Raw genomic sequence first — 57671 nt, 5'->3', positions numbered from 1 at the left:
GCAATTGCGGTTCGCCAGTGGCATGAATAACCACTGTCGCTGACATGTACTTGCCGTTGCGACTGGTTTTCATCTTTGCATGGCCATCGAAGTCCGGTGCGTGTTTTGCCACCACTCTCAGGACAAAATCTTTATAATCGGGAGCGGAGTGCCCTACGATACGAATAGGGTAATCACAGGGGAATTCAATTTTTGGGGCTTGTGGCTCTTGCATAACCATCTACCTACATCATTGTCGGACTGTAAACAGTAAAAAGCGCTGCATCTTTTTGGAAATACAGCACTGTTTATCCTTAATTTTTCTGCCATCCTCGCTAAGGGGGACGCCCAGTCGGGCGCTATTCTCGGTCAGCCTTCCGGGAGCTTGCCAAAGCAGAAAAATTAAGAAAACAATCCGGTAAAGAACAAGATAATACTATCCCAGATACGCTTGAAGAAACCTCCAGGCTCAACAGCCTGCTGGGCGACCAGCGGCACCTCACGAACCAGTTCATCGTCCAGCATAACCTTTACTGAACCAATGGTCTGCCCCTTCTCTACAGGCGCTTCAAGCTTTGGATCGATAGTCAGAGAGGCGGTCAGATTCTTACCCGTACCCCTGGGTACAGTAACAATCAGGTCCTCAGTGATACCGGCGGTAATTTCACTGATATCCCCTTTCCAGACCTTGACCGTTTGTAGCGGCTCGCCGCCCTTTTTCACGTCCACATTTTCAAAAAAACGGAAACCATAGGTTAGCAGTTTCTGGGCATCATCAGCACGCTGTTTCTCACTCCGGGAGCCTAACAGCACCGCAATCAGACGACGATCATCACGCTCAGAGGTGACCGCCAGATGGTAGCCGGTATCTTCAATATGCCCGGTCTTCAGGCCATCCACATAGGGGTTGGTCCAGAGCAGACGATTACGGTTTGCCTGACGGCGCAGGGGTTTACCTGTTTTTTTATCCACGCCGTACTGATAATACTTCTCAGCATACCAGCCGTAGTATTCCGGATAGTCCTGAACGATATGCCTGCCAAGAATGGCCAGGTCACGGGCTGTGGAATAATGGTCATCTGCAGGCCAGCCAGAAGCGTTCTGGAACAGCGTGTTGTTCATACCCAGACGCTGGGCTGTGCTGGTCATCAACTGGGCAAACGCTCCCTCGCTGCCGGCAATGTGTTCAGCAATAGCCACACTGGCATCATTACCGGAAACAATAATGATACCTTTCAGCAGATCTTCGACCGCGACCCGTTCCCCAACTTCAATAAACATCGTGGAACCGCCCAGGCTCCATGCTTTTTCACTGACCAGAACCTTGTCATCACGGTTGATGTTGCCTGCCGCCATTTCCATTTCAGCCAGGTAAGCAGTCATCATCTTGGTCAGGCTGGCTGGATGCATGGGGTCATCGGGATTCTGTGAGGCCAGCACTTCGCCACTGCTGGCGTCCATCAGGATATAACTTTTCAGGGAGACTTCCGGTGGGGAAGGAATCTGTCCAAAAGCACTGGCCTGGCCTGCGAAAACAAGACCTGCCACGGTCAACGCTCCCAGCCAGCGAGGGGCCTCCAGCCAACGAGAGGCCACCAGCTGATGAAGGGAAGATAATATTCTTTTGCTCATGCAGGAAAATGCTCTGGGTATATGGATTTCCATCATTATAATATTCAAGTCTTTTGAGGTTAACTGCGACTTACAACCACTGATAACAATTCATCGTTCAGCACAGCAGATCTTCCATCAAGTCAGAAGCGAACAGGCAAATTGGTATTACTCATGAGGAATATTTTTTTCCCATGATAGCTAACGTCATTAAAAGTGCGCCAACCCAACTTCTCATAAAAACTGACCTGATCTGGAGTATACAGGAATAGCGGCCCCAGGTTCTCCTGCTGTGCATATCCCATTGCCACCTTTACCAGCTGCTGACCATAGCCCTGCCCTCGCCTGGACGGCTCAACATAGACATTGGCCAGCCATGGTGAAAGCTCCGGGTAGTTTGGCAGATCCTCTTTGAGAATACTGACGGATCCCCAAACACGCCCTCCCTCTGAAAGCACCCAGGTTTGAGGGATAACGTCCGCCAGTAAAGAGGCTTCCATATCTGCTCGGAAGTCACTCAAATCGCACCCGGGGTATAAAGCCCCCCACTCAATATAATGCCACTGCGTAAGCGTTTTGATGCATGAGGGCAGATCTTTCAAATTGACAATTTTCATCAGGATTAATAGCAAAGAAATCTATGGCCTCAATTGTACCCCAAAGCACTGAAAAACCTGACCCCTGAGAAAACCGGATAGATAAAAAATCGCTACAACCCTTATGCATAAAGGCCTGAAGGTGACGATGAATTATCTTGGCAAGGTTTCCAAACGCCCTCTATTTTTACCCTATGAATACACGACTATGAGCCAGCAATGCCTTTCAACCGTAACAGTAATAAATAATTCTATGATTCATAAAGCCTGGGAAAGTGGGAGTGACACAATGTTAAATGAAGACTTGTACGAGTGTCTGATTGAGCTCGGCATCAACGAGCCTAAAGCACGGGCAGCGGCGAAGGAGAACGCCAAGCTGACGGAAATGGGCGAAGATATTGTCACTATACGGCAAACGGTCTTCGAACTTACTCGCCAGAGTAGCGGTATGAATGAGCGCCTGATCAATGTTGAAGAGTTAATGAAAGCTCTGATTCAACGTATTAACAGCATGGAACAGTGGCAGGGCCAAACTGATGACCATCTGATTGATTTTGAGGGGCGCCTGACCGGTGTAGAAGGGAAATTGGTCAATGTTTCAGGAAGGTTAACCGGAGTTGAAGACCGTCTGACCCGCGTAGAGGATGAACTTGCCGAAATCAAAGGCATGTTGAAAATACTCGTTGACAGAGAATAGGACAGATTCGATCCACCCTATCCCTCCCCACATCTTTTGTTATGGCGTTCTGACTACCGGCTCAGACTGCTCAGCCTCTACTTCAGTCACCAGATTTTCGGAAGATTCCGCGTCACTGACGGGCTTTTCATAGACAGGCTTTTCATAGATAAGATATGGCGCTGCAAACTCAGCAGAGCTTAACCCCTCCAGCAACTCATCCAGATGCTCAGGGCTTTCTACCGGACCAATCCTCACCCGATAAAGTGGTTCTGGTGCTTCCCCCTTGACAACTTTCGCCTGAACACCGACCCGGGAAAAGAGATCCCGACGTAAAAGCTGTGCATTATGGTAGTTTTTAAAGGCAGCCAGTTGCAGGTAGAGTAAATCACCATCCCGTTGATGGGCGGAAGAACGGGCAAAGGTCTCCGGATCAATACCTTCTATTGCCACATTTGCCAGGCCTGAATCAGCAAATCCCAGTTTTTTTGCGGCAACATAAGAGAGATCGATCAGTCGATCACCATGAAACGGCCCGCGGTCATTTACCCGCACAACCACCGACCGGCCATTCTCAAGATTGGTTACCTTGACATAGGAGGGTAGTGGCAATGTTTTATGGGCTGCCGTCATTTTGAACATATCATAGATTTCACCGTTAGCCGTCTGCTTCCCATGAAACTTGGTGCCATACCATGAGGCCTGGCCATTTTCGGCATAACCATTGGCGGACGCCATCGGCTGATAGTGAATCCCGCCCAGGGTGTACGGTGAATTTTTAACAGGGACCTGTATCGGCGATGGAACAGCGTCAGGAATGGTACTGACATCAATAGTTTTATCAGGCGGGCCATCCTGAACTTGTGTACTACTACAGCCAGCCAGGGCTAATAGTATGACGACAGGAACCAGCCTGAATACCAGGGCGTTAATACTCCTGATTGTACTCATTGATACAAAGCCTGAGGAACAGGCTCCAGATCGTTCCCATTGATCAAACATACTTTTCAACATTAACAACCAATATTCCTGACTGGGGGAGGGCCCGTTATCAATTAATCAAGAGCGCAGTGCTACGCACAAACTCTCAGGCAGTGACCCCTGTGAAAAGGTCACCAAACTAGGAGCCTGTCCGAGAGTGATTGAAAAATCACCCCTGCTGATCTTTTGCCACCTGCTTTTGTAATGCCAGAGACCGGTTATAGCTATCCGTCACTTCTCTGGCCAGCTGATAGACCGCAAGGGCATACATTTGGCTACGATTATAGCGGGTAATGACATAGAAATTATGAAGTCCGACCCAATACTCAGCGCCAGCGCTGCCTTCATGCTTCATCGCCAGAACTTTTGAGGATTTCGGGACCATTTTCGGAACAGCCCACCCGGCCTTTTGCACAAGACTCAGTTTTTTATCCGGCTTTAGCCCTGAAGACACAATCTGCTCGTGCTTAATGCCTGAAACCTTTGCCTGAATTGCCACACCACTGCCGTATTTCCAGCCGTGCTTTTGCAGATAGTTGGCAACACTGGCGATGGCATCTTCATCGCTCAGCCAGATATTGGCCTGCTGATCTCCCGTATAATCCACGGCGTAGGCACGATAGCTGGACGGCATAAACTGTGGAATACCCATGGCGCCGGCATAGGACCCGGTCAGTTCATCAACGTCCAGATTCTGTTCACGGGCCAGTATCAGGAAATTTTTCAGCTCTTTGCGAAAAAACTTACCTCTTCGGGGAAAATCAAACCCCAGAGTAGTCAGCGCATCAAGTACTTTAAAGCCACCTGTCTGACGGCCGTAATAGGTTTCTACACCAATAATCGCCACAATAATATTGGCAGGCACCTCCAGCTCCTGTTCAACACGGGCAAGGGTTTCTGCATTTTCTTCCCAGAAGCTGACCCCTTTCGCTATTCTTTCTGGCGTGATAAATATCTTTCGGTAATCTTTCCACTCCAGAGTACCTTCTGCAGGGCGGCTGATCAGTTCCAGGGCCCGGTCAGAGCGCTCCGCCCCGGCCAGAATATGCTCAAGCTCTGTCCGGGAAAAACTGTGTTCAGCTACCAGCTCATCAATAAAAGCATCAACATCCTGCCTGCCCAGATAGTCACTGTCGTGATTTTCATGGGCTAACGCATTGGAAACAGGCGTAGCGAATACGGCAGCCATCAGCAGGCCACCACGAATCACTCGACGGAATACCCCGGGAAACTTTTTCATGTATCCGTACCTTTTCAAATAGAACAAACTCAGGGTTCTCCCACAGACCAAGACAGCTGCAGCAATACACAACCAACCCTGCCTTTACATTAATCGACTCTACATTAATTGACAGTGGTTTTGAAAGCTATGGCAGAAAGGTAAAACCTATTGGGAGACTCTCAGGAAAGAGCGATGCGTATGTATCGACATCAGGAACCCAAAACCCGCCAACAGCGTCAGCAACGAAGTCCCCCCCCGGCTAACCATGGGTAATGGAACACCCACTACTGGCAGTAGTCCACTAACCATCCCGATATTCACAAAGATATACACGAAGAACGTCAGGGTGATACTGCCCGCCAATAAACGACCAAAAAGCGTCTGGGCATTCAGGGTTATGAATATTCCCCGCGCCAGAATCAAGGCATACAGGACAAAAAGTACCAGACAGCCCATCAGGCCAAACTCTTCGGCAAGAACAGCAATAATAAAATCCGTATGGCTCTCTGGCAGAAAATCAAGATGCGATTGCGTTCCCTGTAACCAACCCTTGCCATAAAGCCCACCCGAACCAATGGCGATGGTGGATTGTATGATATTCCAACCAGCTCCCCATGGGTCACTTTCAGGGTTCAGAAATGTCAGCACCCTCCGCTTCTGATAGTCATACATAAAAAACTGCCAGAGCACATAGATCGCCGGTACAGCAAGGCAGATGGCCGAAAATATAATACGTTTTCGCAAACCGGCCAGGAGCAACACAAATATACCCGAAGCACCAATCAAAATTGACGTACCAAGGTCAGGTTGTCTGGCAATAAGTACCACCGGAACAGCAATAATAACCAGTGAGAAAATGACATCTTTGAAAGAGGGAGGCAGTGGACGTCTGGCCAGAAAAGCCGCCATGGTAATGGGCATAATCAGTTTGATCACTTCCGAAGGCTGAAACCGGAAACCCGGCAGCTGGATCCAGCGCTGTGCACCTTTGGATTGAACGCCCATGAACAGAACGGCCAATAATAACAGCACCCCTCCCACATAAAACCATTTGGCCCACTGCATCAGCACTCTCGGCGGAACCTGGGCCAAAATCAGCATTCCGGCCAGACTGACCCCAAGGTAGGTAGCCTGACGAAGAACAACCGACATATCCCGACCGGTGGCACTGTAAAGAATAAAGAGTCCCGCACCACAGAGTAAAAGCAGAAACCCGAGCAGCACAAAATCAATATGCCAGCGCATGGATAATCCCGGGCTGCGACCAAATCCGTGGAGGTCAATCTGGCGAACAAAATCCTGGTTAGCCATTACTTCTCTCCCTTCATTTGGTGGCTGTTGGCACTTGATTGCTGTTGCCAGTTAATCTGGGCAGCAGGTAATAATCCATGACTTTTCTGGCTACATTTGAGGCGCCATTATTATTCTCCAGGATCACAGCAACGGCAATCCGGGGATCATCTACCGGTGCAAACGCTACAAACAAACTGTGATCCCGCTGGTACTCTTTCAGCTTCTCTGCATCATACTCCTCTCCCTGGGCAATACTGACCACCTGCGCTGTACCTGTTTTACCGGCCATCCGGTATTTTAGTCCCCGGCCAATTCGCCAGTTTGCGGTTCCCCTGGGAGAATGAATTACATCTTCCATGGCCTTGATAATGAGTTCCCAGTTTTTTGCTTCTGCCTCGGGAGTCCGGCCAATTTTGATGTCGTCTCCCCAGAACTTCCCCTGGATTTCAGGAATATCCTCTTTCACCAGACGAGGCTGAACGTACTTACCACGATTGGCAATAAGTGCCGTTGACTCAGCCAGCTGCAGTGGTGTTGCCAGCATATAGCCCTGCCCGATGATCGCAATCACCGTTTCACCCGGATACCAGGGCTGACCGTAGGCTCCCCGTTTCCACTCCCTGGAGGGCAGAAGACCCGGACGCTCCTCCCTTATATCAATGCCGGTTCTGTGGCCAAACCCAAATTGATCAGCAAAATCATGAAGGTTATCAATACCCAGTTTCCCAGCCTGGATGTAGAAGTAGGTATCATTCGACACCGATATCGCCTGGGATAAATCAACCCATCCATGGCCAGAGCGTTTCCAGTTGCGAAAACGGTGATCGCTGCCCGGTAGCTGAAACCAGCCTTTATCAAAAATTTTATCCTCTGGCTTGACAACATCATTGGCCAGCAGCGCAAGCCCCATCACCGGCTTTACCGTGGACGCGGGTGGGTACTCACCTAATGATGCCCGGTTATACAAGGGGCGTTCGATATCCCTGTTGAGTCCATTGTAAGTCTTGCTATCAATACCGGTAACAAAGAGATTCGGATCAAATGATGGATTGCTGGCCATTGCCAGCACTCCGCCGGTCTTTGGATCCATCGCCACCAAGGCCCCTCTGCGGCCGTTGATGGCATCGATCGCCACCTTTTGCAGATCACTGTCCAGGTAAAGGTTAAGATCCTGACCGGCTTGTGGGCTAACTTGTTTCAATACTCGCAATACCCGGCCACGGGCATTGGTCTCCACTTCCTGATGACCGGGTTTACCCAGAAGTACAGACTCATAAGAGCGTTCTATACCAATCTTTCCGGTGGTATGAGTGCCGAAATAAAGGGCTGGGTCCAGACGTTTCAAATCCTGATCATTAATTCGGCCTACATAGCCGACGCTGTGGGCAAAATGCTTTCCTTCGGGGTACTGGCGAATCAGTTCAGCGTTGATATCAACACCCGGCAAACGGAAAAGATTCACCGAAATCCGGGCGATCTCTTCTGAAGTAAGATCAAACTTAAGAGGAACTGCCTCATAAGGCCGGCGTCGCTTGACTCGTTGATGAAAACGCTGCAACTCACCATCGGTCAGGGGCAAAATATTGCCAATATCATCCAGCAAACCATCAAGATCTTTTGTCTGCTCCCGAACAATCGACAGTATATGACTGGGCTTGTTAACCGCCAGAAGCTTACCATTGGTGTCGTAAATCAGGCCACGGGTAGGGGGGATTGGTTGAACCAGTACACGATTCTCATCCGATTGCGTGGATAGCTCATTGTAGCGAACAACCTGAAGATAGAAGAGGCGGGAAATCAGTCCCACACCAAGAAGCGCCATAAAGCCGATGGCAACCCAAATCCGGATATTTACCAGTCTTTTTTCTGCCCCATGGTCCTTTAAGGTATCCTGCGGCATGTTATATCTCAGTCATCAGTCGTATGGTCAAAGGGCAGCTCTCTGTGTAGAAACCAATGCATCAACCTGTTAATACACAAGGATTAAACGTAAAAAATGCAGTGTTCCCGAGCGAAAAAACACTGCATTTCAGATAGAAAATACTCACTTTTACTTGAGTGACCGTACTTCGTCAATCACAGTTACACCAGTTTTACTTGTGGTAAGGATGATTGTGAAGAATGCTCCAGGCCCTGTAGACCTGCTCAGCCACAACCACTCTGACCAGCGGATGAGGAAGTGTTAACGGCGACAATGACCAGCGAAGATCCGCCTTTGCCAGGCATGATGAATGCAAACCTTCCGGTCCACCGACCAGCAAACTGACATTCCGGCCACTGTGCAGCCACGTGCCCATATTGTCTGCCAGTGTCTCTGTGCTCCAGGCCTTGCCCAGAATCTCCATGGTGACAACTAGGTCGCCAGTCCCCACCGCAGCCAGCATCTGGCCAGCCTCTTTCTCCTGAAGGCGATTAATGTCGGAACCTTTACTGCGTTTACCGAGAGGAATCTCAACAAGTTCCAGTTTCACGTCCGCACCCAGCCGACGACTGTATTCTTTGTAGCCCTCTTCAACCCAACCTGGCATTTTTGAGCCAACCGATATCAGCCGAATCCGCATCAGGATGGCTCAGCGGCAACCAGGTCAGCGCTATCCCACAGTCTTTCCAAGTCATAGAACTGACGGGTAGCCGGAAGCATCAGGTGGACAACGACATCCCCAAGATCCACCAGAACCCACTCGGACTTGTCCTGACCTTCAACCCCTAAAGGCCGAACACCATTTTTCTTGCACAGCTCAATCACATTATCCGCCAGTGACTTCACGTGACGGTTGGAGGTACCACAGGCAATCACCATATAATCGGTAACACTGGTTTGACCGGAAACATTCAAACAGGTGATTTCATTACCTTTTACTTCTTCGATAGCTTCTACAACAAGCTGTTTTAACTCATCAGAATGCATAGACTGCAAAATTAACCTCGTATTGACGACCCGGCAGAATGTGGTTTACAGACCACATACCGAATCAGGCCATTTAAACCGGGCAGGCTCTCAGCATTGATCATGGTTGTCAATGCCCGATAAGCGCCGGAGACGGAAATCCACTAGAATAATATCACTGGCGAATATGGCCATCCCCAAGAACCACATATTTTTGCGAAGTCAGTCCTTCAAGGCCAACAGGCCCCCGGGCATGGATCTTGTCGGTGGAGATACCAATTTCAGCCCCCAGTCCATATTCAAACCCGTCCGCAAAGCGGGTTGATGCATTCACCATAACAGAGCTTGAATCCACTTCCCGCATAAAACGGCGGGCACGAGAAAAGTCTTCCGTCACAATGGCATCGGTATGATGAGAACCATAGCGATTGATATGAGCAATCGCTTCATCCATATCCAGAACCACTTTAATGGCCAGAACAGGACCGAGATACTCTTCCGACCAGTCTTCTTCTGTTGCAGGTACCGCGCCGGGCAGAATCTCACAGGTGACAGGACAGCCCCGGAGTTCCACACCTTTTTGGGAGTACAGACCTGAAAGCTCCCGCAGCAAAGGCTGAGCCACATCCTGATGCACCAGCAGCGTTTCCATCGCATTGCACACACCATAACGATGGGTTTTCGCATTCATGGCAATCCGGACGGCCTTGCCATGATCGGCCCGATCATCCAGATAGACATGGCAGACACCGTCCAGGTGTTTAATCACCGGTATCCGGGCTTCAGCACTGATGCGCTCAATCAGTCCCTTGCCACCACGGGGTACGATCACATCGACATACTCAGGCATGGTGATCAACACACCAACAGCGGCACGGTCAATCGTTTCAACCACCTGAACCGCATCTTCAGGCAGCCCAGCCTGGGCCAGTCCCTGCTGAATACACCGGGCAATGGCCTGGTTGGAGTGGATGGATTCACTGCCGCCACGGAGAATGACGGCATTACCGGATTTCAGACAAAGGCTCGCGGCTTCCACGGTGACGTTCGGGCGGGATTCATAGATAATGCCAATAACTCCCAGTGGCACCCGCATTTTGCCCACCTGGATACCGCTGGGTACATACTTCATGTCATCAATGGTGCCGATGGGGTCTGGCAGGGCTGCCACCTGACGGAGACCTTCAATCATGGTATCAATTCGGGCATCGGTAAGCTCAAGGCGATCGAGCATGGCGGCATCAAGTCCACGTTCCCGGCCAGCGTCCAGATCCCGGGTATTGACAAACTTCAGCTGTGCACGGTCCGCTGCAAGTGCGTCTGCTATCGCCAGAAGTGCCCTGTTTTTCACCGCAGTATCAGCAACCGCCATTTCCTTACTGGCGCGGCGGGCTCTCTGGCCCAGTCCATGCATATACTCCGTCATTTGATCAGCCAAAGTCTTTTCTCCCGGCAACTTGCATCACCACTATATTCTCTGCAAACAAAGGAATTGTCCTGAATAACTTCCACATCTCTACCGACGCTTCCCGCTTCCCGCTGCCCGCCTCCCGCTTCCCGAAAAGCTGAAACTGCTTGTGCTTTTGCGGGCAGCGGGAAACGGGAAACGGGAAACGGGCGGCAACATTTTCTTCCCAGACTGAGTTGATGAAGTTGTTCTGGGACAAATCCAAAGGCTATTAAAGAAGCCATAATAATATCAGTCCGCGATCGGCATGGTAAATTCAAATATCGTCCCGCCTTCAGGGTGACGATGGAATGTCAACCGGCCGCCATGGGACTGTATAATGGAGTGACATACCGTCAGCCCAATACCCATACCATCAGCCTTGGTGGTATAAAACGGCGTAAACAGCTTTTCTTCGGCATCATCTGCCAGACCATGGCCACGGTCAATGACTGAGACTTTGACAAAGCTATCATCCAGTTTTTCAGTACGGACATAGACACCGATGCTGCGGGTATCCATGTCCCTCATCGCTTCCATGCCATTGCGAATCAGGTTCAATGCCACCTGCTGGATCTGCACCGGGTCTACCTTCACATCAGGCAGTCCTTCTTCCTGCTCCAGATGAATTTCCATATGGTTGTTACGAGCGTCCACTTCTGCAAGCTTATAGGTGTCCTGGATCAAACGGTTCGGATCGACACTGCCCAGAACATGGTCAGGTTTCTTCACAAAAGAGCGAATGCGGGCAATGATTTCGCCGGCCCGCCTGGCCTGGGTATTGACTTTTTCCATGGCCTCAGAAAGACCAAGATCGTCTTTCAATTCCAACCGGGCCAGCATTCTTCTGGCCACCTGGGCGTAATTGGAAATCGCGGTCAGCGGCTGATTTACCTCGTGGGCAAAGCCGGCAGCCATCTCACCCATGGTGCTCAAGCGGGAAACATGGGTCAGCTGCTCTTTCTGGCTTTCCAATTCATCCAGAGCCTTCTGCAGGGCTTCCTGCTGCCTTTTTTTCTCGGAAATATCTCTGAACACAACCACTGCACCGCTGGGGGCACTGTTTTGCATAATCGGGGTGCAAGAAAAGTCCACCGGAAACGGCGAGCCGTCACTGTGCAGAAAGGTAGCATTTTCAACGGTTTTACTCACGCCCTTGACCAGGGATACCTGAATGGGTGCCATCGGCCCTGATACGCCGGATGAGCCATTTTCATCCCCTTTCATCAACTGAATCAGGTTCTGACCCGTCAGTTGCTCTATAGACCAGCCGGTCATGGCAGATGCCGCTGGATTGGCAAAGGTAATCATTCCCAGTCGGTCAAGCCCGAATATCCCCTCATTCATACTTTCCAGAATGCGGGCCTTGTCAGCCTCCAGTTGTCGATTTCTCGCTGAAAGTGCCTGTTCAAGCTTATGAATTTTCAACTGGGTCTGTACCCGGGCAATGACCTCTTCCGCCTGGAATGGCTTGGAGATAAAATCCACTGCGCCGGTTTCCAGCCCCCTGACCTTGTCTTTGGTATCGTCCAGGGCCGACAGGAAAATCACTGTTATATTGCGGGTTTCCGGGTCTTCCTTTAGCCGGTGACAAACTTCATAGCCATCCATGCCGGGCATCATGATATCCAGCAGCACCAGGGCAGGTTTTGCCTTGACAGCAATCCTGAGAGCACTCTCACCATTCTTGGCAATGAGAAGTTTATAGCCACGGCCACTTAGGGTTTGCAGCAATACCTGCAAATTCGTCGGATTGTCATCCACAAGTAGAATGCGCTCTTCTTCATGCTGCTCTACAGAAGCTTCAGCCAGATACATCGTCAGCAGACCCTGATGTCAGAAAGTTCATCAATGTAAAAATAGACGGAAATAAACGGGTTATTTTACTATAACTTCGGCTTTTATCAGAGGCCTTACTGCTATCTGTCACTCTGGCTAATGTTTTCGACACTGAGATTTTTTTTCCTGGGCCGTCTTATTCATGGTTCAATAGAGCTGTATTCGCGTTGAATTGCCCATGATCATTAACTCATAACGGCCGGGTGCTTATGAACATACTTTTAATCGGTGGTACCGGGCTGATCGGCCAGGAAGTACAACAGTTGTTCCTTGACAGGCAGATCCGGTCTATCGCTCCGGGAAGGGATGAATTAAATCTTGAAAATCCTGAGTCCATTGATTCCTGCCTGAAAAAATACCAGCCAGATATTGTGGTCAACTGTGCAAGTTATAACGATCCGGTCAAGGCCGAAAACGAGCCATCCAAATGCTTCCGGATAAACCGCGATGCCATGGCAACACTGGCGGATTGTTGCAACCGGCAACAGGCAATTCTGGTTTATATTTCAACGTACCGGGTTTTTGATGGCAGCAAAAAGGAAGCTTACACCGAGAGAGATATACCTAACCCTTCCGGTGTCCTGGCAACCAGCCGGTGGCAGGCAGAACAGCAAATCAGTGAGCGCTGCCCAAGGCATATCATTCTTCGCCTGTCCTGGATCATCAGCTATCGACGCACCAACCTTTTGAAGCATCTTCTGGATCAGATCAGCCAGGAGCAGGAGGTTGCCGTGGTATCCGATCAGCAGGGATGCCCAACACCCAGCGAAGATGCGGCAAGGGTTATTGTCGCGATTATCCAGCAGCTGGGGTGTGGGGCTGAACCCTGGGGTACTTATCATTATGCCGGAGCTGAATCCATCTCTGAAAACCGTTTTGCCGAAGCCGTGATTTCTGAGGCATCACAATATCAGGATCTGAAAATTCGCAAGCTGCGAATGGATAAATTGCATGATCGCAATGGTATTCAGGCGCCAGCCAATGCGACCCTCTCCTGCCGGAAAATTTTAAGCACCTTTGGCGTACATAATAAACCCTGGAGAGGAAGCCTTTCGCGGATGATCAGAAGCTATTATGAAGGGAATACAACTGAACTTACGTCATGAGGATTGCCATTAATGCCCGGTTCTTTTTTATCTGCAAAGCTGTATAAGACTGAGCAGCTCAGTGCCAATACACTGCAGCTGAGTTTTGAGTTGGGACAGGACGATAGAACGAGTTTCAATTTTATTGCCGGACAGTTTTTGCAGTTACAGTTTGAGCTTGATGGAGAACTCTATAAACGAAGTTACAGCATTGCCAACACGCCTGACGACTTTAAGGCAACCGGGCAGCTGCAGGTAGCTCTCAGCCTGGTCAGTGGCGGGGTTGCCTCCGGGCTTTTCCACAAAGCCCCTCCCGGAATCGAACTTAATATCGCAGGGCCGTTCGGAGTCCTTACGCTTCCGGAAACCTTTCCCGGACAACTTATTCTGGCAGGAACCGGCACGGGGATTGCCCCCTATCGAAGCATGATTCCGCAATTGAAAACGCTTACTGATAAGGGGACAGCTGTCACTGTTGTCAAGGGTTTCAGATATCGGGAGGAAAGCATTTACTCTGGAGATTTTGCGCAACTGTCGTATATAAAGTACCGCACCTGTCTAAGCCGGGAGTCCAACGTAAACAGCGCTGACCATGAGTATGCTGGCCACGTGCAGGACCAGTTTGACGCCCTTGACCTGAATCCTGAAAAAGATGTGGTTTATCTTTGTGGAAACCCCAATATGATTGATGATTGCGTAGCTTTTCTGAGAGACAGAGGGCTATCACCCCGGCAAATCAAACGGGAAAAATACGTTTACTCCGGGCACTGACGCCGCTTTTCAGGACAGCTTTTTTAAGACAAGAATGACCAGCCACCAGAATAAACCAAGGCACAGTCCCGCCATGACATCGCCAAACCAGTGAACCTGCAAAACCAACTGGGAAAAAGCTTCCATCATCACCAGTCCCAAAGCGACACTGGCCCATAACCACTGGACCTTAAATGGGCGGTTTTCTGCTACAAGCACAGCAAAAGAAAACAGTACATAGGCGGTGGCTGTTGTATGTACAGAGGGATCAAACCCGGCCAGAGGCCCTTCATTATCTGCCAGCCACTGGATAAGCCAGACAGAGCAAACCATTGATAGACCGCCACAGAGCAGATAGAACAGAGTGCCTAGCCGATCAGAACGGTACAGCCAGAATAAGCCGCCAGCGGAAAAAATACTCAAAACAGGAATGCTGCCGATCTGATTCACCCAATACATCACCTTTTGTAACCAGGGTAACTGAACCACTGCCAGCCATTGGTCGACACGTTGATTGATGCTCTCCAGCAAACCACCCCACTCAGAAAAAACAAGTAAGGCAAGCACCACTGATGCAAGCACCAGATACCCGGTAAACCGGGGTTTGAAGTGGCGATGTACACTGATCAGCACTGGCGGGAGCAAGATGGTAATACAGGTGATAGCCAACAGCACAACCAACAATTGATCGGGCACTGTATCATGCCACTGAAGTGCGGCTCCCGTCAGGTAACCCGGCAGCAGGTAAACAGGAGACCAGGCAAGGGCGGAGATAACATTAACAGTAAAAAAGTACCCGGGAACCATACCCATCATACCGGCTACTGCCGGTATGATGGGGCGGACAGGACCAACAAAACGTCCTGTTACAACACTTAAAACGCCATACTTGCTGAAGAAATCCTCACCACGTTCCAGCAACTGGGGATGACGATTAAATGGCCACCAGCATCTGACCCGCTCGTGATAATAATAGCCAAGCAGGTAACTGACCCCATCTCCAACAACAGCGCCCAGGAAAGCCCACAAAAGGATTGGATAAACAGACATGGAAGCCGCCCCGGCAATAGCCGCCAATGCAAACAGCATGGCAACACCCGGCAAAACAATGCCCACTGCAACCAGTGATTCCAGACAGGCAACCATTGCTATGGCAGGACCGATCCAGCCAGTATTCTGCTGTAACCATATATGCATGGCATCAAAATAAGCGTTATCCATGAGTTACCAGAGTCTTGGAAAATACCTTTCGTTAGCAGAGTTAGACTACAGTTTCATTGTAAATAGCGCCAATGTTATTGGGTAAATGCGTGCCTGTTGTTATCCTATTGCAGCAACGCAATCTGCAGCCAACCAATGGTATGCAATCAGGGAGTTAAAGGATGAGTGAAGTACTGGAAGAACTGGTTAATCAACTGAAACTGGAACCTATTGAAGACAATATATTCCGGGGCCAGAGTCAGGACCTTGGCTGGGGGCGGGTATTCGGTGGCCAGGTATTGGGGCAGGCGCTGTCTGCGGCAAGGCAGACGGTCGATCCTGAACGCCATGTTCATTCCTTCCATAGTTATTTTCTTCGCGAGGGCGATAGCAGCAAGCCGATTGTCTACACGGTTGATTGCATTCGTGATGGCAGAAGCTTCAATACCCGCCGGGTAGTAGCCGTTCAAAATGGACGCCCTATTTTCAATATGTCTGCTTCCTTTCAATTAAACGAAAGTGGTTTTGAACATCAGGATCCGATGCCAGGCGTCATACCTCCGGATGAAGCGTTGAGTGAAAAAGTCCTGATTCAAAGGCACAGTGACTTAATTCCCAAACCTCTGCAGAAAGGACTGCTGAGTGATACGCCCATTGAGATTCGCTTTGCCGCCCCCGTTGATCCACTGGCTGAAGAAACCAGGGCTCCAAACCATAAAATATGGATAAGAGCCAACGGAAAATTACCCGACAATCCGGGACTTCATAAATACCTTCTGGCTTACGCCTCAGATTTTCAATTCTTACCCACTTGCCTGTATCCCCATGGGGCTGCTGGATTCCAGAAACCTATTCAAATAGCCAGTCTGGACCATGCCATGTGGTTCCATCGCCCATTCAGGATGGATGAGTGGTTACTGCACTGTGTTGAAAGTACCACTGCCAGCAGTGCCAGGGCGCTGGTAAGAGGCCAGGTATTCAATCAGGCTGGAGTCCTGGTGGCGTCGACGATTCAGGAGGGCCTTGTGAGGCCCATCAAAGCTCAGACCAAGGTCTAAAGGCAAAACAGGCTAACCATTCATAAACTTTTAATTGTTCGCTAATGAAACTTGGACCACCTTTCAGCCCCTGCCCTTGCTGACCGGTGGTTTTTTTTTGCACTGAGGGTTTTCCCAACTGGACATATGACCAGTATCTAAGTACCTGAATGGTTGAGAGTGGTAAATGGTACGATAGAAAATCCCACGTCTTGACGGTTACAATTCCAGAAATTCACCCCCTGATTAATGGTAAAAATCCGGCAGGGGGGACAAAACCATCATAAGGAAATACTGTGAGCTTTTCTTTTCTGCTTAAGCCCGTTGTCAGCAAATTGAGGCAATACATCGTCTGCCTTTTTGCACTGCTTTCTATAGTCCCTGCCGTTAGCCAGGCATCCCGCTCTGCAGTCATACTGCAATATCACCATGTCAGCGATGAAACCCCGGGCATAACCAGCGTCACCCCTGAGACATTCAGGAAACAGATCAACTATCTTGTTGAAAATGAGTTCAATGTGATGCCGCTGGTTGATGTGGTTGAGGCCCTTGGCCATAAAAAGGCGTTACCGGAAAGAACCGTCGCCATCACGTTTGACGATGCCTATCTGAGCATTTACACCAATGCATTTCCAATACTCAGGGAACAGGGTTTGCCATTTACTGTTTTTGTGTCGCCGACACCGGTGGATAAAAACTATCAGAAGTTCCTCAGCTGGGAGCAACTGCTGGAAATGGCTGAAGCTGGCGCCACCCTGGCAAATCACACCATGGAACACGCCCACAGTGTAGAAAGGCTGCCTGGAGAAACCGAAGCTCAGTGGCTTTCCCGGTTCAGCCGGGATCTGGAAATGACAGAGGCCAGAATTCAGGAAAAATCCGGTCAAAGTGTCAAAATGTTTGCCTGGACTTTTGGTGAAACTACCCCGGAACTCAGGGTCAGGCTGAACGAGATGGGATATATCGGCTTTGGCCAGCAGTCAGGAGCCGCTGGTGAATATTCTGACTTCACTCGTCTGCCCCGTTTTCCCATGGCTGGTATTTATGGGGTCAATGACTTTGCCGTTAAGGTCAACAGCAGGGCTCTGCCAGTGACCAGCCAGACCCCCGACTCATCACTGATCACTCAGGATAACCTTAAGCCCGAACTGGAGCTAACCCTGGCCAGTGGGGATTACCAGAAAAAGCAGCTGAAGTGCTATGCCTCCGGCCAGGGTGAGCTGAAGGTAACCTGGCTCAATGAAGAGATGACTCGTTTCAGGACACAAGCCAATAAACCATTGCCAGTGGGCCGAACTCGCTACAACTGTACCGCTCCATCCAACAGTGGCCGACACTACTACTGGTATTCACATGCCTGGCTCCGATTGACCGATGAAGGTAAGGCACTGGATTGAAAAGCACAATGGCGGCCGATAGGCGGGACGTTCAATCTGGCTCAGAAAACTGTCAGACTTGTAAGACGTAAAATAACGACGCCAGAACTCACGTCCCTCTGAGCTTGCCATAAAACATCAACAGGCTCTAACATGGAGTGGCGAACGTAGAGAGGTTCAGGTGTTCAACTATCGATCACATAAACCACTCTACTTTTAGCTGGTTCCCTCAATGCAGTGAAGTTGATGGTCTGATGAAAATAGCTTTCAAAATCAAAAAAATAGTTTTAGCCGCTGTTTTTTTGCTGGCGGGGTGCACTGACCAGCAGCCTGCCACTCAAATTCAGTCGCCACCCAGCCACCTTGAAGCAGCCCAGGCAAAAGCCATGCAACTCTGCTCGGGATGCCATGGCCCCACCGGTATCGGTACAACGCCCTATAACCCTAACCTGGCCTGCCAGAAAAAAGAATATATGGTTAAGCAACTGCAATACTACCGGGATGGCTCAAGGTCCACTCACAAACCTATGAATAATATCGCCAGGCTATTGTCAGAAGAAGAAGTCGAGAGTATCAGCGAGTGGTACTCAATAACCGGATGTTTATAAATCCCCTCCATATTGAGATGTCCCGGAAACAACTTGAGATGTCCCGGAAACAACAAAACTCAGATGACCCTGTCAAGATCTATTAACTTTTCAACTAAAAGTGGGAACCTTAATTGCCTAAGTTGGTCTCAGGTATTAAACCAACATAATATGTGTACTTAAAATGACCATAACAGCTCAGCCTGCAAGCAGTACTTTCTTCGCATCAGCCCCTGATTCCGGGACTGCACATGGACACAGTAAGGAAAGCGTTTACAGCTTTGGCAGAAAAGTCATCAGCTTTTTTACCAGTAGCTTTACCAAAAGCCATATGTCCTCCAGCTCCAGTGAAGAGCGTTCCGCATGGAATAATATCTCAAGTTTTTTCAAAGGCCTTTACAGTCGGGCAGTAAAGATTGTCAATTATGTTTCCAGACACATTGGTGAAATGTTACCGCCCTATTTAACCAAAGCCGGAATTGGCAGTGTGGCAGGGTTTGTTATTGGTGCCTTAACACCGATCGGACCGCTGTGGGGGACTGTTGGCGGGTTGCTGATTGCTACTGGCTGGCAACTTGGCGTTGAATGTAACATCGATCGGGATCATCCGGCGTCAGCACGCCCTTAAATTGTTTCAATCTTGTCAGGGGGATTCTTTTCCCCGGTTTTTATATTATCCAACCTTGAATCCCCTCCCACAGCAACTAGCTTTATATAGGTAAACGTCTATATCTACACCGGCATGGAGCCCCTCATGGAAGAGCAAAACATCAAGAAACTGGCGCTGATTATATCTGCCAACTGTATTCGTCAATCCACCATTGAAGAGTGTCAGAAAAAAGGACAGATAAACGACCAACAACTGAACCAGATCAATAAAGAGATGTCTGATCGAATCTTTACCTTCCTGACCTACCTGCTGCAAAAACCTGCTGATGAATACACTGTGATGATGGAAGCAATGGCAAAACACTACCCGGAGAACTGGGAGCAGCCGGAGCTTAGCCAGCTTATTCTGCAGCAACAGGCCCAGACAGGTACATCTGCGTCAACCCAGCATTAATAACCGGTTATTCAGAGCAGCAACTATGCTTGTCCCTGCCCCCGCAGGGACAAAAATAATGCCCGGCAGGATGAGTCGATTTAATTTCCGATTCAATTACCAGCGGTTTCTGGCAGGGACACTCATGTATCTTTCCATGCTTTCCCAGGCCGATACCATCGATCCTGGTCAACACGATAAAGCGCTCACATTAACGCTGGATGAACTGTTAACGGAGCTGCGCATTTCCCACACCCCTAACCTGGAGTCAATGATCGATACCAGCCAGATCTGGCGCAGAAAACCGGGACAGGAACGGTGGGAATTACCCAGGCTGGATATATCAACAAACAAAAGGTACAGAGTCTTTGATCTGCTCGAAAAGCTTGGACTCATTGCCCCCGTCGCGCCATCAACAAAGCAATATGATTATGCACTGCTATTGGGAGCCACTGCCCCCGGCATGAAAAGCAGGCTGGACTATTTAGCTGACTGGTGGCGTCAAGGTGTCCGATTCAAACGCTTGATTTTTCTGGTTGGCCAGCGCCCTCTCACGCCGGGAGCTGATGACCTGGACATTCTGATAACAAAGCCTGAAAAGAAGAAGCTGGACCCACTCCCTTTTACCGAAACTGAGGCGGCTATCATGCTGCATCAACTGGTCCCCATGCCAGAAGCCATGAGAGCCCTGCCGGTTGAGTTTATCGATACGCCAAGAAACTGGAAGAGCGGACTCTGGCACAGGCCCAATACCCGCGACACACTCAGGCACTGGGTAAAAACAGGGCCGCTACCGGGGACTGCCCTGATTATCTCAGACCAGCCTAACGGGCTTTACCAGAAAGAAGTGGTAAAACAGGAGCTGCCGGGTTTTATCATCGATCTGGCGGCGGGACCGGCAGACCCGGCAACTACTCTGCCTGTCTATCTGGATGCCCTCGCATTATGGCTTTACAACCTGAAACCGGTTATCCCCCAATCAGCCCCTTCAAAGGCAGTGATTACCCCAGGACGGCATTAACTCCTGGGCAATTCCCAACTGATCCAGTATCCGGGCAACAATAAAATCAACCATATCATCCACGGTTTCCGGTCGGTTGTAAAAACCGGGAGACGCCGGAAGAATAACACTCCCCATCCGGCTTAATTTCAACATATTTTCCAGATGTATTTCAGAATACGGGGCTTCCCTGGGCACGATGATCAGCTTACGCCGCTCCTTTAATACCACCGTTGCGGCCCGTTGCGTCAGATTATTACTTAAACCACAGGCAATGGCCGACAGGGTCCCGGTGCTGCAGGGACAGATCACCATTGAACTTGGAGCGCCACTGCCGGAAGCAACAGGCGACATCCAGTCATCCTCGCCAAACACACGAATCTGTCTGGGTGCCGCTCGATATCGGTTGGTAAAAAATTGCTCAATAGCTTCAGGAGTATCACCGATATCAAGATCCATTTCTGTGGCCAGAACCACTTTTGCCGCCCTGGAAACCAGAACGAAAACCTGTTGTTCTGCAGCAACGAGACACTCTAATAGCCGAAGTCCGTACTGGGCTCCGGAAGCGCCCGTAATGGCTAAGGTTACTCTTGCCGGATTTGATGGGTTCATCACTCTACTGCCAACCTCAATTTGCCTTGAGCTTTTCTTTCAACCCACTGGCTATACGGCCATGAATCCCCTCAAACCCGCCATTACTCATCACCAGCAAATGGTCACCGGCCGAGGCGGTATCAACCAGATAACGCACAATGGCTTCTGTGGAATCCATAACCGATGACTTTACCGGGCTACCCTGCACTAACTCGGCCAATGGCCAGTCAAGCCCCTGAGGTTTAAACCAGATAACTTCGGAAGCCTGATTGGTAGAGGCTATTAATGATTCCTGATGCACGCCCATTTTCATGGTGTTTGACCTGGGTTCAATGATCACACGAATGTTCGCATTTTCACCCAGTTTGGCTCGCTGCCCGGCCAGGGTGGTGGCAATAGCTGTTGGATGATGGGCAAAATCATCATAAATCCGTATACCCCCAACCTCCTCCACCATTTCCATCCGTCGCTTTACCCCCTGAAAGACCGAAAGCGCCTCACAGGCTGTATCTGGCATGACACCGACATGATGAGCAGCCGCGATGGCTGCCAGGGCATTGGCAACATTATGATCACCTTCCTGCTGCCAGTTCACGGTTCCGACAACCGTCCCTTTATACAAAACCTTAAAGTGGCTGCCATCGCTACTGACCGGTGCAACTTGCCAGAGGCTTTGACTGCCACCCAGATCTTCCTGCTCAGACCAGCAGCCCATAGTCATTACATCGTTGATCTCGGGAATACCGGCAGGATAGATAATCCGACCAGTGCCCGGTATTGTTCTGACCAAATGGTGGAACTGTCGCTGAATGGCGGCAAGATCAGCAAAAATATCCGCATGGTCAAATTCAAGATTATTGATAATCAGTGTCCGTGGGTGGTAGTGAACAAATTTTGAGCGCTTATCAAAAAAAGCGGTATCGTACTCGTCCGCTTCAATAACAAAAAACGGGGTACTGCCGAGTCTTGCGGAAATTCCGAAATCTTTGGGTATACCCCCAATCAGAAAGCCCGGGGACATCCCTGCATAGTCCAGTATCCATGCCAGCATACTGCTGGTACTGGTTTTACCGTGGGTACCGGAAGCGGCCAATATCCAGCGGCCGGGGGCTATGTACCTGGAAAAAAATTCGGGACCTGAAACGTAGGGAAGCCCCTTCTCCAGCACATACTCTACCGCAGGAATCCCCCGTTTCATGGCATTGCCAATCACCACAAGATCCGGTGACGGGCCAAGCGCTTCAATACCATACCCCTGAAATAATGAAATACCCTGTTCTTCCAGTTGGGTACTCATTGGCGGATAAACGTTCTCATCAGAGCCTGATACATCAAATCCAAGCTCTCTGGCCAGCATCGCCAGACTTCCCATAAAAGTGCCACAAATACCCAGAATGTGTATGTGCATTCCCGATCTCTCCAAAAAAAAGTGCTCCAGATTGGGCACAGGCCCTAAAGTCCCTGATACCAGAATTTTGACATTGTTTTTGCCTGATGCGCAAAAGGACGTTGACATCGAAAGACCATCAGCCCATAAAATTGATACATAACAACGCGACAGAGCGCTACCAATAAACTCTCGATCAGGTATCATTTGCAATCAGCCAAGAACGCAAAACAACACACAGCAACACCCGGAATTTAACCGATGACATTGAAGCACGCTTTTTACGCACAGTCTGGCGGTGTTACCGCAGTTATCAATGCTAGTGCCTGCGCGGTTATTGAAACAGCCCGTCGTTACCCGGATAAAATCGGGAAAGTCTACGCAGGGCATAATGGCATCCTGGGGGCTTTGCGTGAGGAGCTTATCGATACCTCATACGAATCCGATGAAACCATCGGTGCCTTATTGAGGACTCCCGGCGGCGCTTTTGGTTCCTGTCGTTACAAGCTGAAGTCCTTCGAAGAAAGCGAAGCGGAATATCGTCGGTTAATTGAAGTCTTTCAGGCCCATAACATTGGCTACTTTTTTTACAACGGTGGCAATGACTCCATGGATACGGCCTGGAAAGTGTCCCGGCTCAGTGAAAAAATGGGGTATCCGATTACCTGTATCGGCGTCCCCAAAACCATCGATAACGACCTGGCGGTTACCGATAACTGCCCGGGTTTTGGCTCCGCGGCCAAATACCTTGCCGTATCCACCAAAGAGGCCAGCCACGATATTGCTTCCATGTGCGATACCTCCACCAAAGTGTTTGTCATGGAAGTCATGGGACGACATGCTGGCTGGCTGGCGGCAGCTACCGGCCTTGCTGCCCGTCAGGATGGCGACCCACCGCATATTATCCTGTTCCCTGAGTTGTCGCTGGACAAAGAAAAATTTCTCAAAAAAGTCCATGAAACCGTTAATAACGAAGGTTACTGCGTGATCGTTGCTTCAGAGGGAGTCAAATACGACGATGGCAGTTTTATCTCCGCATCCACTACGGTCATTGACTCCTTTGGTCACCAGCAACTTGGCGGTGTTGCTCCGGCCCTGTGTAATATGATCAAGCAGGAGTTGGGCTACAAATATCACTATGCTGTTGCTGATTATCTGCAGCGCTCGGCTCGCCATATTGCTTCACGTGTTGACGTAGAGCAGGCTTACGCTGTGGGTAAAGCAGCGGTTGAGCTGGCGGTAACGGGTCACAATGCCGTGATGCCCGCCATTATTCGAGAGTCTGACCTGCCTTATCGCTGGGCGATCAAAGAGGTACCACTGGAAAAGGTCGCCAACTTTGAACGTAAAATGCCACTGGACTTTATCAATGAGGATGGCTTCAACATTACCCAAACCTGTCGGGGTTATCTTGAACCGTTGATTGAAGGAGAGGAGTATCCAGCTTATCTGAACGGCTTACCCCGTTTTGCCAGGTTGAAAAAAGTATTTGTCGATAAGCAGCTGGATACACCATTCGACGTGTAGTTTGAAAGCTCACTGATTAAGGTCGGAGTAAAACCGAAAGTCATTCCGACCTTCATTCTTCGCTACATACATGGCTTCATCTGCCGCCTTGATCAAACCGTCAGCATCACTGGCATTTTCAGGGTAAAAAGCAATGCCGATACTGGTGCCTACCTGTCTTGAAGAATCCCCCAGCTCATGGGGCTCCGTAAGTGCGGCAAGAATTTTATTGGCAACTGTTCTGGCATCTTCAACGCTCCTGGCATCATCCAGAACCACGGCAAACTCATCACCTCCGAGCCTGGCAATCAAGTCAACCTTACGGATACAGCCCTCAAGACGATTGGCAACACTGATCAGTAACTGATCGCCAGCATCATGGCCAAGCTGATCATTGATCTCTTTAAAGTGATCCAGATCCAGGAACATAACCGCCGTATTATTCTGGTAGCGGTCACTTCTGTCCAATGAAGACTGAAGAAACTCCCTGAATAACGTCCGGTTGGCCAGCCCCGTCAGGCTATCATACTTAGCCATTTTCAATAGCTGGTCTTCCAGCTGTTTTCGCTCAGTTATATCCTGAAAGACAAACACGGCTCCCTGGACGGCGTTCCTGTTATTTACAATGGCAGCAATATTGAACTCTGCCGGAAACCTTCCCCGGCTGACATTTATTAATTCAGTGGACTGTTTAAGTGTTCCGCCTTTTTCCAGGCACTCACGATAAACAGCTGACTTCTGCCATTGATCCTGAGCCGTTTCACCCGGAGCGGCGTCCAGAAGAAACTGGCTGATATGCTGATCCAGAAAAACGTCTTCAACACCACCTAACAACTCACAGGCTGTCGGATTGATAAAGGTTATCTTGCCCTCTTTATCCACCCCGACAATACCTTCGCCTGCACAGTCCAGAAGCAGCTTATTCTTCCGGCTGATCCACTGAAGCTCCCTGGTGACCTGTTCAAGCTCCAGCCGCTGCTCTTCCAGTTGCAAAAATACTTTCACTTTACCCAGAAGGATTTCCGGAACAATCGGCTTAGGCAAATAATCAACAGCGCCGGACTGATAACCTTTGGCTACGTAGTTATGATCTTTATTAATTGCGGTAACAAAAATGATGGGAATATTGGCCGTTTGCTTGTTACTGTGCAGCAATGTAGCCGTCTCAAAGCCGTCCATGCCGGGCATCTGTACGTCCAGAAGAATAACCGCAAAGTGGTGGGCCAATACTTCAGACAGTGCTTTCTCGCCAGAATCCACCTTGTGGATTTCAGCACCCAGCGGCTTTAGTAACTTATCCATTGCCAGCAGGTTTTCCGGGCGGTCATCCACAACCAGAATTTTGACGTTGCTCTTTTTCTCCATACCAAACAATCCCTGTCTTATTCCCAAAAGGTTCCATAGAGTCTGTCAGACGACTGAACTCACAAGCCCAGCTTCCTGTAAATTCTAAGGGTACTACTGATATCTTCGAGATGGTTTCTGATCGGGCTGAACTTCAGGTTCTCCCTTCGCCCGATACAGAGAAACCCCCTCGGGCATAAACTGTCATTAATCAAAGTTAATGCCCTGTCCTGCAACTGTTCATTGAAATAAATCAGTACATTGCGGCACATCACCAAATGCATTTCGCCAAAAACCCCATCCGTCACCAGGTTGTGATTGGCAAACGTTATCCGTTGTGACAAATGGTTGTTGACCTTGATGGAATCATAGAGGCTGACCCAGTAATCACTGAGCTTATTCTTCCCCCCTGAAAGGCGGTAATTGTTTTCATAAAGCTCAATATCTTCCGCTGGATAAATCCCCTTTTTGGCCAGATTCAGAGCATCATCATTGAAGTCCGTAGCGTAAATCTGGCAACGATCCAGTATACCTTCCTCTTCCAACAGGATCGCCATGGAGTAAACTTCCTGACCGGAAGCACACCCTGCATGCCATATTTTGATAAACGGGTAAGTCCTGAGTACAGGAATGACCTCTTCCCGCAAGACTTTAAAAACATCAGGATCCCTGAACATTTCCGTAACCACAACGGAGATACTTTTCACAAACCGGTAAAATGCACGATTATCGTGCAGGAACAGTGGAATCAACTCACTGATCTGATTGATGCCTGCCTGCTCCATGTACTTTTTTACCCGACGGATCATCGATGCCCTGGCATAGTCATGAAAGTCATAGCCATAATGCTTCTTGACAGCGTCCAGCAGTAAGTCGAGTTCCAGTCGTTCCAGGTCAGCTACCGGGCAAGTCTCCATCATCGCAGTAGCCACACCTTCAGCATTTCTGTCAGCCTGGCCATATCCAGCGGTTTGGTCATGTAATCATTGGCTCCTGCCTCAAGGCATTTTGCCTTGTCACCCGCCATGGCCTTGGCGGTCAGGGCTATCACCGGAAGTTCTTTAAACTCATTCATTTGCCGAATAGCGGCGGTGGCTTCGTAACCATCCATAATCGGCATCATAATATCCATTAACACCAGTTCAATGCCGTCTTCTTCCTCAAGCTTGCTGATCGCATTCTTGCCATTGTCAGCGAGCACAACTTCCAGCCCCATGCCCTGAAGGGCTTTGGAAAGGGCAAAGGTATTTCTCAAATCATCATCAACCAGCAGAATCTTGTGCCCATCAAGACGCTTCTCAGACCCGGTCACCGGCTCATCGGGCGTATCATCCACCTGATCCTTATTGACGGTATGCAAGAACAGGCTGACTTCATCCGTTATTCTTTCCATGGCTCTGTCACCTTTCATCACCATGGCATTGGTATACTCCTGCAGCAGGGAGTGCTCAGTCTTATCAACAGGGTGCGCAGTGTGAATGATCACTGAAGGCATTTCAGGCCCCAGCCTGGCTTTCATTTTTTCCAGAAACTCCAGCCCGCCGATATTACCCAACTCCAGATCCATAATCAGGCATTGCCACTGGTGATCAACAAGCCCCTGCTCGGCTTCTTCTACTGTGCTGGCATACCCTACATGGAGCCCTTTTTGCTCCAGCATGCTGCCTACCTGGGATCTTTGCTGTTCATCCAGGTCAAGAATCAATACATCACGAATGTCCTGGCTAATGGCCTGCCCAAGAGTCAAAAACGCCTGATCAATATCGGTAATACTCACGGGTTTTTTCAAATAACCAACAGTGCCAAGGCCGGAAACCGACGCTGGATCCCGTCCCGAAATGATATGTACCGGAATATGTCTGGTCGCATCATCGGCTTTTAGCTGAGCAAGTACCTCCTGCCCATCCATATCCGGTAAGCCCAGATCCAGAATAATGGCCGATGGTTGATGCTGTCGGGCCAGGGCAATGCCCTGCTCTCCCGTTGTCGCATGCAAACAGCCAAAGCGATGTTTACCCGCAAGTTGAGTAAGAATGGTGACAAAGTGAGGATCATCTTCAATAGCCAGCAGTTGATAATCTGACGATTGCGAAGGCTCCGATAACGCCACCACCTCCGGCTCATCATTTCTTTCTGACGGTTGAACAGGCGTCTCTGGATCACCGTCGTCAAAAGACTGATCAAAGACATCTGACACATAGTTTTCTGCCAGTACTGTCTCAGGACCAAGAGAACACACTGGATTAGCCGGCAGGAACAGGGTAAAGACGGTTCCTGCACCTTCCTTACTGTCCAGTTCAATAAAGCCCCCCAGAAGTTCTGCCATCTCTCTGGAGATCGCCAGGCCAAGGCCGGTTCCGCCATATTTTCGGCTGGTAGACCCATCAGCTTGCTGGAATGAGCCAAAAATCGATGCCTGCTTCTCTTTGGGAATCCCAATCCCACTGTCTTTAACAGCAAAACCAATCCATGTATCTTCTGAAAAGCGGCCAGGCCGGGCTTCCATAAACATTCTTACCTGAACACTGCCATCCTCGGTAAACTTGAAAGCATTTGACAGGAAGTTCTTGATAATTTGCATTAGCCGCTGACTGTCAGTGAAAACAGACGTGCTTACCCCTTTTTCTATGCTGACCCGGAACTGGAGGCCCCGACTTTCCGCCAGAGGGTTAAACATGGTTTCAATACTGCCTTTGATCTCATTCAGGGGAGTGTCATCAAGATTGACCGACATCTTGCCCGCTTCGACCTTGGACAGGTCAAGAATGTCATTGATCAGCTCAAGTAACTCTTTACCTCCGTTGTAAATCACCTGAGCAGACTCTACCTGGTCTTCGGTCAGGTTACCTTCGTCGTTTTCTGCCAGCATCTGGGAAAGGAGCAGTAAAGAATTCAATGGCGTACGCAGCTCATGGGACATATTGGCAAGAAACTCGGATTTATATTTACTGGCCCGGGCAAGCTCCTCCGCCTTTTCCGTGATCTTTTTACTGGATAGCTCAATATCCTTATTTTTTCGCTCAATCTCTTCTTTCTGGTGCATCAGCTGTTCGCTGAGCTCTTCCAGTTCAACATTGGATTTCTGCAGCTCATCACTCTGGGCTTTCAGCTCTTCCTCTGACTCTTCCAGAATACCGGCCCGCTTTTCCAGCTCTTCATTAACCGAACGCAGTTCTTCTTGTTGTTCCTTTAATGCCTCCGATTGCTCGGTGGTGGTATCGAGAAGCTGATTTACCCGGGTTCGATACTGGGCAGAGTTAATGGCAATGGCAATACTTTCAATAGAATGTTCAAGAAACAGGCGCTGCTCATCCGTCATTGGGACAAGCCGGGCAAACTCAAATACTCCCTTAAGCTCATTCTCATAGCAAAGGGGCACAATCATAAGATAAGCCGGTCTCACAGAGCCCAGTCCAGACTCAACGTCAATGTAGCCATCGGGTACATTGGCTATCTCAATCGCTTCCCTTTCCAGCGCTGCCTGACCAATCAGCCCTTCACCAATATCAAAACAATGGGCATGCTGATTGCGTTTACTCCAGGCATAAGTTCCCATCAACTGCAGCTGGTTTTTATCATCCTTTACAAACATGGCGCCGGAATGCATATCCAGATAGCGGGCAATATAAGCCACAATGTTATGGCACAGCTCCGCCATCGCCTGCTCACCACGGACACTGTTATGCAACCCGGCCATGCCTTCCTGAAGCCAGTTTTTCCGGGTATTTTCAGCGCTGACGGTACGCAACCTTTCCGTCATCTGGGCAAAACTGCGACTTAGTTCGCTGATCTCATTATTGCCGTTCAGTACAGCCCCTTCGGCATAGTCGCCCGCAGCGACTCGATTGACCCAGCGGGTAATCAGACGGATAGGCTTAACCAGTTGTCGCGTGACAAACAGGGCAATAACGACCACCAGGGCAAAAGTGATGGCGATAAGCACAAAAAGGCGCTTTCGAAAGTCCTGAACTGATGCAAAAGCATGCCGGTGCGTGACTTCTGACAGAATGACCATGGGGGTTCCGGCAATATTGATTGGCAGATATATCCCCAGAACTTCTTCACCATGAATGTAGCTTCGAATATGGTTCAAGCTCGCTTTAGCTGCCCGGCCTAATATGTCCTGCTCGTCCAGACTTAAAGCATCAAGATCTTCTGAAATGGATTCCAGATCATGCTCATGCTCATGCTCTCCATTAGGCTCAAAAACATGACCATCATCTGAAGAGAATATTCCGAAATGGTCTTCCTCTTCTATGAAGCTCCCATCATCCTCAAGATGACTTAACCATAAGTTGATAAGCGGGTTATCATCCGCAAATTTAAGCTGTTCCTGATTTTCAAACCGGGTACCAAAGCGAATTTGACGATCCCTACCGACAAGAAACGACGAGAGGCCGACGTCGGACTCACCTTTATCAAACATCACCTGAATATTCTTCGGGTGAATCTGCACCGCAATAAAACCTACTGCTTGCTGGAAGGAATCCGCCAGCGGCAATATTAAAAAGATGACTTTCTCATTGCCTATGGGCGGGTAGGCAGCAAGGTCAGCATACTTTGGCTGCTGATCATCAAGGCTGTCTTTAACCGCTTGAGAAAAAAACGTATTTTCCAGCTCTGAAGAGAACAGGTTTTTTCCTAAATCACTGTATTCATTCACTGTATAGAGAATATTGCCTGCTGCATCACCCAGAATCACATCGGAGTAATCATAGAATCGCAGGAAATCCACATACTCCATAGCGTACTTTTCGTATATATCCCCGTATTCCCTGGAATTAATAAACGCAGAAACCGGCTGTGTTTTAAAGCCAGGAGCCGTCACCAATTCGGTAATAAATGCTTCGGAAGATGATGCCATAATGAATAAATTGGTTAACACCGTATCAAAGTATTCATTAATGCGTTGAGTTAATTGAAAATTTACAGATGAAAGCTGATCATAACGATCTTTAACAATGGCTTCTTTTCCGGTCTTGTACTCATTCAGCCCAACAATCACAACCGGCCCAATGGATAAAACAATAAACCAGAGAAAAAGTGTGAGTGCCAGGCCACCCGTCTTTCGCTGACTGTTTTCACTGGGTGATTCTGAACTCATGGTTTAATCTCTGTACTTTAATCCAAGGGTGGAATCTGGAACTTTCCCATCTCCTATTCATCGTTAAATTGCGGAAAAAAATTAGGGGCAATCCGATAGGAACCCAAGAAAAATCCAATACAGAGTTGGCTGTTGTCAGTGGCGATAAATGTTTGTAAGGTGTTGCGGGCTGGTCACGACAGGAGCCATACGGAATCGCCGGAAATGGCAAGGATAAACTATTGCTTCAGGATGCCTTAACCCGGATCCAGAGATATGGACCCGGATTCAGCAGTGGCTCAGTTTTTTTCTCTTAACCCATAATTCTTGAACTTGCCCAGAACCACGCCGATTTCTTCATCAGAGAGCGTTGGGATTGTTAGCCCTGTTTGCAGCAAGTTGACGTACAACTTTGACAAGGTTTCAACTTCTTCTGCCAGCCATATTGCTTTACCCAGAGTTTCTCCGGCAGCGGTCATGCCGTGGTGTTGCATCAGGATTGCATTTCTCTCAGTGAATCCTGTGGCAACATAATCGGACAGTTCAGGGGTGCCATAGGTAGCATAGGGAACACAGGGAATGTCTTTCCCGCCTGCAGCCGCAATCATATAGTGAATCGCTGGAATGCCCTTATTCAAAATGGACAGGGCGGTGCTGAATTGAGCGTGGTTATGCACCACCGCGTTCATGTCCGCCCGAGTCTGATAAATGATCTGATGGAAGCGCCACTCGCTTGAAGGAACTTTGCCATCTTCGTAAGTGCCGTCATTGTCAACAAAGACAATATCATTTTCTTCCATCTGATCGTAGGCGATGCCGGAAGGGGTAATCAGCATTCCGTTCTCATAGCGGCAACTGATGTTACCTGCAGTTCCCTGATTCAGACCTGAGCGGTTCATCTCCTGACAGGCTGCAATTATTTTTCCGGACAGATCGTTTCTGATGCTCATGCGTGGTAGCTCCTCGCTGTAATAATGGTCAGTACAACGCCATGGCAATAGCTAATGGCTGCTATACCGACATGACCGTTTATGACCGAATCAATATAAAATATACGATATTTTTTTTGCTATCTTCAATAAAAATATTTTCCCACATGGATTTCCTGGCTCCACACACTCCTTTATGAATAAAGACTTTCATCAAGTCTTTATTCATCAGCCAGAGCATTTTTTGATATAAATCAATGATGACCGATTATGACCGTTTTAAGATAATGAGCATTGATGAGGTTTTGATGTGAATGATGTGAATGGTGTGAACAAAGAGCTGGGCAATCGCCTTCGGGATATTGTGAACCGGGTTGATCACTCTGGTTCCATCAGTGTAAAAAACCTGGCGCAGCAATTTGATGTCTCTGTCGAAACCATGCGCAGAGATCTGCGGGCACTGGAAGAGAAGGGCCTGTTGCGTCGTCAACATGGTAGTGCACTTTCTCTGGCGGGTGATGACGTTGGCCTGGCATTTGGGCAGAGAGCCGATGAGCAGGCGACAGAAAAAAACGCTATTGCGCAGAAAGCCGTGAGCATGATTCGGGCTGGAGATACCATCATGCTCGATGCCAGCTCAAGCAGCTGGTACCTGGCAAAAGCGCTGCCTGATATGAAATTAACCGTGATCACTAACTCAATGCGGGTTGCTTTTGAGCTGGTTTCGCGATCAAGGATTAAGACGCTCACCGTCGGTGGAGAGTACTCAGAAAAGTATGGTGCTTTTTTGGGGCCGCTCGCAACAGCACAGGTCAGTCACTTTGGTGCAGAGATTCTGTTTTTTTCCTGCACTGGCTTTCAGGAAGAATCAGGCGCCTGGGAGAGCAACGAAGCCAACGCTGCTATCAAGCAGGCAATGCTCAGATGTGCAGGAAGGAGTGTGTTGTTGTGTGATTCTTCAAAGGTTGGAAAATCCGGTTTGATCCGCCTTTGCAGGACCGATGATCTTGATCGGGTTATTAGTGAATAAGAGCTCCAACCTCTTTTATACGACACAAATTATGTGTTCGGAGTAATTATGGCGCAAGACGTTGTTATTGTACTGGATTGTGGAGCTACCAACGTAAGGGCTGTTGCCGTAGACACCGGTGGGCATGTAGTTGCCAAGTCTTCCAGAGCCAATGAGACCAGGCCTGCTGCAGAGAATCCATCGTGGCATGTCTGGCCCCTGGAATGCATCTTTGACAAGTTCAGCCTTTGTTGTCGGGAAGTTCTGCAAACAGTGAGCCCCGAACGGGTGAAGGGCATTACAGTCACGACCTTCGGGGTGGATGGCGGGTTGGTCAATACCGCTGGCGAGTTGATTTACCCGGTAATCAGCTGGAAATGTCCACGTACGGTTGTTTCCATGCAGCGACTCATGGAATATTTTGACCCTGATAAAGTGGCGCTGGACTCTGGTGTCGGGCATTTCGCCTTCAATACCCTGAACAAGCTGATCTGGTTCAAAGAGAACCGGCCGGAATTGCTTGCTGATGCCCACGGCTGGATGTTTATCAGTTCGCTATTTACTCACAAACTCACTGGTCGTATGACCAATGATGCCACTATGGCTGGAACTGCCCAGCTTACCGACCTGGAATCACAGACTTTTAACGAAAAGATCCTTTCTGTATTAGGCCTTGATAGCCATTTCTTTCCGGAACTCGTCCAGGCAGGTGAATTGATCGGAGCATTACTGCCGGAACCTGCCGACAGGCTTGGGCTGCCAGCAGGCATTCCCGTTATCTCCGCTGGTCATGATACTCAGTTCGCAGTGTATGGCTCTGGTGCCAGCGAAGGGCAGCCCGTTCTATCCTCCGGTACGTGGGAAATCCTGATGGCGAGATCCTCAAGTATTGGTTCGTTGTCGTCAGACATCTTTGAAGCCGGATTTACCTGTGAATGGGATGCTCACAAGGGCTTCTACAATCCTGGCATTCAGTGGTTGGCATCAGGTGTACTGGAATGGATTGGCAGACAGTTCTATGCAGAACTTGAAGGCTCCAAAAAATATACCTGCATGATCAGCGAGGCTAATGACGTACCGCCCGGATGCAATGGAGTGAGTTTTAACCCCGACTTTCTGATCGGTCGTGATGGTAAGTCTGATGGAGCTATCAGTGGGCTCACTCTTAACGCTAATCGCGGTGTCATTTACCGGGCAGCCCTTGAGGGGCTATGTGCCAGGCTAAAAGTCAGTCTAAAACAGCTGGAAGATGTTGGCGGTTTTACAACGTCTGAATTAATTCTTGTTGGCGGCGGTTCCCAAAACACACTTTGGAATCAGCTCAAAGCCAATACACTGCAACTGCCTGTCAAGGTGCTGAAAGAGTCAGAAACAACAGTATTAGGTGCTTCGATGTTTGCCATGGCAGGAGCGGGTTTATTTGAGAGCCCTGAAGCGGCTCGAACGGCATTTGATATTCAGTACGATACTATTTTTCCGGACTGTTAATTTTCCAGACTGATAGCTTTCCGATTGATAAGTGTATTGCAAAGAAGCGGTATAGGAGAAAACGACATGCTGAAGGGAATATCTCCATTGATATCACCGGAGCTGTTAAAAGTGATGGCGGAAATGGGCCACGGTGATGAATTACTGATTGCTGATGCACATTTTCCCGGTCACACCTTGAGTAACCAGGTTATCCGGGCTGACGGCATTCCGGCAGATCAACTGTTGAAAGCCATTATTCCCCTGTTTGAACTCGACGCTTATGCGCCGCCACTCATCATGATGAGTCCCAGCGAAGGCGATGAGCTGGATCCGGGTGTTGAGCGCAGGTATCGAGAGGCGCTTTTTGGTGAAGAATCCGGACTTGATATATGTCGCGAAGAGCGGTTTGCATTTTATCAAAGAGCGCAGAAGGCATTCGCTGTAGTAATGAGCGGAGAAGTCGCCAAGTACGGCAACATAATTTTGAAAAAGGGTGTAACACCTGTCCATTAATAGTAGGAGTCGTTCATTATGAGTTTCGCATTAAATATGCCCAGGCTTAGCCTTGCCGGTCCAGGTGCCGTTGCCGATGCGGTAGCACATCTGAAACAGCAACCCGTAAAAAAAGCCCTGATAGTTACGGACAAAACCCTGATGGAACTGGGTGTTCTGAACGGGTTACTGGCCGAACTGGACAAGGCTGGCGTCTCGTCTTACCTGTTCGATGGTGTGACGCCAAACCCGACGGCCAATCTGGTGCGCAAAGGGGTTGAGATTTATCAGCGTGAAGGTTGTGACTGCTTCATTGCTGTGGGTGGCGGAAGCCCCGTCGATGCGGCAAAAGCGATTCGTATTATGGCCAGCAATGATGGGGATATCTGCGATTACAACGGCATTGGCAAAGTGCAAAATCACGGTGCTTATTTTATTGCCATCAATACCACTGCCGGTACAGCAGCAGAAATGACGTCCAATTCAGTCATTACTGACGAAGACAATAAAGTCAAAATGGTGATCATTGACCCTAAACAAATTCCAGATATTGCCGTAAACGACCCGGAACTGATGGTTGGCCTACCCGCCTCTGTGACCGCAGCGACCGGAATGGATGCGCTGACTCATGCTATCGAAGCATACGTTACTGTTGGAGCGTACACTTTGACCGATCATAGTGCGCTGGAATCCATTCGCATTATCAGTCAGTGGTTACCTGTTGCTGTTGAGCAGGGTGAAAATCTGTTAGCGCGGGAAAAAATGGCCTGTGCCCAGTTTTTGGCCGGTATGGCTTTCAACAGTGCTGGTCTTGGTTTAGTGCATGCAATGGCGCATCAGCCAGGTGCTACCCATGACCTGCCCCATGGTGTTTGTAATGCCATCTTACTACCTCATATCTGTGCCTTTAATGCTGCTGAATACCCGGAAAAATTCCGGGCTGTTGCTGAAGCCATGGGAGGAGATACGTCACGTCTTAATGATGTGCAGGCTGCCGAATTGGCGGTTTCCCTGATTCAGAAATTGTCGGTGCAGGTTGGCATCCCCTCTGGTTTTGCCGAGCTCGGTGTTGGGGAAGATGCCATTGAGTGCTGGATTGAAAAAGCCCTGAATGACCCTTGCTATGGCGGTAACCCCAGAGCAGCTTCTGCTGAAAATGTTCGGGAACTTTACCTGCAGGCGTTCTGACCAGAGTCGCCATATTGAACGTGTCGGTTAAAACAAAGATCTGCCTTTCATGGGAAGGCGGATCTTTTTTTAGGGTTTAGAGAGCGACTGTCTTTCAATCACATTGGGTTGAATAATATGCAGTTTCCTTTCCGTGTCTTCGTTATTGATCAACTGTTTCATTAGTTTCAGGGCTAATTCTGACAAGGCTGTGGTATCCTGCTTCATGGCAACCACCGGGTTCGGGCAAAACTCCAGCATGGGATGGTTGTCGAATGAGCCAATCACCATGCCAGGGTTAACTTCTCCGAATGTCTCACGAAGATACTCCATTGCACCTTCAAGAATAGGCAGAGAGACCGTAACTATGCCGAGCGGTGCCCTTCCCAGCCGCTGACACAGTTGCTGCATAATCAGGTAGCCATTAATGCGCTCATTCTTCCCATGAATGATGATTTCGTTATCGGTTAACTTAAAACCATTGCTGCCCAGCCCAACGACCACCCCTTTCAGTCGCGCCTGAACCGATGGCAGAGAAATACCGGCTCCTAAAAAGAACAGTTCACTGGTCATACCAGCCAGTTTTTTACCAATGTTTACCCCACCTTTAAAGTTGTCTGTAGCCACCGCCGGTAAGTCGGATGTACCAAAATCCCGGTCCAGAACAACAATCGGCTTATTGTCCCGATTGCTGCCAATAATCTTTTGGCGATCGGCTGAGGAGGGCGTCACAAATAACCCGTCAATACCTCTTGCCATCAGGTTTTTTATGACATTTTCTTCAGTTTCTTCATCGTCACCGCTACAAGCTGTAATCAACTGATAGCCTGCTGCACGACAACCAGCCTCAAGCGTTTCTGTCAGGATAGCGAAGAAGGGGTTGGTAAGACTGGGAATGACCAATCCGATGGTCTGCGTCTGTTTTAGTTTCAGGTTGCGGGCTGTCTGATTAATGACATAGCCATGCTGTTTAATGATGCCCTGAATTTTATCGCGGGTTTTCTCGCTGATCCTGTATTTTTTGTCCTGACCATTAATAACAAGTCTTACAGAAGTCACGGACACTCCTGCCAGATCTGCTATTTCATCAACTGTCTTAGCCATAAGAAGTCACACACTATTTCAATTACCGGGGCAACTGCGTTAATTCTTGTTACAAGTAGTCAATCAGTAGCTTAAATGAAGATCATTATAATCGGCTACTACGAGTTAGCAGTCTTTAATACAAACCCCTGAGATGTTGATCTGTATCAATCCTGACAATAATCAACACAAAAGAGCACTTGAATAGATAAATTCTGGTAGATAAGATTCCTGCTAACTCGTATTAGCTACGTTTGGAAAAATAATATGCAGCACCTGTACATTGGGGTTGATATTGGATCTGGTAGTGCCAGGGCAGCGTTGTTCACCGCTACCGGGCAAAGGTTGGCTCTGGCAGTCAGCCCAATTAAACAGTTTCGTCCAGCACCGGATTTTGTCGAACAATCGTCGTCTGATATCTGGGCGCAGGTTTGTAAGGTCGTTAACTCTGTCATCCGCGAGTCCGGTGTAAAGCCTGAACAGGTCAGGGGTATTGGCTTTGATGCTACCTGCTCACTGGTTTCGATCGATGGTAATGACCAGCCTGTAAGTGTCTCTCCAACCGGTGCGGATAACCAGAACATTATCATGTGGATGGATCACCGTGCGATGGCTGAAGCGGCTGAGATCAACCAGACAGGCAGTGAAGTATTGCAGTATGTCGGTGGTGAAGTCAGCCCGGAAATGGAGCTGCCAAAGCTGAAATGGCTGAAAAATCATCTGCCTGAGCAATACCAGCGTGCCGCTAAATTCTTTGATCTGGCGGATTACCTGGTGTATCGCGCCAGTGGTAAAGATATTCGCAGTGTCTGCACAAAAGTATGCAAGTGGACCTACCTGGCACACAAGAAAAGCTGGGATATCCCCTTGCTTGAACAACTGGGACTGGGCGATCTGATCACAGGAGAAAAAATAGGTGATCAGATCGTCGATCTGGGGTCGCCTGCGGGCCAGTTAACCGATGTAGCCGCCGCTGAACTGGGCCTGACCACCAAGACGACTGTTGCCGTAGGTATCATTGACGCACACGCAGGAGGTGTCGGCGTTATTGGTGATAAGCCGGAATCAACCCTGGCGATCATAGGCGGAACGTCTTCATGTCATATGGCAGTCAGCCAGGAGCCTGTTTTTGTCAATGGTGTCTGGGGACCTTACTGGGGAGCAATGGTGCCTGGCACCTGGCTGAGTGAAGGAGGACAATCCGCTGCTGGCTCCCTGATTGATCATGTCATTAAAGACAGTGCCTTTTATCCTGAACTGATGCAAATGGCTGAAGAACAGGTACGAAGCCATTATGACATTCTGAATGAAGAAGTCAGGCGCCTGGAAGATGAAGACCCACACTTTATGGCTAATTTCCATCTGCTGGGTTATCACCACGGTAACCGCTCACCAAGGGCAAATCCACATTTGAAAGGTATGGTGTCTGGCCTTTCAATGAATAAAAACCTGAGTGAACTGGCCCGGATTTACCTGGCTGCCATTCAGTCGGTGTCTTACGGCACCCGTCATATAATTGAGGCCATGAACAGTGCCGGTCATCAGATTACCCGCATCCATATGTGTGGTGGTGGCACCAAGAATCCGCTGTGGCTCAGGGAACATGCGAATGTTACCGGTTGCGAGATTGTTCTGGGCGCAGAAGAAGAAGCCGTTCTTCTGGGGTCTGCCATGCTGGCTGCAACCGCCTGCGGCGACTTCTCTGACCTGAAAGCAGCCATGGCAGCCATGTCATCAAAAGGACAGGTGATCGAGCCTGATAGCAGCACCAAAGCATTCCACGATGCCAAGTACAGGGTCTTCCATGAGATGTATGAAGACCAGATGAAGTACCAGACAATGATGAACAACTATTAATAGTAACTTTTATTAACACCAACTTTTTAACGCAACCAGCCATAAAAAACAGAAGCCCGGAATATCGGGCTGATCGGGAGTATATTATGACCTCTTTAAAACTCAATCTGCCAGAAACCAGGGTGCGCCAGTCACTCGGTGAAAAAGAAGTGTTTGTTATCGCCAATGGCGATCTGCGCGATACGGCAAACAAAAACTGTTGGGAAGTTCAGCATCAATTCGAGGGTAAACTCGAAGCTGCCCTGAAAGAAAAGTTTGGCTTCAGTGTTCGCCGTGCTCATCCGGTCAAGGAAGATCAGGGACATGGTTTCATCAGCAACCAGCGTGAAGGTTCTGATGTTATGGCGTCCATTGACCCGCAAGCCCCTCTGATTGTGTTAATGACCGCATGGCAGTACTCGCACCATTTGGCACCGTCACTGGTTCATCATCAGGGTCCGGTATTATTACTGGCTAACTTCGATGGCACCTGGCCCGGCCTGGTGGGCGCCCTGTGTATGGCAGGCACCCTGAATAGCCTGGGACGCGAGCACAGCCGCCTGTGGTCAGAAAAGTTTGATGATGATTTTTTCTATGCGGGTCTGCAATCCTGGCTGGAAAGCGGCAAGATTGAACACGACACCTCTTACCTGAAGGAAGTTACCAAAGACCATTCCGTAATGGCAACTGAAGCAGGAAAAATCGGTCAGCAAGTGGGGCAGTATATTCTGGAAAACAAAGAGATCATGGGATTGTTCGACATGTTCTGCATGGGCATGATGAATGGTGTATTCCCACAGGAGTCTCTGGCTAAGATCGGCATGCCAATTGAAGCTCTGTCCCAGTCTGCATTGTTGTACGAAATGAGTCTGGTGTCTCAGGAAGAGCGTGCAGAGTGCCTGCAGTTCTACATTGATCGTGGAATGGACTTCCAGTTTGGCACCGATGGTGCAACAGAGCTGACCCGTGAACAGGTTCTGGAACAATGCGCCATGATGATCGCCATGGCCCGTATCACCGAGCGTTTTGGTCTGACCAGTGTGGGCGTCCAATATCAGCAAGGTTTGAAAGACAGCTGTGCCGCTTCTGATTTTGCCGAAGGTGCCATAGGTTCTTCAGAACGTTTTCCGATCAAAGGTGAAAAAGGCGACATCATTCGTGAAGGCAAGCCCATCCCCTGTATCAATGAAGTAGACATGGGGACTGCAATCCCCCAAACCATGCTGTTCCGACTACTGGACAGCCTGGGCCTGCCGAGCGAAACGACACTGCACGATATTCGTTGGGGCAGTGAGTTTGAAGGCACGTTCTACTGGGACTTTGAAATTTCCGGCTCGGTTCCTTTTGAGCACATTAAAGGCGGCATTGCGGGCGCCAAAGGTTTCCGTCAGCCTGCCATGTACTTCCCTCTGGGCGGTTCCAGCATTGGTGGTCAGTGCAAGGCAGGTACTTTCGTATGGGCTCGCGCTCATTATGAAGGCACTGACGTTCATATGCATATCGGTACCGGTACAGCTTTCGAACTGCCTCAGGAAGAGTTCCAGCGTCGTTTGGATAACACTACCCGTGAATGGCCTCTGATGAATTGTGTTCTGGATGGTGTTGGTCGTGACGACCTGATGGCCGGTCATCAGAGTAACCACATCTCCGTGGCTTATGTACCTGAGGAAAACCTGAAAGAAGTGGTCCAGGCATTTATTGCTCAAGCCCTGACTCAGAACATGCGTGTTCATGTCGCTGGCAATATCGACATCTAATCTCACTGCGTGACAGCGACAGCTGTCACGCACCCTGTCTTCCCTCCCGATAAGAATTCCCTTGACTTATGAATCAGCTGGAACAATTAAAAACCATTACCAAAGTAGTGGCTGATACTGGCGATATTGAGGCCATTAAACGCTACCAGCCATTGGATGCGACCACCAACCCTTCCCTGATTTTGAAAGCAGCCACTCTGCCTCAATATAATGAGCTGTTAACCGATGCCTTGAAGTGCGCTCGCCATTATTCTGACAGTAAAGCAGATCAGGCTGCCTACGCCTGTGACTATCTGGCTGTTGGCATTGGCAAAGAGATACAGGGCGTAGTTCCCGGCTTTATTTCAACAGAAGTTGATGCCCGACTGTCGTTTGATACAGAGGCAACCGTCGCTAAAGCTCGCGATCTTTTAGCTTTATACCAACAGGCAGGTGCGGACACATCCCGCGTATTAATAAAGATTGCGTCTACCTGGGAAGGAATCAAAGCGGCTGAAATTCTGGAAAGAGAAGGTGTTCGCTGTAATCTGACCCTGTTGTTCAGTTTTGCCCAGGCAAAAGCCTGCGCTGAAGCTGGTGTATATCTTATTTCACCTTTTGTTGGACGTATTCTGGACTGGTACAAAAAGAGTACCGGAAAAGAACACTATTCTCCGGCAGAAGACCCCGGTGTTCTTTCTGTGACGGATATTTACAACTATTACAAACAGCACGATTACAAGACCGTCGTGATGGGAGCCAGCTTTCGTAACATTGATGAGATTCGCCAGCTGGCGGGGTGTGACTGTCTGACCATTAGTCCGGATCTTCTGGATGAGCTGGAGCAGTGTAGCGACTCCCTGGAGCAAAAACTTTTTGCAAGCAAACCAGTCCGTGAGATTGACAACACAGTGCTCGATGAAGCGTCATTCCGCTGGGCGATGAATGAAAACCCAATGGCAACTGAAAAACTGGCAGAAGGTATTCGAAACTTTGCTATTGATCAGGAAAAGCTGGAAACACTCATCGCTCAAAAGCTGTAACTCATAGCCCTACCTAAGCAAACCTGACCTTTTCAGCCTGGAAAGGTCAACCTCCAAATTCATCATTTAATTTCAGACAAAGAAAAACAGTAAACCACTGACAAACACTAATCCTACCCCGGCTGCCGTTGAGCAAGCCTGGTTGGGCCATCCGGGTGCGCGGGGATATTGCTGTTTAATAGACGTGAAAAAATTCCCCATACCTGACAGTTTTTTTTGTGATCATATGCTTGTGAAAAATGGCCACGGGTGTGAACAAATGTTGACCTGCATCAGGATTTTCAAAACAGAAATTACCTAACATACAGCTAACACGAATTAGCTTTGATAAAAAAGTATCAAATAAACCCTTTCTCGAGGATTTTAACAGGACATGGTTACTAATAACGGATCTGGATTTAATGGTCTGAATATGTCCCTGAGCAATCTCAGCCTGCTCTCTGACGCGCGTTCAAGAAGTATTTCTGCGGAAAACCCAAACGGTGAACCCGGTAAAGGAGGTATGGGAACCACCGGATTTGCAGAAAGACAGGCGAGTGAACTGGGAGAGGGCTGGAAAGTCAACCCTGCCATCAACATAAAACCCGGTGAAACAGTGGTTCTCGCAGATATTAAGGATATGGGTAATATCCAGAGTATGTGGATAACAGGCATGGTTTCCCGTGAGTTAATTATTCGCATTTACTGGGATAATCAGGAGCATCCCTCTGTAGAAGTACCGTTTCCTGATTTCTTTGCTTATGGCTGGTGTGACAATATTGATGAGCTGGTAGGCGGGTCTTTTCAACCTCTGGTATCTTTACCGGTTAGCGTCTTGCCAAAAAATGCATTCAATTGTTTCTGGAGTATGCCGTTCCGTGAACGTTGTTACATGACTATTGAAAATATTGGTGATCAGGAACGCTGCCTCTACTACCAGATTAATTATCAATTGACAGATATTCCTGAAAATTGTGCTTACTTTCATGCCAGTTTCCGTCGAACAAACCCGGTTCCGTTTAAAGGTGTTCACACCATTATTGATGGTATAGAAGGTGAAGGGCATTACATAGGCACCGCAATGTGCGTTGGCCTCAATGGGGCCGGTGGATGGTGGGGAGAGGGTGAAGTCAAATTTTACATTGATGAAGATGACGAGTTTCCAACCATTTGCGGTACAGGTACTGAAGATTATTTCCTTGGCGCATTCAATTGGGAGGTAGACGACAAATACGCAGCCTATAACTCCCCTTATGGTGGAATGGCCCAGGTTATTGAGCCAGACGGTTTATATAGATCCCAGCCACGGTTCTCAATGTATCGCTGGCATATCCAGGACCCAATTCGATTTAAATCAAATTTAAAAGTTACTGTTCAGGATCTTGGCTGGAAAAACTTCAATGCCAAAAAGTTCGATCATGTGCCTGATCGCAGATACCTGCCAAGACAAGATGATATAGCCACCGTTTCTTTCTGGTATCAAACGCTGCCGACCGCAAAATTAAAACCATTACCAGACTGGGATGGACTGCAAACTCATTGATCTCACTAAATCCAATGAATAACTTGTAGATTTCTATAGGTTATTCATTGATTGCTAACAGCATCAGGAGCCTGTCGGACTTAAGACTGTCCTACTGCGGTTGCGATAAATTGGTTTAAAAAATCGGAAAAAGTGGAAGTAAAATGGAACAGACTCTCAAAGCTGGTCAGGTCAGCTCGCCAGGTTATACGCCTGTCGTGGGTTTAAAAGAAAAAATTGGTTACGGTCTGGGTGACACTGCAGGTAACTTTGTTTATACCTCAGCCTTACTACTACTGGGCTTTTTCTATACAGAAATATATGGATTAAACCCGACAACTGTAGCTAGTATTTTTCTATTTGTTCGTATTATCGACGCAATCACTGACCCAATAATGGGAGCTATAGTTGATAGAACCAATACACGCTGGGGTAAATATCGTCCATACCTTTTGTTCCTTTCTGTTCCTTATGCTGTGTCCAGTGTTCTGGTATTTACTGTTCCGGATTTAGGGCCTCAGGCCAAAGTCATTTATGCTTACGTCACTTACTCCGTTCTCATGGTTCTGTTCACTGCTACCAATATCCCCTACGGAGCCATGACGGGGGTTATGACCAGCAATCCTGAAGAACGGGCTTCGATAAATTCGACCCGGTTTATGTTTGCAACAGGTGGTGGTCTGTTAATCACATCCATTGCACTGCCAATGACTGAAATTCTTGCTGATAATCCTGCTGACGGTTATCGAAATGCCATGACGATTATGGCCGTCCTCTCAGTTGCACTGTTCCTGTTTTGTTTTTCAACAACAAAAGAGCGGGTACAACCTGTCAAGGCAGAAAAAACAAGCTTTATTTCAGATTTGTCCATTATCCTTAAGAATGATCAATTCCTCTGGGTGGCTTTAGCTACTATTGTGATGGTAACCACCCAAACCGTTAAAAATACCATGCAGATGTATTACATCACTGCGTATGTTGAAAATGCTGCAGCAATGACGGCACTTTTCCTGTCCATTTGGATGGTTGGCGGTATGATTGGTGCCCAAATGGCTACCAAAGTACTCGACAGGATGTGTAAGAAGCAAGCTTATATTACTCTCCTGTTTGTTTGCGCCGCTATGTCCGCAGTGTCTTATATCGCTGGCAACAATAATATAGCATTAATCATGGCCATTCAGTTCCTGGTTGGTTTCTTTAATCAGATGATTGCACCTATCTGGTTTACCTTCACAGCTGACGCTACTGATTATGGCGAGCTTAAATTCCGTCGTCGTATTGATGGTCTTTCAGTTTCCTTTACTATCTTCTCTCTTAAAATTGGCCTGTCTGTGGGTGGCGCTATCGCAATGGCATTGCTGGGAAGTTATGGTTATGTCAGTGGTGGAACCGAACAATCACCTGAAGCTATTAGCGGCATCCTTACTGTATTCTCAATTGTTCCTGCTATTGGATTTCTGCTGACAGCATTGGTGGTTTCTCAATTCAAAATGAACAGCAAGACTATTGCTGAAACTGCAGATAAATTGAAACAAATTCGTGCAAAGGAGGCATGATAAAAAATCATTCAAGCCTGATTATGACGGTGCATACCTTCTCACCAGTGTAGTCAGGCTTTCACTCAGATTGCCAGGTAACGGAAGGTTTGGGTCTTCCTTCCTTAAAGGCTTGTTATTGTTGACCTTAATCAATTGAGCGGTAATTACTGCTGCATTATTATCCTCTTTTAAAAAAATACCTCAGGGGTATACTGGATGAAATATAAACACTATTTTCTATCTTTATTTGCTGTTGTTCCGGCAATAGCTTTTTCTGAAATCAACATTTATGTATCACCATCAGGCAATGATAGTGTGGGCAATGGTACAGAGGTTTCTCAACCGTTAAAAACGCTAACCAGAGCCGCTCAGGAAGTTCGGTCGCTTTTGCCGTCCGCAAAGGAAAATATAAATGTCGTGCTGGAGGATGGCGTTTATAGATTATCATCCCCCCTCGTATTCACCGCTGCTGATTCCGGTAATGATTCGGTAAAAGTGACTTACAAAGCCAGAAACAAAGGCAAGGCAAACATTAGTGGAGGCATCGAAGTCAAGGGTTGGGTTGATGTTAACGGCGACGGTATATGGGAAGCCCCGGTTCCAGCAGGAGCCGAATCAAGGCAATTATTTGTTAATGGCAAATTAGCGACAAGAGCGAGAAGTACTGATGGTAAAGGGTGGTCCAGAGATGGTGGAGACGGGTATTATTCCGCGCCACCCTATGTAGCTTCTCTCTCTAACATTCAGGATGTTGAAATCATCGTTCAGTTCAAGTGGAAACAATATCGTGGAAAAATTGATTCCATTAATGGCAACAGAGTCAAAATGAACCAGACTTTTTGGGATTTGGCAACAATTGGACCTTTTGGAATCGTTGAAGACTATGCAAGGCATGTCAGTTGGATAGAAAATGCCAAAGAACTGCTCGATGAGGAAAATGAATGGTATCTGGATAGTGCCAACGGCAAACTGTATTACAAGCCTGAAAGTAATGTTAATATCCATAGCGCTACCATTATTCTTCCTGTGTCAGAAAGTCTTATTAGCCTTGATGGAGCCTCAAACTTGAATTTTGATGGCATAACATTTTCTGATACCACGTGGAATCAACCCAGTGGAGATACTGGTTATATCAGTATTCAGTCTGGTTCTTTGTTGATAGATTCTGACTACAAAACAATAGAAGATGGATTTGAAGCATTAACTGAGATGCCAGGTGGTATCAATTCTGTTAATTCATCTAACATCTTGTTCAGTAACAACACATTTACCCGTATAGGCTCAACAGGCATTTACTTCGGTAGTGGCAGCAAAGAAAATGTGATATTCAACAACACATTTGATGAAATATCGGGCAGTGCTATTGTTTTAGGTGATATGCAAGACCACCACGCATCACCATCGAGATTAACCAAAAATAATCTCATTGATAACAATACCATTCGAAATATCGGTCTTGATTATCTGGATACTGCAGCCATCAAGTTTACTTACACGGATAAAACCGTTGTTGTAAACAATACGATAGAAAATGTTGGATATACAGGAATATCCATGGGGTGGGGCTGGACACGCTACGATGTAGAGCCAACATCTTTCCCTAAGGATTTTGCCAACAAAGGCTATAACTCACCGACAGTTGTCAAAAACAATATTGTTTTCAGAAATAAAATCAGTAAATTTGCCATTCGTCTTGGTGATGCAGGCGGTGTCTACAACCTTGGAGCCTCTCCCAAAGGCCGAATTGTTGAAAACCTGATTTTTGATACTCAACCACCTAAGGAGGGATCCAGCTGGATTAATTCGGTCTATCTGGATAATGGAAGCAGAGGTTTGCAGGTAGACAGAAACGGAGGCTACCAAGTCTCTGATGATGATCCCCGTAATCATGGGATCCACTATAATCCGGGACGCACTAATATTGGAAATATTTACAACACCATTGGCTCCAATACCCTATTTGATGGTGGTAAAGGATCGGCTGATGATATGCCAGACTATTTAATGGCTGCCGGAGCAGATCCTCTGATAACCTCTCCCCGGACCATTAAAGAAATAGAAGCCCTGCTTCCGCCTGAGCTTGTAGATGTTCCTGATGCTGAAATGCCGAAAAATGGCATGTTGGTAGGGTATGAAGCATCAGCGACCAGTAACAGCAATAACGCAACCAATATTATTGATGGGAATGTACAGACTTACTGGGCAGCGGGTTATCAAGTTAATACGGGTGAGATTATCATTGATACCGAAAATAAGGATAACCTCTTTACCGGATTCGTCATCGCCTTTGGTGAAGTGATTGATGGAAAAGAGGTTTATCATCGCCATGGAAGATCGTTTACGATTGAATCCTCTGATGATCGGGAAAACTGGACTGTTCTTGTGGATCATTCAAAAACGGCATCCAGCAAGCGGGCTATTTTTGCCAACTACATTGACCCAACCAATGCGCGATACCTCAAAATAACCGCTCAGAAGAAATCAGGAAGTGATAATCTCGGAATATTACGATTTAAGGCGTATGGTTCCAAAGGACTGTCACAATCCAATGGTTAGAATATTGCAGTTAATGGAATTGCTTCCCAATCATCAACACTGTTTGGAAGGTAGCTGTTTGCTGAAACCATATTGACCCTTGATTTCCAGGGGCTGCAAGCGCATGTACTTTTGTTTTATATGGCTGCAGCCCTTGGTAATCGCGAACATAGGATGGGATCACCAAATAGTTATATTGAAAGAGTGGCTTTACTTGCAATTGACGGAAACAGAAGTGGTTCATGGAGTGAAGATTCTGTTACTCACACGGATCAGGATTCACAACCATTCTGGACTTTGGATCTGAAGGATAGCCGGATGACTATTGAATCAGTACTCCAAGGGTAACCAGTGAACCTGCCAAAACACTCAGTGAGCTTGCTAACATCACTACTTCCGGAGTGGTCAACTTATCGTATTCAGGTTTCATAATGTACTTCCTGTACTGCTCTTTTAGTTACACAAAAGTATAGTACTAAGGGCTTGGCCAGTTATTGGTTGATTTCAAAGAAATAAATAAAAAACAATTTGTTAACCCTTTAAAAATCCGGAAAAAAATACCTCGATCAACCTCCGAGATAAGCCTCCTGAACAGACTCATTCACTAACAGAGCCTGTCCGGAGTCATGGAGTACAATCTTCCCATTTTCAAGAACATAGCCTCGATCTGCCAGTTTAAGTGCCTGGTTGGCATTTTGCTCCACCAGAAAGATCGTCATCCCTTTATTCCTGAGCTTTGCGATAATGTCAAAAATCTGCTGAATCACGATGGGAGCCAGACCCAGTGAAGGCTCATCCAGCAGTAATAGCCTGGGCTTACTCATCAGTGCCCTCGCGATGGCCAGCATCTGCTGCTCCCCTCCGGACATGGTTCCTGCCCGCTGGTGCAGGCGCTCCTCAAGACGTGGAAACAGCTCAAGAACGTGTTTATAAATCTGTCGATAATCCTGCTCATCCGTGAAAAAGCCCCCCATACTGAGATTCTCTTCCACGGTAAGCCGGGAGAAGACTCGTCGACCTTCCGGCACCAGGGCAATACCGGAGCGCATGATATCCGCCGTATCTTCCCGGGTAATTTCCCGCCCGCCGTAAAAGATCTGCCCACTGCTTGCCCGTGGATCACCACACAGTGTCATCAGCAGAGAGGTCTTTCCCGCACCATTGGCACCAATTAACGTTACAATTTCACCAGTTCGGATCTCCACACTCACATCATCCAGCGCCTGAATCTGACCATAAAAGGTGGAGACATGCTCAAGGCTTAGCAGTGGTTTGTCGTTATTCATACTCAGGATTCCCCTAAATAAGCCTTGATCACTTCAGGATGGTTACGCACCGCTTCCGGTGTTCCGGATGCCAGGGGCCTCCCCTGGTTAATAACGTAGATCCGGTCCGAGATTTCCATCACCAGTTTCATATCGTGCTCAATAAGCAGTACTGATACACCATGATTTTTCCTGAGATCTGAAATCAACTCATCCAGCTCCCGGGTTTCATTTGGGTTCAGTCCGGCAGCGGGCTCATCCAGCATCAACAGCTGCGGGTCGGTGACCATACAGCGGGCAATTTCCAGTCGCCGCTGCTGACCGTAGGCCAGGTTTCCGGCTTCACGATTGGCAAACTCAGTCAGGCCAACTTTATTCAGCCAGTAAGCAGCCCGCTCCATCGCTTTTGCTTCACTCTTGCGAAACGAAGGCGTTTTAAACAGCCCGGCCAACAACCCGGTGTTCAAATGACGGTGCTGAGCCACCAGCAGATTTTCCAGAACCGTCATGGCTTTAAACAACCGCACATTCTGAAAAGTTCGCACCACCCCCAAGCGGGCAATTTTAAAGCCAGGCAGCTTTTCTACCGCCTGGCCCTGAAAAAGAATCTTTCCACCCGTTGGCTTATAGAAGCCGGTCAAACAGTTAAACACTGTCGTTTTTCCGGCACCATTCGGGCCAATTATGGAGACAATTTCGCCTTTACGAACTTTGAGCGCCATCTGGTCCACGGCCAGCAGACCACCAAAGCGCATACTGAGATCCGATGCTTCCAGCAAACACTGACTCATCTTATAACTCCTTAAACGCTTTCAGCGATGGGCTGACGATTAACAGACGCATTATCTTTATCCGACTGATGCTTTTTCAGCTTCAGGTATGGACGCTTCATGGGCATCAACCCTTCCGGGCGCCACATCATCATCAACACCATCATCAGTCCAAACATCAACATCCGGTACTCCTGAAACTCCCGGGCAAATTCAGGCAGTACCGTCATAATGACGGCGGCAAGAATAACCCCCATCTGTGACCCCATGCCTCCCAGAACCACGATCGCAAGGATGATGGCTGACTCAATAAAGGTAAAAGACTCTGGACTGATAAAACCCTGTCGGGCCGCAAAGAAGGTGCCGGCAAACCCGGCAAACGCCGCACCAATAGTAAAAGCAGACAGTTTGATGGCTGTTGGATTCAAACCCAGTGAGCGACAGGCAATATCATCTTCCCGAAGCGCTTCCCAGGCCCGACCGATGGGCATTCTCAACAGGCGGTTAATAATGTAAAGCGTTAACAACACCAGAAGCAGGGCCAGGATATAAAGGAAAATCACTTTATAGCCGCTGCTGTAGTCAATCCCAAAGAACTCGTGAAACGGGACATTGCCGTCTTCTTTGGCGCGCCGGGAAAACTCCAGGCCAAACAGCGTTGGTTTTGGAATCTGGCTGATCCCGTTTGGCCCTCCGGTAATTGAGGTCCAGTTATTCAGCAAAATACGGATAATCTCGCCAAAGCCCAGGGTAACAATGGCCAGGTAGTCCCCACGCAGCCTTAACACCGGAAACCCCAGGATAAAGCCGAAGAATGCCACCATCACACCGCCAATCAACAGGCAGCTCCAGAAATCGAGCCCAAAATACTGGCTCAACAGCGCATAGCTGTAGGCCCCGACGGCATAGAAGCCCACATAACCTAGGTCCAGAAGACCTGCCAGACCAACAACCACGTTAAGACCCAGGCCAAGCATGACATAAATAAGCGCCAGTGTTGCCAGGTCCACCGCACCACGGGAAACAAAGAAAGGCCAGACCATCAGCCCGGCCACAGCAAAACTGATCAGCAGCCGTTTCAGCGACTTATTGTCATTCAGTGATGGCAGCTGAACCTGCGGTAGTGGGTTGTGTTTTTTTGTCCTCTGCCAGAAAGCAGATATCGGATTCCGGAATAATTGAACCAGGAAAACCAGAACAGCCCCGAAAAGAATCAGGTGCCAACGTTCACTGGCAGCAAAGTGAACAACCAGCTCCGTATTCTCTGTAGATAACTGAACGCCCAGCATTAACACGGCCACTAACAGCAGTGTTCCTGTTGCCATGAACGCAGGAAACCAGCGCAGAGTGGTAGATGATTTATTCATACCTTTTCTACCTCCGGCTTGCCGAGAATACCCGAGGGTCGGAATAACAGAATCAATACCAGCAAACTGAAGGCGACGACATCTTTATATTCGGTACTGAAATATCCTGCGGTAAACGCTTCGGTAACACCAAGAATCAGGCCGCCCAATACAGCGCCCGGAATACTGCCAATGCCACCAAGAACAGCGGCGGTAAACGCTTTCAAACCCGCCAAAAAACCAATATAGGGGTTAATAACGCCGTAATAGAGACCCAGCAAAACGCCGGCCACTGCAGCCAGTGCAGCACCGATAATAAAGGTCAGGGAGATAACCTGATTTGTATTGATACCAAGAAGCCGTGTCATGCCCAGGTCTTCTGCACATGCACGACAAGCACGCCCCATCCTTGATTTGGAAATAAACATCGTCAGGAGTGTCATGGTGATAAGCGTAATAATGAAAATCACCACCTGCATGTACGACAGAGTTACATTAAACTCATCCGCGGGCCCAAACGTCCAGCCTCCGGTAATCAGGCTGGGCATTGCAATATCTCTCGATCCCTGGGCGATGCGCACATAATTCTGCAGGAAAATCGACATACCGATCGCCGAGATCAGGGCAATCAGTCGATTACTGTTTCTTAACGGTCGATAGGCCACCCGCTCAACGGCAAAGCCGTAAGTACTGGTAATAATAATGCTGATGATAAAAGCGGCGGCCAGCATCAGGGCAATACTATCAACCCCCATCAGGGCAAGACCGGCTAACACGGCAAAGGCAACGTAGCTGCCAATCATGTATATCTCGCCGTGGGCAAAGTTGATCATTCCAATGATGCCGTAGACCATCGTGTAACCGATGGCTATCAGGGCATAGGTGCTCCCGACAGTAAGGCCGTTCAGCAATTGCTGGATAAAATAATAGGCTGACTCAGGCATGGTCGAATCCATAAAAAAGGCCTGCATGCTGCAATAACGCTTATGGCGTTCTGCACTCCCTGCAGGCCTTTTCTGCTTTAATATTGTTAGACTGTTGCCGTCTGGTTATTTGACCGCACAGTATTTCCTTTATTGATACCCTGCCAGGCAGGGCACTGTTCCGATCACTTGGTCAGGGCAGTTTTGCTGCCATCAGCATGCCACTGATAAACAACAAAGCTGAAGTCCTTCAGATCACCCTTGCCATCAAAGCCAAGATCACCTGTTGGTGTTTTGAAGTTATTGGCACGCAGGCTACTGGCAACTTTCTCAGGATCTTCACTGGAAGTCAGCTTCATACCATCGGCCATGACCTGTACTGCAGAGTAAGCAGGGAAGACAAATGGACCGGAAGGATCTTCACTTTTGTCCTTGAATGCTTCAACCAGCCTGGCATTGGCCGGATCCTGGTCAAAGCTCTTGGGCAGAGTCACCAGCAGGCCTTCTGAAGCGGCACCGGCAATGGCAGAAATATCCTTGTTACCAACACCTTCAGGCCCCATGAACTTAACGTCCAGACCTTTTTCAGCACTCTGACGCAAAATCAGGCCCAGCTCAGGGTGGTAACCACCGTAATAGACGAAGTCAACATCTTCTTTCTTGAGCTTGGCAATCAGGGCTGAGAAGTCCTTATCGCCAGCAGTCACACCTTCATACAAGGCAACGTTAATTCCCGCTTTCTTAACTTCATCACGAACACTGGAGGCCAGGCCTTCACCGTACTGCTGCTTATCGTGAATCACGGCCATTTTCTGTGGCTTTACTGCGTTAATGATGTAACTGGCAGCCGTTGGTCCCTGCATACTGTCCAGACCAATGGTTCTGAAAATCAGCTCATAGCCACGGGTAGTGATGTCCGGACTGGTTGAGGCGGCGGTGATCATCAAAACCCCTTCATCTTCATAAATATCAGAGGCTGGCTGAGTAGATGAGGAACAGAGATGACCGACAACAAATCGAATATCGTCGTTTACAATTTTATTGGCCACCGCTACGGCCTGCTTGGGATCACAGGCGTCATCATAGACAACCGCTTCCAGTTCCTTGCCATTGACACCACCCGCCTTGTTAATCTGCTCAATGGCCATTTTGGCACCAATGAACTGCATATCTCCGTACTGGGCAACCGGTCCGGTGACCGGGCCTGCAAGGGCAATTTTGATGCTATCCGCTGCGGACGCAATGGATGCACTACCCAGTGCTGCTGTACCCGCTAATACGGCAGTAAAGACAGCCATTTTTTTATTGAATGATTTCAGCATGTCAGTCACTCTTTATTGTTGTTTTTCATTCCTGAGTTGACAGAGCATTCGCCGGAAAGCCGCCCGAAACTCAAGCCTGAGCCACAGATTAAGCTCAACGCAGGTCGCCAAGCATTTTTATTATTGGCATTGGCTATATTAAAGATTTTTTCTATTCAATCCAATACTACAGTTTTTTATGAAAACTGCCTTCTGATTGAATAGCTGTTTTTAGTTAAAGTCTTTAGAATTGCGCCTGAATAGAGACGGCCTCAGAGAAAGGAAAGAAATTTCAAATGAAGGCACAAGTTAAGTGGGTTGATAACCAGCGCTTTCTGGGACTGACCGCCAGTGGCAATTCCATCGTGATGGATGCCGATAAAAGCCAGAAAAGCGCACCAGGCCCCATGGAAATGGTGTTAATGAGTTTAGGTGGATGCGCTTCGGTTGACGTAGTCAATATCCTCGCAAAAGCGCGTCAGAATGTAACCAGCTGCCATGTGGATATTGAATCAGAACGGGCTGATGCGATTCCCGCCGTTTTTACCAGAATACACCTGAGATTTGTGGTGAAAGGCAGCAATATCAAAGAATCCCAGGTTGAGCGTGCTGTTAACTTATCCGCCGAAAAATACTGTTCTGTTGCCCATATGCTGGGCAAGGGCGGTGTTGAAATTACCCACAGCTACCAGATTATCGAAACCGAATAGATGATTTAAACCACAAAGGAAGCCTTTTTTGATTGCTGAACCTGGATCAGGCCAGCCCGAAAAAATATTGAGCCTTTGTGGTTCCCTTCTTTTTAATGCTTTTCACAAACCCAACGGCTCACAATCAGCCTGGCGGCCACTGCATTTGTCGGCCCGCCAGTAAATGCAGGTGTATATGGTAAACCGACTGTCCGCCGTGGCTGTTGGTATTCAAGGCAAAACGAAAACCATCCTCACTCACTCCTTCTTTGGCTGCGATGTCTTTCGCCACCAGCATCATCTTGCCAAGCAGTGACTGGTCTTCTGCTGCGGCATCATTCATCGTCGCAATATGCTTTTTGGGAATGACCAGAACATGAGTTGGGGCCGCCGGGTTAATATCCCTGAACGCCACCACCTCATCATCTTCAAAGACTTTATCTGCGGGAATATCTCCCTCAGCAATTTTACAGAAAAGACAACTCACTTAACCCACTCCTTGCCTGTTAAAAAGATCCAGTTACCCTGCTTTAACCGGCTGCTCCATTTCCCGTTCCCACAACAGGGATGCACCAACGACAGCAGCAGGAATAATCAGCAAATTGACCAATGGTATCAACATGGCCAGATTAACAACCGCGCCAAAAGGCCACGACTTTGCCAGCTGCGGCTTCAATCGTGATAACATCTCAGGAAAAGATACACCCCGGTTATCCGCTGCATAGTCACAGTATTGGATTGCCATCATCCAGCCATTGAATAAAAACCACAACACAAACCCTACTACCGGAACAAAGGACAGTATCAGCAGCACGATTGCCCGGGGCAGGTAATAAAGCAGTTTGCGCAACTCTCTGCCGATACTTCTCGGCACAATCGCCAGCCAGTCAGACAGTTTAAGGTCTGGCAGTTCAGCGCCTTCCATTCGCTGAACTTTTTCGGCCAGCAGTGCATTAAACGGGGCCGCAATAAAATTGCCAATAATGGTAAACGTAAAAAACATCACGGCAGCCAGCGCCAGGAAAAACAGCGGCCACAGCAGATATTTCAGAAATGCCAACCACTCAGGCATCCAGCCAGTGAGTTGTGCCATCCACAGTGAGAAATATTCCGATGCCCAATAAATAATCCCACCAAACACCAGAATATTAATGACCAGTGGGATTAAAACAAACCACCTCAGCTGTGGCAGTAAAATCATTTTCAGCCCCTGGATAAAGTAACCGGGGCCTGATGTTGGGTTGTTATGTGTCATCACTCTATTTTAAAGTTTGCCAGTTTAAAAGCTTGCCAATTTTAATGTTTGCCTGAAAGAGGAATATTACACCAGCAAAAACCATTTCTCTTGTTTTCTTCTCTTATGCTCTTCTCTTATGCTCTTCTCTTACGTGATAGGAACAGACAATAAGATCAATAATTTTTGCCAATTGCCATGGCTTAAAGGCTGTGGCTATTATATGGCCATTTAATAATTACCCCTTCCTTAATGGAGTACATAATGAGCACAATCAGACACTCCCGCCTATTGATTCTTGGTTCAGGGCCTGCGGGCTATACCGCTGCTGTTTATGCAGCAAGAGCCAATCTCAACCCGGTGATGATTACTGGCATGCAACAGGGAGGCCAGCTGACCACCACGACGGATGTTGATAACTGGCCCGGTGGACAGGAAGGGCTTCAGGGTCCCGGCCTGATGATGGAGATGGAAGCCCATGCCAAACGCTTTGGTACCGAAATTATTTTTGACCATATCGAAGAGGTGGATTTCAGCAACAGGCCATACACCCTGAAAGGCAGCCACACCTATACCTGCGACGCCCTGATTATCGCTACCGGAGCCAGCGCACGCTATCTGGGTCTGGACAGTGAACAAGCCTTCATGGGTAAAGGAGTATCTGCCTGCGCAACCTGTGATGGGTTCTTTTATAAAAATAAAGATGTCGTGGTGGTCGGTGGCGGTAACACGGCGGTTGAAGAAGCGCTTTATCTTTCTAACATTGCCCGGACCGTTACCGTGATTCATCGCCGCCAGGAATTTCGTGCAGAAAAAATCCTTCAGGATAAAATGATGGATCGTGTGCACAACGGCAATATCAAACTGGTTCTTGACTCTGTCCTGGATGAAGTGCTGGGTGACGATATGGGCGTCACCGGCGTCCGGGTTAAAAACGTACTCAACGGTGAATCTGAAGAAATACCCGCAATGGGCTGTTTCATCGCCATCGGCCATACGCCAAATACCGGTATTTTTACCGGTCAGCTGGATATGAAAGATGGCTATATCCGGGTCAACAGCGGTCTGGCAGGCAATGCCACACTGACATCAAAAGAGGGGGTATTTGCCGCCGGGGATGTTATGGATCATGTCTATCGCCAGGCGATTACCTCTGCCGGTACCGGCTGCATGGCAGCATTGGATGCCGAGAAGTACCTGGATGATCTGGAAGCCTGAGTAGCCTGACCTACAGGCTCCTTCGCCGGGAAGCCTGTAATACCGTTTATTTATCAGTTGTCGTTGCTTCTTTCGCAGACTCACCGTAACCGTACTCTTCAGCCAACGCTCCCTGTTCATCGGGGCCGGATTTCGGCGCGTAGTCCTTGGGCTGCTCCAGGGGTGGCGTACGCTCATTACGACGCTTGTGAATCTTCCCGGACAGCAGCGCATTGCTGCTTAACAGAGAGTCGCCAAGCCGGTTACGGACTTCTTCATCCTTGCAGAGATCTTCCGCACCATTGGCCAGATGCTCATGGACATCCCGGTAGGTATCGGTCAGTTTATTGATCAGGTGAGCGGATGTGGTGAAGTGATCACCCACACGCGCCTGGTATTCCTTGAATTCCTGCTGAAGTTCATCCAGCTGGCTCTCAAGCCTGCCGCTTCGGGATTTTGCACCGGACAGTAAATGGTAAACGAGCGCACCACAAAGAATCCCCGCCAGAAACGCCAGACTACCGACAAACCAAAGTACGTTCATGTTTTCCACAGTATCGCCTCACTCAGTGGGGCCCACGCCCTTGTCATTAAATCACAACGCCATGTCCTTAGGCGCCTGCCTATTGTGTAGATTGTATAGATTCCATTGAAGTTGGCCTAGTCCATAAAGGCAATAGTCAGATTCGAGCAGAATATTGCAGCGAACAAGGCCTATAATGACCGAACCGGACTGCAAGGACGGTTCACCAATACCGTTAGCACCAAGCCTTGCCACCCGCTCGCAGTCCAGTTACATTGGCAGCGTTCACGGAGCGCAACAAACAATCCTGGCCCCTGGCATCGATGAAAGCAAAATGATGACAACAATAAGCAGAGTTCCTTTATCCACCAGTAGATTATTATGACCCCGCAAGATTGTTATCACAGGGATATCAGCCAAAAAGGTTTCAGCAGGGATCCAGCCCAGGCTGAAGTGGTAAAACACTTGCAAAACCTCTATGAAAGGCTGATTCAATCACCCCGGGGGTCGCTCCTCACGAAAATCAAAGGTGCGCTGGGCAAGCCCCGGGAGCCGCTGCGTGGCCTCTATTTCTGGGGGGGCGTTGGCCGGGGAAAAACCTGGCTGATGGACACTTTTTATCATTGCCTGCCCTTTCAGGATAAGCTCCGACTGCACTTTCACCACTTTATGCGACGGGTACATGCCGAGCTTAAGACACTGGAAGGACAGAAAAACCCGCTTTCCATTGTCGCTGAACGGCTTTCCAAAGAAGCAAGGATCATCTGCTTTGATGAATTCTTTGTTTCCGACATCACGGACGCCATGATCCTCGCCGGTCTGATGGAGCAACTATTTCAGCGGGGCGTTACACTGGTCGCCACATCGAATGTGGACCCCGACCTTCTCTACAAGGATGGGTTGCAAAGAACCCGCTTCCTTCCGGCCATCGACCTTATTAAGAAGCACGCCCTGGTGGTGAATGTTGATGGCAATATTGATTATCGCCTGCGCCTTCTGGAGAAAGCAGAAACGTACTATTGGCCTCTTAATGAGACCAGTCGGGAAAAGCTGGAACAGATATTTTCAGAGCTGGCTTCTGACCCGGATCATATTGAGTCGGGCCAGGGCATTGAAATTTCAGGGCGCCCCATTAACACCGTGAAGTTATGCAAGGATGTGGCCTGGTTCACCTTTACCGACCTGTGTGATGGCCCCCGTAGCCAGAATGACTATATTGAACTCGCCCGTCTGTACCATTCCATCATTCTTCAGGCAGTCCCCAGGTTTGATGCCAACCGGAATGATCAGGCTCGCCGCTTCATCAACCTGATTGACGAATTCTATGACCGGGGCGTAAAACTGATTTTATCCAGTGAAGTCCAACTTGAAGCGCTCTACGTAAGTGGTACGCTGTCGTTTGAGTTCAAGAGAACGCGCAGTCGCCTGCAGGAGATGCAGTCCACTGAGTACCTTGCCCGGCCTCACAAACCATAAAAGCTTCCAATAAACGCTTCGAAAATAGATATTGATATGGCAAGGATTTTCCGGACACTTTTTTACGCTGCCTTGGCAAGTTGTTG

General features: G+C 48.5%; 51 protein-coding genes (1 of these 51 running past the window's edge). 23 read left to right on the top strand and 28 right to left on the bottom strand.

Annotated features, from left to right (window positions below):
• From KDK13_RS13940 to KDK13_RS13930, 3 genes are all read right to left on the bottom strand, one after another.
• On the bottom strand, window positions 1–214 hold the 5' portion of the coding sequence (locus tag KDK13_RS13940) for a YbeD family protein (RefSeq protein ID WP_252024076.1). 53 nt of this gene lie to the left of the window's left edge; only the first 214 of its 267 coding nucleotides appear in the window; its start codon is at window positions 212–214; its stop codon lies off the left edge, out of view.
• Window positions 215–381: 167 nt separating this feature from the next.
• The gene (locus KDK13_RS13935; protein ID WP_257285576.1) at window positions 382–1611 is read right to left on the bottom strand and encodes a D-alanyl-D-alanine carboxypeptidase family protein; all 1230 of its coding nucleotides are present in this window, start codon (window positions 1609–1611) and stop codon (window positions 382–384) included.
• Between the two features lie 122 nt (window positions 1612–1733).
• Window positions 1734–2207 (bottom strand): GNAT family N-acetyltransferase, encoded by a 474-nt coding sequence (locus KDK13_RS13930; protein WP_373692244.1) that lies wholly within the window; start codon window positions 2205–2207, stop codon window positions 1734–1736.
• A gap of 127 nt (window positions 2208–2334) precedes the next feature.
• Here KDK13_RS13930 and KDK13_RS13925 point away from each other — a divergent pair, with 127 nt between their 5' ends.
• The gene (locus tag KDK13_RS13925; protein ID WP_257285574.1) at window positions 2335–2883 is read left to right on the top strand and encodes a hypothetical protein; all 549 of its coding nucleotides are present in this window, start codon (window positions 2335–2337) and stop codon (window positions 2881–2883) included.
• Between the two features lie 39 nt (window positions 2884–2922).
• On the opposite strand, the gene KDK13_RS13920 is transcribed toward KDK13_RS13925, so the two are convergent.
• From KDK13_RS13920 to KDK13_RS13880, 9 genes are all read right to left on the bottom strand, one after another.
• Window positions 2923–3813: a septal ring lytic transglycosylase RlpA family protein gene (locus KDK13_RS13920; RefSeq protein ID WP_306671125.1), complete on the bottom strand. Its 891-nt coding sequence runs from the start codon at window positions 3811–3813 to the stop codon at window positions 2923–2925.
• A gap of 199 nt (window positions 3814–4012) precedes the next feature.
• Window positions 4013–5083, bottom strand: a complete 1071-nt coding sequence (gene mltB, locus KDK13_RS13915; RefSeq protein ID WP_257285573.1) for a lytic murein transglycosylase B — start codon at window positions 5081–5083, stop codon at window positions 4013–4015.
• Window positions 5084–5230: 147 nt separating this feature from the next.
• Complete coding sequence (rodA, locus tag KDK13_RS13910; RefSeq protein WP_257285572.1) at window positions 5231–6376, bottom strand: rod shape-determining protein RodA; 1146 nt, start codon at window positions 6374–6376, stop codon at window positions 5231–5233.
• Between the two features lie 13 nt (window positions 6377–6389).
• The gene (mrdA, locus tag KDK13_RS13905; protein ID WP_257285571.1) at window positions 6390–8258 is read right to left on the bottom strand and encodes a penicillin-binding protein 2; all 1869 of its coding nucleotides are present in this window, start codon (window positions 8256–8258) and stop codon (window positions 6390–6392) included.
• A gap of 193 nt (window positions 8259–8451) precedes the next feature.
• Complete coding sequence (gene rlmH / locus KDK13_RS13900; protein WP_257285570.1) at window positions 8452–8919, bottom strand: 23S rRNA (pseudouridine(1915)-N(3))-methyltransferase RlmH; 468 nt, start codon at window positions 8917–8919, stop codon at window positions 8452–8454.
• Window positions 8919–9266 carry a ribosome silencing factor gene (rsfS, locus tag KDK13_RS13895; RefSeq protein WP_257285590.1) on the bottom strand — a complete coding sequence of 116 codons (348 nt, stop codon included), beginning with the start codon at window positions 9264–9266 and terminating at the stop codon, window positions 8919–8921. The genes rlmH and rsfS overlap by 1 nt, the downstream gene beginning before the upstream one ends.
• 154 nt (window positions 9267–9420) lie before the next feature.
• A complete protein-coding gene (locus KDK13_RS13890) occupies window positions 9421–10671 on the bottom strand; it encodes a glutamate-5-semialdehyde dehydrogenase (protein ID WP_257285589.1) in 1251 nt (416 codons plus the stop codon).
• A 4-nt stretch (window positions 10672–10675) separates the two neighbouring features.
• The gene (locus KDK13_RS13885) at window positions 10676–10912 is read right to left on the bottom strand and encodes a hypothetical protein (RefSeq protein ID WP_257285569.1); all 237 of its coding nucleotides are present in this window, start codon (window positions 10910–10912) and stop codon (window positions 10676–10678) included.
• Window positions 10913–10944: 32 nt separating this feature from the next.
• Window positions 10945–12510 carry a response regulator gene (locus tag KDK13_RS13880; RefSeq protein WP_257285568.1) on the bottom strand — a complete coding sequence of 522 codons (1566 nt, stop codon included), beginning with the start codon at window positions 12508–12510 and terminating at the stop codon, window positions 10945–10947.
• Window positions 12511–12740: 230 nt separating this feature from the next.
• On the opposite strand from KDK13_RS13880, the gene KDK13_RS13875 reads away from it, so the two are divergent.
• Window positions 12741–13637 carry an NAD(P)-dependent oxidoreductase gene (locus KDK13_RS13875; protein WP_257285567.1) on the top strand — a complete coding sequence of 299 codons (897 nt, stop codon included), beginning with the start codon at window positions 12741–12743 and terminating at the stop codon, window positions 13635–13637.
• 12 nt (window positions 13638–13649) lie between these two features.
• Window positions 13650–14387 carry an FAD-binding oxidoreductase gene (locus KDK13_RS13870; RefSeq protein WP_257285566.1) on the top strand — a complete coding sequence of 246 codons (738 nt, stop codon included), beginning with the start codon at window positions 13650–13652 and terminating at the stop codon, window positions 14385–14387.
• 9 nt (window positions 14388–14396) lie between these two features.
• On the opposite strand, the gene KDK13_RS13865 is transcribed toward KDK13_RS13870, so the two are convergent.
• On the bottom strand, window positions 14397–15587 hold the full coding sequence (locus tag KDK13_RS13865; protein WP_257285565.1) for a VTT domain-containing protein: 1191 nt from the start codon (window positions 15585–15587) through the stop codon (window positions 14397–14399).
• 161 nt (window positions 15588–15748) lie between these two features.
• Between KDK13_RS13865 and tesB the strand changes: the two genes are divergently transcribed.
• The 6 genes from tesB to KDK13_RS13835 all read left to right on the top strand — a co-directional run bounded on the left by tesB (window position 15749) and on the right by KDK13_RS13835 (window position 20629).
• Window positions 15749–16624 carry an acyl-CoA thioesterase II gene (gene tesB / locus KDK13_RS13860; RefSeq protein WP_257285564.1) on the top strand — a complete coding sequence of 292 codons (876 nt, stop codon included), beginning with the start codon at window positions 15749–15751 and terminating at the stop codon, window positions 16622–16624.
• A gap of 275 nt (window positions 16625–16899) precedes the next feature.
• A complete protein-coding gene (locus KDK13_RS13855; RefSeq protein WP_257285563.1) occupies window positions 16900–18000 on the top strand; it encodes a polysaccharide deacetylase family protein in 1101 nt (366 codons plus the stop codon).
• A gap of 233 nt (window positions 18001–18233) precedes the next feature.
• Window positions 18234–18587 (top strand): c-type cytochrome, encoded by a 354-nt coding sequence (locus KDK13_RS13850; protein ID WP_257285562.1) that lies wholly within the window; start codon window positions 18234–18236, stop codon window positions 18585–18587.
• A 163-nt stretch (window positions 18588–18750) separates the two neighbouring features.
• A complete protein-coding gene (locus tag KDK13_RS13845; protein ID WP_257285561.1) occupies window positions 18751–19194 on the top strand; it encodes a hypothetical protein in 444 nt (147 codons plus the stop codon).
• 126 nt (window positions 19195–19320) lie between these two features.
• Window positions 19321–19629, top strand: coding sequence for a hypothetical protein (locus tag KDK13_RS13840; RefSeq protein WP_257285560.1), 309 nt, complete (start codon window positions 19321–19323; stop codon window positions 19627–19629).
• A 58-nt stretch (window positions 19630–19687) separates the two neighbouring features.
• Window positions 19688–20629, top strand: a complete 942-nt coding sequence (locus KDK13_RS13835; protein WP_257285559.1) for a hypothetical protein — start codon at window positions 19688–19690, stop codon at window positions 20627–20629.
• Here KDK13_RS13835 and KDK13_RS13830 read toward each other — a convergent pair.
• Together KDK13_RS13830 and mpl are read right to left on the bottom strand one after the other, a co-directional pair.
• Window positions 20597–21220, bottom strand: a complete 624-nt coding sequence (locus KDK13_RS13830) for a flavin prenyltransferase UbiX (protein ID WP_257285588.1) — start codon at window positions 21218–21220, stop codon at window positions 20597–20599. The genes KDK13_RS13835 and KDK13_RS13830 overlap by 33 nt on opposite strands.
• Window positions 21221–21236: 16 nt before the next feature.
• Window positions 21237–22610: a UDP-N-acetylmuramate:L-alanyl-gamma-D-glutamyl-meso-diaminopimelate ligase gene (mpl, locus tag KDK13_RS13825; RefSeq protein WP_257285558.1), complete on the bottom strand. Its 1374-nt coding sequence runs from the start codon at window positions 22608–22610 to the stop codon at window positions 21237–21239.
• A gap of 240 nt (window positions 22611–22850) precedes the next feature.
• On the opposite strand from mpl, the gene KDK13_RS13820 reads away from it, so the two are divergent.
• Entirely contained in the window at window positions 22851–24116 is a 1266-nt protein-coding gene (locus KDK13_RS13820; protein WP_257285557.1) for a 6-phosphofructokinase, read from the top strand.
• Window positions 24117–24125: 9 nt separating this feature from the next.
• Here KDK13_RS13820 and KDK13_RS13815 read toward each other — a convergent pair whose 3' ends face one another.
• The 4 genes from KDK13_RS13815 to KDK13_RS13800 all read right to left on the bottom strand — a co-directional run bounded on the left by KDK13_RS13815 (window position 24126) and on the right by KDK13_RS13800 (window position 31472).
• Complete coding sequence (locus tag KDK13_RS13815) at window positions 24126–25460, bottom strand: diguanylate cyclase domain-containing protein (RefSeq protein WP_257285556.1); 1335 nt, start codon at window positions 25458–25460, stop codon at window positions 24126–24128.
• A 59-nt stretch (window positions 25461–25519) separates the two neighbouring features.
• Window positions 25520–26359 (bottom strand): protein-glutamate O-methyltransferase CheR, encoded by an 840-nt coding sequence (locus KDK13_RS13810; protein ID WP_257285555.1) that lies wholly within the window; start codon window positions 26357–26359, stop codon window positions 25520–25522.
• Window positions 26356–30543: a response regulator gene (locus tag KDK13_RS13805; protein ID WP_257285554.1), complete on the bottom strand. Its 4188-nt coding sequence runs from the start codon at window positions 30541–30543 to the stop codon at window positions 26356–26358. Before KDK13_RS13805 ends, KDK13_RS13810 begins: the two co-directional genes overlap by 4 nt.
• Before the next feature lie 278 nt (window positions 30544–30821).
• Window positions 30822–31472 (bottom strand): L-fuculose-phosphate aldolase, encoded by a 651-nt coding sequence (locus KDK13_RS13800; RefSeq protein WP_257285553.1) that lies wholly within the window; start codon window positions 31470–31472, stop codon window positions 30822–30824.
• Window positions 31473–31761: 289 nt separating this feature from the next.
• On the opposite strand from KDK13_RS13800, the gene KDK13_RS13795 reads away from it, so the two are divergent.
• The 4 genes from KDK13_RS13795 (at window position 31762) to fucO (ending at window position 35610) form a co-directional block, all read left to right on the top strand.
• Window positions 31762–32481 (top strand): DeoR/GlpR family DNA-binding transcription regulator, encoded by a 720-nt coding sequence (locus tag KDK13_RS13795; RefSeq protein WP_257285552.1) that lies wholly within the window; start codon window positions 31762–31764, stop codon window positions 32479–32481.
• A 48-nt stretch (window positions 32482–32529) separates the two neighbouring features.
• On the top strand, window positions 32530–33948 hold the full coding sequence (gene fucK, locus KDK13_RS13790; protein WP_257285551.1) for an L-fuculokinase: 1419 nt from the start codon (window positions 32530–32532) through the stop codon (window positions 33946–33948).
• Between the two features lie 66 nt (window positions 33949–34014).
• Window positions 34015–34443, top strand: coding sequence for an L-fucose mutarotase (gene fucU, locus KDK13_RS13785; RefSeq protein WP_257285550.1), 429 nt, complete (start codon window positions 34015–34017; stop codon window positions 34441–34443).
• An 18-nt stretch (window positions 34444–34461) separates the two neighbouring features.
• Window positions 34462–35610, top strand: a complete 1149-nt coding sequence (gene fucO, locus KDK13_RS13780; RefSeq protein ID WP_257285549.1) for a lactaldehyde reductase — start codon at window positions 34462–34464, stop codon at window positions 35608–35610.
• Window positions 35611–35679: 69 nt separating this feature from the next.
• Here fucO and KDK13_RS13775 read toward each other — a convergent pair whose 3' ends face one another.
• Window positions 35680–36693, bottom strand: coding sequence for a LacI family DNA-binding transcriptional regulator (locus KDK13_RS13775; protein ID WP_257285548.1), 1014 nt, complete (start codon window positions 36691–36693; stop codon window positions 35680–35682).
• A 246-nt stretch (window positions 36694–36939) separates the two neighbouring features.
• On the opposite strand from KDK13_RS13775, the gene KDK13_RS13770 reads away from it, so the two are divergent.
• From KDK13_RS13770 to KDK13_RS13745, 6 genes are all read left to right on the top strand, one after another.
• On the top strand, window positions 36940–38529 hold the full coding sequence (locus tag KDK13_RS13770; RefSeq protein WP_257285547.1) for an FGGY-family carbohydrate kinase: 1590 nt from the start codon (window positions 36940–36942) through the stop codon (window positions 38527–38529).
• An 86-nt stretch (window positions 38530–38615) separates the two neighbouring features.
• A complete protein-coding gene (locus tag KDK13_RS13765; protein ID WP_257285546.1) occupies window positions 38616–40265 on the top strand; it encodes a hypothetical protein in 1650 nt (549 codons plus the stop codon).
• Between the two features lie 68 nt (window positions 40266–40333).
• Window positions 40334–41287 carry a transaldolase gene (tal, locus tag KDK13_RS13760; RefSeq protein WP_257285545.1) on the top strand — a complete coding sequence of 318 codons (954 nt, stop codon included), beginning with the start codon at window positions 40334–40336 and terminating at the stop codon, window positions 41285–41287.
• 373 nt (window positions 41288–41660) lie between these two features.
• Window positions 41661–42809, top strand: a complete 1149-nt coding sequence (locus KDK13_RS13755) for a glycoside hydrolase family 172 protein (protein ID WP_257285544.1) — start codon at window positions 41661–41663, stop codon at window positions 42807–42809.
• A gap of 143 nt (window positions 42810–42952) precedes the next feature.
• Complete coding sequence (locus KDK13_RS13750) at window positions 42953–44344, top strand: MFS transporter (RefSeq protein WP_257285543.1); 1392 nt, start codon at window positions 42953–42955, stop codon at window positions 44342–44344.
• 198 nt (window positions 44345–44542) lie between these two features.
• Window positions 44543–46882 carry a right-handed parallel beta-helix repeat-containing protein gene (locus KDK13_RS13745; protein ID WP_257285542.1) on the top strand — a complete coding sequence of 780 codons (2340 nt, stop codon included), beginning with the start codon at window positions 44543–44545 and terminating at the stop codon, window positions 46880–46882.
• A 545-nt stretch (window positions 46883–47427) separates the two neighbouring features.
• Here KDK13_RS13745 and KDK13_RS13740 read toward each other — a convergent pair.
• From KDK13_RS13740 to KDK13_RS13720, 5 genes are all read right to left on the bottom strand, one after another.
• Window positions 47428–48129: an ABC transporter ATP-binding protein gene (locus tag KDK13_RS13740; RefSeq protein ID WP_306671127.1), complete on the bottom strand. Its 702-nt coding sequence runs from the start codon at window positions 48127–48129 to the stop codon at window positions 47428–47430.
• 20 nt (window positions 48130–48149) lie between these two features.
• Window positions 48150–48917, bottom strand: a complete 768-nt coding sequence (gene livG, locus KDK13_RS13735) for a high-affinity branched-chain amino acid ABC transporter ATP-binding protein LivG (protein ID WP_257285540.1) — start codon at window positions 48915–48917, stop codon at window positions 48150–48152.
• 11 nt (window positions 48918–48928) lie between these two features.
• Window positions 48929–50263, bottom strand: coding sequence for a high-affinity branched-chain amino acid ABC transporter permease LivM (locus KDK13_RS13730; protein WP_306671124.1), 1335 nt, complete (start codon window positions 50261–50263; stop codon window positions 48929–48931).
• A complete protein-coding gene (livH, locus tag KDK13_RS13725; protein WP_257285586.1) occupies window positions 50260–51186 on the bottom strand; it encodes a high-affinity branched-chain amino acid ABC transporter permease LivH in 927 nt (308 codons plus the stop codon). Before livH ends, KDK13_RS13730 begins: the two co-directional genes overlap by 4 nt.
• A gap of 164 nt (window positions 51187–51350) precedes the next feature.
• On the bottom strand, window positions 51351–52487 hold the full coding sequence (locus KDK13_RS13720) for a branched-chain amino acid ABC transporter substrate-binding protein (RefSeq protein WP_306671123.1): 1137 nt from the start codon (window positions 52485–52487) through the stop codon (window positions 51351–51353).
• Between the two features lie 275 nt (window positions 52488–52762).
• On the opposite strand from KDK13_RS13720, the gene KDK13_RS13715 reads away from it, so the two are divergent.
• A complete protein-coding gene (locus tag KDK13_RS13715; protein WP_257285539.1) occupies window positions 52763–53176 on the top strand; it encodes an OsmC family protein in 414 nt (137 codons plus the stop codon).
• Between the two features lie 124 nt (window positions 53177–53300).
• On the opposite strand, the gene KDK13_RS13710 is transcribed toward KDK13_RS13715, so the two are convergent.
• Window positions 53301–53642: a histidine triad nucleotide-binding protein gene (locus KDK13_RS13710; protein WP_257285538.1), complete on the bottom strand. Its 342-nt coding sequence runs from the start codon at window positions 53640–53642 to the stop codon at window positions 53301–53303.
• Between the two features lie 33 nt (window positions 53643–53675).
• Window positions 53676–54410: a sulfate transporter CysZ gene (gene cysZ / locus KDK13_RS13705; protein ID WP_257285537.1), complete on the bottom strand. Its 735-nt coding sequence runs from the start codon at window positions 54408–54410 to the stop codon at window positions 53676–53678.
• Window positions 54411–54653: 243 nt separating this feature from the next.
• On the opposite strand from cysZ, the gene trxB reads away from it, so the two are divergent.
• Complete coding sequence (gene trxB, locus KDK13_RS13700; RefSeq protein ID WP_257285536.1) at window positions 54654–55607, top strand: thioredoxin-disulfide reductase; 954 nt, start codon at window positions 54654–54656, stop codon at window positions 55605–55607.
• A gap of 46 nt (window positions 55608–55653) precedes the next feature.
• Here the strand turns inward: trxB and KDK13_RS13695 are convergent, their stop codons facing one another.
• Window positions 55654–56130 (bottom strand): YhcB family protein, encoded by a 477-nt coding sequence (locus KDK13_RS13695; protein ID WP_257285535.1) that lies wholly within the window; start codon window positions 56128–56130, stop codon window positions 55654–55656.
• A gap of 360 nt (window positions 56131–56490) precedes the next feature.
• On the opposite strand from KDK13_RS13695, the gene zapE reads away from it, so the two are divergent.
• Window positions 56491–57585 (top strand): cell division protein ZapE, encoded by a 1095-nt coding sequence (gene zapE / locus KDK13_RS13690; protein WP_257285534.1) that lies wholly within the window; start codon window positions 56491–56493, stop codon window positions 57583–57585.
• Window positions 57586–57671 lie beyond the last annotated feature (86 nt).

The sequence above is a fragment of the Endozoicomonas sp. SESOKO1 genome (assembly GCF_024606265.1).
Classification (GTDB): domain Bacteria; phylum Pseudomonadota; class Gammaproteobacteria; order Pseudomonadales; family Endozoicomonadaceae; genus Endozoicomonas.
Note: the sequence above shows the minus strand (reverse complement) of the source record. Positions and strands in the feature narration are given on the sequence as shown.

What these genes read in the sequence shown, in the direction of transcription:
- KDK13_RS13890 (WP_257285589.1), bottom strand. Translation starts at nt 10,671, where the DNA reads ATGACGGAGTATATGCATGGACTGGGCCAGAGAGCCCGCCGCGCCAGT.
- KDK13_RS13810 (WP_257285555.1), bottom strand. Translation starts at nt 26,359, where the DNA reads ATGATGGAGACTTGCCCGGTAGCTGACCTGGAACGACTGGAACTCGAC.
- KDK13_RS13930 (WP_373692244.1), bottom strand. Translation starts at nt 2,207, where the DNA reads ATGAAAATTGTCAATTTGAAAGATCTGCCCTCATGCATCAAAACGCTT.
- rlmH (WP_257285570.1), bottom strand. Translation starts at nt 8,919, where the DNA reads ATGCGGATTCGGCTGATATCGGTTGGCTCAAAAATGCCAGGTTGGGTT.
- KDK13_RS13730 (WP_306671124.1), bottom strand. Translation starts at nt 50,263, where the DNA reads ATGAATAAATCATCTACCACTCTGCGCTGGTTTCCTGCGTTCATGGCA.
- rsfS (WP_257285590.1), bottom strand. Translation starts at nt 9,266, where the DNA reads ATGCATTCTGATGAGTTAAAACAGCTTGTTGTAGAAGCTATCGAAGAA.
- KDK13_RS13935 (WP_257285576.1), bottom strand. Translation starts at nt 1,611, where the DNA reads ATGAGCAAAAGAATATTATCTTCCCTTCATCAGCTGGTGGCCTCTCGT.
- KDK13_RS13770 (WP_257285547.1), top strand. Translation starts at nt 36,940, where the DNA reads ATGCAGCACCTGTACATTGGGGTTGATATTGGATCTGGTAGTGCCAGG.
- KDK13_RS13840 (WP_257285560.1), top strand. Translation starts at nt 19,321, where the DNA reads ATGGAAGAGCAAAACATCAAGAAACTGGCGCTGATTATATCTGCCAAC.
- mpl (WP_257285558.1), bottom strand. Translation starts at nt 22,610, where the DNA reads ATGCACATACACATTCTGGGTATTTGTGGCACTTTTATGGGAAGTCTG.
- KDK13_RS13695 (WP_257285535.1), bottom strand. Translation starts at nt 56,130, where the DNA reads ATGAACGTACTTTGGTTTGTCGGTAGTCTGGCGTTTCTGGCGGGGATT.
- KDK13_RS13815 (WP_257285556.1), bottom strand. Translation starts at nt 25,460, where the DNA reads ATGGAGAAAAAGAGCAACGTCAAAATTCTGGTTGTGGATGACCGCCCG.
- KDK13_RS13715 (WP_257285539.1), top strand. Translation starts at nt 52,763, where the DNA reads ATGAAGGCACAAGTTAAGTGGGTTGATAACCAGCGCTTTCTGGGACTG.
- tesB (WP_257285564.1), top strand. Translation starts at nt 15,749, where the DNA reads ATGAGTGAAGTACTGGAAGAACTGGTTAATCAACTGAAACTGGAACCT.
- KDK13_RS13835 (WP_257285559.1), top strand. Translation starts at nt 19,688, where the DNA reads ATGCCCGGCAGGATGAGTCGATTTAATTTCCGATTCAATTACCAGCGG.
- KDK13_RS13875 (WP_257285567.1), top strand. Translation starts at nt 12,741, where the DNA reads ATGAACATACTTTTAATCGGTGGTACCGGGCTGATCGGCCAGGAAGTA.
- KDK13_RS13870 (WP_257285566.1), top strand. Translation starts at nt 13,650, where the DNA reads ATGCCCGGTTCTTTTTTATCTGCAAAGCTGTATAAGACTGAGCAGCTC.
- KDK13_RS13800 (WP_257285553.1), bottom strand. Translation starts at nt 31,472, where the DNA reads ATGAGCATCAGAAACGATCTGTCCGGAAAAATAATTGCAGCCTGTCAG.
- KDK13_RS13720 (WP_306671123.1), bottom strand. Translation starts at nt 52,487, where the DNA reads ATGCTGAAATCATTCAATAAAAAAATGGCTGTCTTTACTGCCGTATTA.
- tal (WP_257285545.1), top strand. Translation starts at nt 40,334, where the DNA reads ATGAATCAGCTGGAACAATTAAAAACCATTACCAAAGTAGTGGCTGAT.
- KDK13_RS13880 (WP_257285568.1), bottom strand. Translation starts at nt 12,510, where the DNA reads ATGTATCTGGCTGAAGCTTCTGTAGAGCAGCATGAAGAAGAGCGCATT.
- KDK13_RS13805 (WP_257285554.1), bottom strand. Translation starts at nt 30,543, where the DNA reads ATGAGTTCAGAATCACCCAGTGAAAACAGTCAGCGAAAGACGGGTGGC.
- KDK13_RS13820 (WP_257285557.1), top strand. Translation starts at nt 22,851, where the DNA reads ATGACATTGAAGCACGCTTTTTACGCACAGTCTGGCGGTGTTACCGCA.
- fucU (WP_257285550.1), top strand. Translation starts at nt 34,015, where the DNA reads ATGCTGAAGGGAATATCTCCATTGATATCACCGGAGCTGTTAAAAGTG.
- KDK13_RS13745 (WP_257285542.1), top strand. Translation starts at nt 44,543, where the DNA reads ATGAAATATAAACACTATTTTCTATCTTTATTTGCTGTTGTTCCGGCA.
- KDK13_RS13750 (WP_257285543.1), top strand. Translation starts at nt 42,953, where the DNA reads ATGGAACAGACTCTCAAAGCTGGTCAGGTCAGCTCGCCAGGTTATACG.
- KDK13_RS13865 (WP_257285565.1), bottom strand. Translation starts at nt 15,587, where the DNA reads ATGGATAACGCTTATTTTGATGCCATGCATATATGGTTACAGCAGAAT.
- zapE (WP_257285534.1), top strand. Translation starts at nt 56,491, where the DNA reads ATGACCCCGCAAGATTGTTATCACAGGGATATCAGCCAAAAAGGTTTC.
- KDK13_RS13765 (WP_257285546.1), top strand. Translation starts at nt 38,616, where the DNA reads ATGACCTCTTTAAAACTCAATCTGCCAGAAACCAGGGTGCGCCAGTCA.
- livH (WP_257285586.1), bottom strand. Translation starts at nt 51,186, where the DNA reads ATGCCTGAGTCAGCCTATTATTTTATCCAGCAATTGCTGAACGGCCTT.
- KDK13_RS13755 (WP_257285544.1), top strand. Translation starts at nt 41,661, where the DNA reads ATGGTTACTAATAACGGATCTGGATTTAATGGTCTGAATATGTCCCTG.
- KDK13_RS13775 (WP_257285548.1), bottom strand. Translation starts at nt 36,693, where the DNA reads ATGGCTAAGACAGTTGATGAAATAGCAGATCTGGCAGGAGTGTCCGTG.
- KDK13_RS13925 (WP_257285574.1), top strand. Translation starts at nt 2,335, where the DNA reads ATGAATTATCTTGGCAAGGTTTCCAAACGCCCTCTATTTTTACCCTAT.
- mltB (WP_257285573.1), bottom strand. Translation starts at nt 5,083, where the DNA reads ATGAAAAAGTTTCCCGGGGTATTCCGTCGAGTGATTCGTGGTGGCCTG.
- fucK (WP_257285551.1), top strand. Translation starts at nt 32,530, where the DNA reads ATGGCGCAAGACGTTGTTATTGTACTGGATTGTGGAGCTACCAACGTA.
- livG (WP_257285540.1), bottom strand. Translation starts at nt 48,917, where the DNA reads ATGAGTCAGTGTTTGCTGGAAGCATCGGATCTCAGTATGCGCTTTGGT.
- fucO (WP_257285549.1), top strand. Translation starts at nt 34,462, where the DNA reads ATGAGTTTCGCATTAAATATGCCCAGGCTTAGCCTTGCCGGTCCAGGT.
- KDK13_RS13845 (WP_257285561.1), top strand. Translation starts at nt 18,751, where the DNA reads ATGACCATAACAGCTCAGCCTGCAAGCAGTACTTTCTTCGCATCAGCC.
- KDK13_RS13850 (WP_257285562.1), top strand. Translation starts at nt 18,234, where the DNA reads ATGAAAATAGCTTTCAAAATCAAAAAAATAGTTTTAGCCGCTGTTTTT.
- cysZ (WP_257285537.1), bottom strand. Translation starts at nt 54,410, where the DNA reads ATGACACATAACAACCCAACATCAGGCCCCGGTTACTTTATCCAGGGG.
- KDK13_RS13830 (WP_257285588.1), bottom strand. Translation starts at nt 21,220, where the DNA reads ATGAACCCATCAAATCCGGCAAGAGTAACCTTAGCCATTACGGGCGCT.
- trxB (WP_257285536.1), top strand. Translation starts at nt 54,654, where the DNA reads ATGAGCACAATCAGACACTCCCGCCTATTGATTCTTGGTTCAGGGCCT.
- mrdA (WP_257285571.1), bottom strand. Translation starts at nt 8,258, where the DNA reads ATGCCGCAGGATACCTTAAAGGACCATGGGGCAGAAAAAAGACTGGTA.
- rodA (WP_257285572.1), bottom strand. Translation starts at nt 6,376, where the DNA reads ATGGCTAACCAGGATTTTGTTCGCCAGATTGACCTCCACGGATTTGGT.
- KDK13_RS13920 (WP_306671125.1), bottom strand. Translation starts at nt 3,813, where the DNA reads ATGAGTACAATCAGGAGTATTAACGCCCTGGTATTCAGGCTGGTTCCT.